At 72.5% G+C, this 54362-nt stretch carries 56 protein-coding genes and 3 pseudogenes (1 of these 59 running past the window's edge); 27 read left to right on the forward strand and 32 right to left on the reverse strand.

The features are described from left to right. A protein-coding gene (locus ACZ5VC_RS21700; protein WP_469121656.1) for a helicase-associated domain-containing protein crosses the window boundary here: on the reverse strand, nucleotides 1-1539 show its 5' portion. The gene continues 1011 nt to the left of window position 1, outside the view; 1539 of the gene's 2550 nt are visible here — the first part of the coding sequence; the start codon lies at nucleotides 1537-1539; the stop codon falls past the left edge of the window. Nucleotides 1540-1612: 73 nt separating this feature from the next. On the opposite strand from ACZ5VC_RS21700, the gene ACZ5VC_RS21705 reads away from it, so the two are divergent. Then, nucleotides 1613-2647 carry a hypothetical protein gene (locus ACZ5VC_RS21705; protein ID WP_469121657.1) on the forward strand — a complete coding sequence of 345 codons (1035 nt, stop codon included), beginning with the start codon at nucleotides 1613-1615 and terminating at the stop codon, nucleotides 2645-2647. Nucleotides 2648-3212: 565 nt separating this feature from the next. Then, nucleotides 3213-3836: an HAD family hydrolase gene (locus ACZ5VC_RS21710; protein ID WP_469121658.1), complete on the forward strand. Its 624-nt coding sequence runs from the start codon at nucleotides 3213-3215 to the stop codon at nucleotides 3834-3836. On the opposite strand, the gene ACZ5VC_RS21715 is transcribed toward ACZ5VC_RS21710, so the two are convergent. After that, a complete protein-coding gene (locus ACZ5VC_RS21715) occupies nucleotides 3824-4081 on the reverse strand; it encodes a hypothetical protein (RefSeq protein WP_469121659.1) in 258 nt (85 codons plus the stop codon). The two genes, ACZ5VC_RS21710 and ACZ5VC_RS21715, sit on opposite strands and share 13 nt — an antisense overlap. Before the next feature lie 164 nt (nucleotides 4082-4245). Between ACZ5VC_RS21715 and ACZ5VC_RS21720 the strand changes: the two genes are divergently transcribed. Beyond that, on the forward strand, nucleotides 4246-4629 hold the full coding sequence (locus tag ACZ5VC_RS21720; RefSeq protein ID WP_469121660.1) for a cold-shock protein: 384 nt from the start codon (nucleotides 4246-4248) through the stop codon (nucleotides 4627-4629). Between the two features lie 10 nt (nucleotides 4630-4639). Here ACZ5VC_RS21720 and ACZ5VC_RS21725 read toward each other — a convergent pair whose 3' ends face one another. From ACZ5VC_RS21725 to ACZ5VC_RS21740, 4 genes are all read right to left on the reverse strand, one after another. After that, on the reverse strand, nucleotides 4640-5485 hold the full coding sequence (locus tag ACZ5VC_RS21725) for a 1,4-dihydroxy-6-naphthoate synthase (protein WP_468711995.1): 846 nt from the start codon (nucleotides 5483-5485) through the stop codon (nucleotides 4640-4642). Next, on the reverse strand, nucleotides 5482-6270 hold the full coding sequence (locus ACZ5VC_RS21730) for a futalosine hydrolase (RefSeq protein ID WP_469121661.1): 789 nt from the start codon (nucleotides 6268-6270) through the stop codon (nucleotides 5482-5484). The genes ACZ5VC_RS21725 and ACZ5VC_RS21730 overlap by 4 nt, the downstream gene beginning before the upstream one ends. 2 nt (nucleotides 6271-6272) lie before the next feature. Continuing rightward, nucleotides 6273-6752 (reverse strand): DUF2771 domain-containing protein, encoded by a 480-nt coding sequence (locus tag ACZ5VC_RS21735; RefSeq protein WP_469121662.1) that lies wholly within the window; start codon nucleotides 6750-6752, stop codon nucleotides 6273-6275. A 65-nt stretch (nucleotides 6753-6817) separates the two neighbouring features. Further along, nucleotides 6818-8176, reverse strand: a complete 1359-nt coding sequence (locus ACZ5VC_RS21740) for an MFS transporter (RefSeq protein WP_469121663.1) — start codon at nucleotides 8174-8176, stop codon at nucleotides 6818-6820. A gap of 286 nt (nucleotides 8177-8462) precedes the next feature. On the opposite strand from ACZ5VC_RS21740, the gene ACZ5VC_RS21745 reads away from it, so the two are divergent. Beyond that, complete coding sequence (locus ACZ5VC_RS21745; protein ID WP_469121664.1) at nucleotides 8463-9368, forward strand: DUF3027 domain-containing protein; 906 nt, start codon at nucleotides 8463-8465, stop codon at nucleotides 9366-9368. Between the two features lie 203 nt (nucleotides 9369-9571). Beyond that, entirely contained in the window at nucleotides 9572-12799 is a 3228-nt protein-coding gene (locus tag ACZ5VC_RS21750) for a sacsin N-terminal ATP-binding-like domain-containing protein (protein WP_469121665.1), read from the forward strand. A gap of 112 nt (nucleotides 12800-12911) precedes the next feature. Here the strand turns inward: ACZ5VC_RS21750 and ACZ5VC_RS21755 are convergent, their stop codons facing one another. Both ACZ5VC_RS21755 and ACZ5VC_RS21760 read right to left on the reverse strand, forming a co-directional pair. Further along, on the reverse strand, nucleotides 12912-15362 hold the full coding sequence (locus ACZ5VC_RS21755; RefSeq protein WP_469121666.1) for an HAD-IC family P-type ATPase: 2451 nt from the start codon (nucleotides 15360-15362) through the stop codon (nucleotides 12912-12914). An 88-nt stretch (nucleotides 15363-15450) separates the two neighbouring features. Beyond that, nucleotides 15451-15723, reverse strand: a complete 273-nt coding sequence (locus tag ACZ5VC_RS21760; protein ID WP_469121667.1) for a DUF2530 domain-containing protein — start codon at nucleotides 15721-15723, stop codon at nucleotides 15451-15453. Between the two features lie 167 nt (nucleotides 15724-15890). Between ACZ5VC_RS21760 and ACZ5VC_RS21765 the strand changes: the two genes are divergently transcribed. Further along, entirely contained in the window at nucleotides 15891-17342 is a 1452-nt protein-coding gene (locus ACZ5VC_RS21765; protein WP_469121668.1) for an NCS2 family permease, read from the forward strand. Nucleotides 17343-17422: 80 nt separating this feature from the next. On the opposite strand, the gene ACZ5VC_RS21770 is transcribed toward ACZ5VC_RS21765, so the two are convergent. Then, nucleotides 17423-17605, reverse strand: coding sequence for a ribbon-helix-helix protein, CopG family (locus ACZ5VC_RS21770; protein WP_468711986.1), 183 nt, complete (start codon nucleotides 17603-17605; stop codon nucleotides 17423-17425). A 144-nt stretch (nucleotides 17606-17749) separates the two neighbouring features. Here ACZ5VC_RS21770 and ACZ5VC_RS21775 point away from each other — a divergent pair, with 144 nt between their 5' ends. After that, nucleotides 17750-18193: a MarR family winged helix-turn-helix transcriptional regulator gene (locus tag ACZ5VC_RS21775; protein ID WP_469121669.1), complete on the forward strand. Its 444-nt coding sequence runs from the start codon at nucleotides 17750-17752 to the stop codon at nucleotides 18191-18193. Between the two features lie 31 nt (nucleotides 18194-18224). Beyond that, a complete protein-coding gene (locus ACZ5VC_RS21780) occupies nucleotides 18225-19544 on the forward strand; it encodes an MFS transporter (RefSeq protein WP_469121670.1) in 1320 nt (439 codons plus the stop codon). A gap of 91 nt (nucleotides 19545-19635) precedes the next feature. On the opposite strand, the gene ACZ5VC_RS21785 is transcribed toward ACZ5VC_RS21780, so the two are convergent. Further along, entirely contained in the window at nucleotides 19636-20136 is a 501-nt protein-coding gene (locus ACZ5VC_RS21785; RefSeq protein ID WP_469121671.1) for a GNAT family N-acetyltransferase, read from the reverse strand. 85 nt (nucleotides 20137-20221) lie between these two features. Between ACZ5VC_RS21785 and thpR the strand changes: the two genes are divergently transcribed. Next, on the forward strand, nucleotides 20222-20791 hold the full coding sequence (gene thpR, locus ACZ5VC_RS21790) for an RNA 2',3'-cyclic phosphodiesterase (RefSeq protein WP_469121741.1): 570 nt from the start codon (nucleotides 20222-20224) through the stop codon (nucleotides 20789-20791). A 142-nt stretch (nucleotides 20792-20933) separates the two neighbouring features. Here the strand turns inward: thpR and ACZ5VC_RS21795 are convergent. After that, nucleotides 20934-21182, reverse strand: a pseudogene (locus tag ACZ5VC_RS21795) (aldo/keto reductase); the annotation flags it as partial. Here ACZ5VC_RS21795 and ACZ5VC_RS21800 point away from each other — a divergent pair. Together ACZ5VC_RS21800 and ACZ5VC_RS21805 are read left to right on the forward strand one after the other, a co-directional pair. Beyond that, nucleotides 21094-21576 (forward strand): annotated as a pseudogene (locus ACZ5VC_RS21800) (recombinase family protein); the annotation flags it as partial. The pseudogenes ACZ5VC_RS21795 and ACZ5VC_RS21800 overlap by 89 nt on opposite strands. 119 nt (nucleotides 21577-21695) lie before the next feature. Continuing rightward, a complete protein-coding gene (locus tag ACZ5VC_RS21805; protein ID WP_469121672.1) occupies nucleotides 21696-21800 on the forward strand; it encodes a helix-turn-helix domain-containing protein in 105 nt (34 codons plus the stop codon). 79 nt (nucleotides 21801-21879) lie between these two features. Here ACZ5VC_RS21805 and ACZ5VC_RS21810 read toward each other — a convergent pair whose 3' ends face one another. The 4 genes from ACZ5VC_RS21810 to ACZ5VC_RS21825 all read right to left on the reverse strand — a co-directional run bounded on the left by ACZ5VC_RS21810 (nucleotide 21880) and on the right by ACZ5VC_RS21825 (nucleotide 23714). Next, nucleotides 21880-22098: a DUF7848 domain-containing protein gene (locus ACZ5VC_RS21810; RefSeq protein ID WP_469121673.1), complete on the reverse strand. Its 219-nt coding sequence runs from the start codon at nucleotides 22096-22098 to the stop codon at nucleotides 21880-21882. Next, nucleotides 22098-22301: a hypothetical protein gene (locus ACZ5VC_RS21815; protein ID WP_469121674.1), complete on the reverse strand. Its 204-nt coding sequence runs from the start codon at nucleotides 22299-22301 to the stop codon at nucleotides 22098-22100. Before ACZ5VC_RS21815 ends, ACZ5VC_RS21810 begins: the two co-directional genes overlap by 1 nt. A gap of 88 nt (nucleotides 22302-22389) precedes the next feature. Beyond that, nucleotides 22390-23223: a helix-turn-helix domain-containing protein gene (locus ACZ5VC_RS21820; RefSeq protein WP_469121675.1), complete on the reverse strand. Its 834-nt coding sequence runs from the start codon at nucleotides 23221-23223 to the stop codon at nucleotides 22390-22392. Next, entirely contained in the window at nucleotides 23220-23714 is a 495-nt protein-coding gene (locus ACZ5VC_RS21825) for a DUF6879 family protein (RefSeq protein WP_469121676.1), read from the reverse strand. The genes ACZ5VC_RS21820 and ACZ5VC_RS21825 overlap by 4 nt, the downstream gene beginning before the upstream one ends. A gap of 351 nt (nucleotides 23715-24065) precedes the next feature. Here ACZ5VC_RS21825 and ACZ5VC_RS21830 point away from each other — a divergent pair, with 351 nt between their 5' ends. Next, the gene (locus ACZ5VC_RS21830; RefSeq protein WP_469121677.1) at nucleotides 24066-25055 is read left to right on the forward strand and encodes an aldo/keto reductase; all 990 of its coding nucleotides are present in this window, start codon (nucleotides 24066-24068) and stop codon (nucleotides 25053-25055) included. Between the two features lie 84 nt (nucleotides 25056-25139). Here the strand turns inward: ACZ5VC_RS21830 and ACZ5VC_RS21835 are convergent. After that, a pseudogene (locus ACZ5VC_RS21835) lies at nucleotides 25140-25288 on the reverse strand (aldo/keto reductase); the annotation flags it as partial. Between the two features lie 129 nt (nucleotides 25289-25417). Between ACZ5VC_RS21835 and ACZ5VC_RS21840 the strand changes: the two are divergent. Further along, the gene (locus tag ACZ5VC_RS21840) at nucleotides 25418-25492 is read left to right on the forward strand and encodes a 50S ribosomal protein bL37 (RefSeq protein WP_372460710.1); all 75 of its coding nucleotides are present in this window, start codon (nucleotides 25418-25420) and stop codon (nucleotides 25490-25492) included. Nucleotides 25493-25563: 71 nt separating this feature from the next. Here ACZ5VC_RS21840 and ACZ5VC_RS21845 read toward each other — a convergent pair whose 3' ends face one another. Next, nucleotides 25564-26124 carry a MarR family winged helix-turn-helix transcriptional regulator gene (locus tag ACZ5VC_RS21845; RefSeq protein ID WP_469121678.1) on the reverse strand — a complete coding sequence of 187 codons (561 nt, stop codon included), beginning with the start codon at nucleotides 26122-26124 and terminating at the stop codon, nucleotides 25564-25566. A 41-nt stretch (nucleotides 26125-26165) separates the two neighbouring features. On the opposite strand from ACZ5VC_RS21845, the gene ACZ5VC_RS21850 reads away from it, so the two are divergent. Beyond that, on the forward strand, nucleotides 26166-26636 hold the full coding sequence (locus ACZ5VC_RS21850; protein WP_469121679.1) for a carboxymuconolactone decarboxylase family protein: 471 nt from the start codon (nucleotides 26166-26168) through the stop codon (nucleotides 26634-26636). On the opposite strand, the gene ACZ5VC_RS21855 is transcribed toward ACZ5VC_RS21850, so the two are convergent. Beyond that, nucleotides 26620-27339, reverse strand: coding sequence for a GDSL-type esterase/lipase family protein (locus ACZ5VC_RS21855; protein ID WP_469121680.1), 720 nt, complete (start codon nucleotides 27337-27339; stop codon nucleotides 26620-26622). The genes ACZ5VC_RS21850 and ACZ5VC_RS21855 overlap by 17 nt on opposite strands. Before the next feature lie 68 nt (nucleotides 27340-27407). Next, on the reverse strand, nucleotides 27408-27962 hold the full coding sequence (locus ACZ5VC_RS21860; RefSeq protein WP_469121681.1) for a GNAT family N-acetyltransferase: 555 nt from the start codon (nucleotides 27960-27962) through the stop codon (nucleotides 27408-27410). Between the two features lie 108 nt (nucleotides 27963-28070). Here ACZ5VC_RS21860 and ACZ5VC_RS21865 point away from each other — a divergent pair, with 108 nt between their 5' ends. Next, the gene (locus ACZ5VC_RS21865) at nucleotides 28071-29045 is read left to right on the forward strand and encodes an SdiA-regulated/phytase-like domain-containing protein (protein WP_469121682.1); all 975 of its coding nucleotides are present in this window, start codon (nucleotides 28071-28073) and stop codon (nucleotides 29043-29045) included. Between the two features lie 13 nt (nucleotides 29046-29058). On the opposite strand, the gene ACZ5VC_RS21870 is transcribed toward ACZ5VC_RS21865, so the two are convergent. The 8 genes from ACZ5VC_RS21870 to ACZ5VC_RS21905 all read right to left on the reverse strand — a co-directional run bounded on the left by ACZ5VC_RS21870 (nucleotide 29059) and on the right by ACZ5VC_RS21905 (nucleotide 36553). Then, complete coding sequence (locus ACZ5VC_RS21870; protein WP_468711977.1) at nucleotides 29059-29715, reverse strand: DUF4360 domain-containing protein; 657 nt, start codon at nucleotides 29713-29715, stop codon at nucleotides 29059-29061. 257 nt (nucleotides 29716-29972) lie between these two features. After that, complete coding sequence (gene serC, locus ACZ5VC_RS21875; protein ID WP_469121683.1) at nucleotides 29973-31091, reverse strand: phosphoserine transaminase; 1119 nt, start codon at nucleotides 31089-31091, stop codon at nucleotides 29973-29975. Nucleotides 31092-31185: 94 nt separating this feature from the next. After that, nucleotides 31186-32427 (reverse strand): cytochrome P450 family protein, encoded by a 1242-nt coding sequence (locus ACZ5VC_RS21880; RefSeq protein ID WP_469121684.1) that lies wholly within the window; start codon nucleotides 32425-32427, stop codon nucleotides 31186-31188. Nucleotides 32428-32511: 84 nt separating this feature from the next. Further along, the gene (locus ACZ5VC_RS21885; RefSeq protein ID WP_469121685.1) at nucleotides 32512-33723 is read right to left on the reverse strand and encodes a cytochrome P450; all 1212 of its coding nucleotides are present in this window, start codon (nucleotides 33721-33723) and stop codon (nucleotides 32512-32514) included. Continuing rightward, nucleotides 33720-34334 carry a GTP-binding protein gene (locus tag ACZ5VC_RS21890; protein ID WP_469121686.1) on the reverse strand — a complete coding sequence of 205 codons (615 nt, stop codon included), beginning with the start codon at nucleotides 34332-34334 and terminating at the stop codon, nucleotides 33720-33722. The genes ACZ5VC_RS21885 and ACZ5VC_RS21890 overlap by 4 nt, the downstream gene beginning before the upstream one ends. After that, nucleotides 34315-34683: a DUF742 domain-containing protein gene (locus ACZ5VC_RS21895; protein ID WP_469121742.1), complete on the reverse strand. Its 369-nt coding sequence runs from the start codon at nucleotides 34681-34683 to the stop codon at nucleotides 34315-34317. Before ACZ5VC_RS21895 ends, ACZ5VC_RS21890 begins: the two co-directional genes overlap by 20 nt. A 5-nt stretch (nucleotides 34684-34688) precedes the next feature. Beyond that, a complete protein-coding gene (locus ACZ5VC_RS21900; protein ID WP_469121687.1) occupies nucleotides 34689-35102 on the reverse strand; it encodes a roadblock/LC7 domain-containing protein in 414 nt (137 codons plus the stop codon). Next, nucleotides 35099-36553: a sensor histidine kinase gene (locus ACZ5VC_RS21905; protein WP_469121688.1), complete on the reverse strand. Its 1455-nt coding sequence runs from the start codon at nucleotides 36551-36553 to the stop codon at nucleotides 35099-35101. The genes ACZ5VC_RS21900 and ACZ5VC_RS21905 overlap by 4 nt, the downstream gene beginning before the upstream one ends. Nucleotides 36554-36755: 202 nt before the next feature. On the opposite strand from ACZ5VC_RS21905, the gene ACZ5VC_RS21910 reads away from it, so the two are divergent. After that, nucleotides 36756-39575: an FAD-binding and (Fe-S)-binding domain-containing protein gene (locus ACZ5VC_RS21910; RefSeq protein ID WP_469121689.1), complete on the forward strand. Its 2820-nt coding sequence runs from the start codon at nucleotides 36756-36758 to the stop codon at nucleotides 39573-39575. Nucleotides 39576-39591: 16 nt separating this feature from the next. Here ACZ5VC_RS21910 and ACZ5VC_RS21915 read toward each other — a convergent pair whose 3' ends face one another. Further along, nucleotides 39592-40485, reverse strand: a complete 894-nt coding sequence (locus tag ACZ5VC_RS21915) for a helix-turn-helix domain-containing protein (protein ID WP_469121690.1) — start codon at nucleotides 40483-40485, stop codon at nucleotides 39592-39594. A 113-nt stretch (nucleotides 40486-40598) separates the two neighbouring features. Here ACZ5VC_RS21915 and ACZ5VC_RS21920 point away from each other — a divergent pair, with 113 nt between their 5' ends. Continuing rightward, a complete protein-coding gene (locus ACZ5VC_RS21920) occupies nucleotides 40599-42095 on the forward strand; it encodes an alpha/beta hydrolase (protein ID WP_469121691.1) in 1497 nt (498 codons plus the stop codon). Nucleotides 42096-42615: 520 nt separating this feature from the next. Here the strand turns inward: ACZ5VC_RS21920 and ACZ5VC_RS21925 are convergent. Together ACZ5VC_RS21925 and ACZ5VC_RS21930 are read right to left on the reverse strand one after the other, a co-directional pair. Further along, complete coding sequence (locus ACZ5VC_RS21925) at nucleotides 42616-43305, reverse strand: copper homeostasis protein CutC (RefSeq protein ID WP_469121692.1); 690 nt, start codon at nucleotides 43303-43305, stop codon at nucleotides 42616-42618. 88 nt (nucleotides 43306-43393) lie between these two features. Further along, nucleotides 43394-44332 (reverse strand): hypothetical protein, encoded by a 939-nt coding sequence (locus ACZ5VC_RS21930; RefSeq protein ID WP_469121693.1) that lies wholly within the window; start codon nucleotides 44330-44332, stop codon nucleotides 43394-43396. Nucleotides 44333-44530: 198 nt separating this feature from the next. On the opposite strand from ACZ5VC_RS21930, the gene ACZ5VC_RS21935 reads away from it, so the two are divergent. From ACZ5VC_RS21935 to ACZ5VC_RS21945, 3 genes are all read left to right on the forward strand, one after another. Continuing rightward, complete coding sequence (locus ACZ5VC_RS21935) at nucleotides 44531-44821, forward strand: cation transporter (protein WP_468711964.1); 291 nt, start codon at nucleotides 44531-44533, stop codon at nucleotides 44819-44821. An 88-nt stretch (nucleotides 44822-44909) separates the two neighbouring features. Then, complete coding sequence (locus ACZ5VC_RS21940) at nucleotides 44910-47231, forward strand: heavy metal translocating P-type ATPase (protein ID WP_469121694.1); 2322 nt, start codon at nucleotides 44910-44912, stop codon at nucleotides 47229-47231. Nucleotides 47232-47256: 25 nt separating this feature from the next. After that, nucleotides 47257-47538, forward strand: a complete 282-nt coding sequence (locus tag ACZ5VC_RS21945; RefSeq protein WP_468711962.1) for a metal-sensitive transcriptional regulator — start codon at nucleotides 47257-47259, stop codon at nucleotides 47536-47538. 31 nt (nucleotides 47539-47569) lie between these two features. Here the strand turns inward: ACZ5VC_RS21945 and ACZ5VC_RS21950 are convergent, their stop codons facing one another. After that, nucleotides 47570-47746: a hypothetical protein gene (locus tag ACZ5VC_RS21950; protein ID WP_469121695.1), complete on the reverse strand. Its 177-nt coding sequence runs from the start codon at nucleotides 47744-47746 to the stop codon at nucleotides 47570-47572. 109 nt (nucleotides 47747-47855) lie between these two features. Here ACZ5VC_RS21950 and ACZ5VC_RS21955 point away from each other — a divergent pair, with 109 nt between their 5' ends. From ACZ5VC_RS21955 to ACZ5VC_RS21985, 7 genes are all read left to right on the forward strand, one after another. Continuing rightward, nucleotides 47856-48272 (forward strand): BlaI/MecI/CopY family transcriptional regulator, encoded by a 417-nt coding sequence (locus ACZ5VC_RS21955; RefSeq protein WP_469121696.1) that lies wholly within the window; start codon nucleotides 47856-47858, stop codon nucleotides 48270-48272. Beyond that, entirely contained in the window at nucleotides 48269-49180 is a 912-nt protein-coding gene (locus ACZ5VC_RS21960) for a M56 family metallopeptidase (RefSeq protein WP_469121697.1), read from the forward strand. The genes ACZ5VC_RS21955 and ACZ5VC_RS21960 overlap by 4 nt, the downstream gene beginning before the upstream one ends. 166 nt (nucleotides 49181-49346) lie before the next feature. Then, nucleotides 49347-49826: a GNAT family N-acetyltransferase gene (locus ACZ5VC_RS21965; protein WP_469121698.1), complete on the forward strand. Its 480-nt coding sequence runs from the start codon at nucleotides 49347-49349 to the stop codon at nucleotides 49824-49826. A gap of 207 nt (nucleotides 49827-50033) precedes the next feature. Further along, complete coding sequence (locus ACZ5VC_RS21970) at nucleotides 50034-50933, forward strand: SAM-dependent methyltransferase (RefSeq protein ID WP_469121699.1); 900 nt, start codon at nucleotides 50034-50036, stop codon at nucleotides 50931-50933. Between the two features lie 155 nt (nucleotides 50934-51088). Then, nucleotides 51089-51517, forward strand: a complete 429-nt coding sequence (locus tag ACZ5VC_RS21975; RefSeq protein WP_469121700.1) for a Fur family transcriptional regulator — start codon at nucleotides 51089-51091, stop codon at nucleotides 51515-51517. 156 nt (nucleotides 51518-51673) lie between these two features. Continuing rightward, nucleotides 51674-52705 (forward strand): LuxR C-terminal-related transcriptional regulator, encoded by a 1032-nt coding sequence (locus ACZ5VC_RS21980; RefSeq protein ID WP_469121701.1) that lies wholly within the window; start codon nucleotides 51674-51676, stop codon nucleotides 52703-52705. A gap of 100 nt (nucleotides 52706-52805) precedes the next feature. Next, nucleotides 52806-53861, forward strand: a complete 1056-nt coding sequence (locus ACZ5VC_RS21985) for a helix-turn-helix transcriptional regulator (RefSeq protein ID WP_469121702.1) — start codon at nucleotides 52806-52808, stop codon at nucleotides 53859-53861. Nucleotides 53862-54022: 161 nt separating this feature from the next. Here ACZ5VC_RS21985 and ACZ5VC_RS21990 read toward each other — a convergent pair whose 3' ends face one another. Further along, nucleotides 54023-54214, reverse strand: a complete 192-nt coding sequence (locus ACZ5VC_RS21990; RefSeq protein WP_469121703.1) for a hypothetical protein — start codon at nucleotides 54212-54214, stop codon at nucleotides 54023-54025. Nucleotides 54215-54362: the final 148 nt, after the last annotated feature.

Genomic DNA, 54362 nt, shown 5'->3' on the forward strand with positions numbered 1-54362 from the left:
GGGGACCTCGTCCGGAGCGAGGCCCAGCAGCGCCCGCGCCGGGGTGGCCAGCGCGCCCCGGCCGGTGATCCCGAGGTGTTCCGCCTCCATCAGGGTCCAGGAGGCGATCCTCGCCCGCGGGTCCGAGCCGGATCCGGAGCCGGAGGCGCTGCGCAGGGGCCGGTCCCAGCGCAGGCGCGCGAGGAGGGACTCGGGGTCCGCGGCCGTGCCCGGCGGAAGGGTGGCCTGGAGGGTGAGCACGCGATGGCGGACCTCCGGGGCCGCGCCCCGGTCGAGATCCGGGCCGAGGACGGAAAGGGTGCGGCCCTTGGCGTCCTGGCCGCCGACCAGGCCCGCCGTGCGGGTCGCGGTCAGCCAGGCCGTGACGAGGCGGGCCCAGCGCTCCGCCGCCGGGAGCGCGAGCCAGTCGTCGGCCTCCGGCGTCGGCGCGTACCGCTCGTCCGCCTCGCCGTCCGACGCCAGCAGCCCTGCGCCGTAGGCGAGTTCCAACCAGAACGCGGCCATCTGCTCGCTCACGTCCAGCGCGACCGCGGTGCGCTTGAGGTCCCGTACGGACAGGCCACCGGCCCGCAGCACCGCCGGGCCGCCTTCGTTCCACTCCTTCAGCAGTTCCTCGACCGTCGCGAGCGCCGTGTACGCCTGGCCCGCCGCCGCGCCGTCCACAACCTGTGGACGGTATTCGCGCAGCGCCGTCACGACCGGCGGCAGCGGCTCGGGCACGCGGTGGGCGCGCCCGGCGCGCAGATGCAGTGCGGCCTCGCGCGGCAGCACCACCGTGCGGGGCGAGGTGGGCAGCAGCAGCCCCCGGTCCCGGAGCCAGCGCACGGGGGGCGCCGGGTTGGCCGTCACCTCGCCGTACGGCGGGCCCCACACCAGCCGGTCCAGTACGGTCAGCGCCTCCGTCGGCGCGGTGTCGAGCAGTTCGCCCATGCGCTGCCGGTCGGTGAAGAGGTCCGCCAACGCGGCGACCGCCGACACCGGATCGTGTGTCGACGGCAGGCCGGCCGCCGCGATGATCTCCTGGAGGCGGCCGGGCGACATCCCGGCCGTGGCCTCGGCGACCGTCGGACCGAGCCCGGTCGGTGACGGGTGCTGGGGCGAGGGCGCGAGCAGTTCACGGGCCGTGCGCACCAGGCGCAGCCGGTCGTCGTCCCCCCACACCAGGGCCTGCTCGCGCAGCAGTTCCACCGTGCGGGGCAGCGCCGCCTCGATGTCGGCGTCGCCGTCGTCGCCGGCGAGCAGCGCGAGAAGCACGGAGTACGGAGCCGGGTCCGGCGCCACCGCCAGGGCCTCCGCCGTCTGGAGCGCGAACCGGTCCAGCCTCTCCAAAGCCCGTACGACCGACGCGCGTGTCCCGGCGCGGGTGGCGAGCTGGGTGAGGTCGGTGGGTACGGGGGACAGCAGATCGGGGCGGGCCCGCAACAGCGCGGCCAGCCCTTCGTCGCCCCGCGCCCGCAGCGCTTCCGCGAGGGTGCGCGGTGCCGTACCGCCTGATCCTTCGGGCACGTGCGCCTCCCGATTGCGCCGACGGGTCCCCATCCGGACCACGTTAGCCCCTGCGCAGGCGCTAACGTCGGGCACAGGCGGCTGTGGACGCGCGCGGAGGGGCACTGTGGGGATCGAGAGCGACCAGTTGGTCTTCGACTATCTGAGCCGGGTCGGCGATCTGGCGCAGCAGCGGCAGCTGCCCTCGAGCACCCGGATGCGGCTGGTGTCGGCGCTGCGCAGCGAGATCGAGCAGAAGCGGTCGTCGGACGGCGGCGACAGCCCGGCCGCCGTCCGCCGCATCCTCGGAGGTCTCGGCACGCCGGACGAGGTCGTGGACGGGGTCGCGCACGCGGGGTCCGGTGAAGCGGGGGCTGCCGTACGGGAGTTGCGGAAGCCGGCGGCGCCGAAGCGGGCGGTGCCGGAGCAGCGGAGGCGGGGGCGGCGGGTCGTTCCTCAGCCCCGGAGAACGGCGGAGCCGCCGCCCGCGCCGACGGGCCCTCATCTGGCGGGAATGGACGAGGTCGGCTCGTCCGGCGGCGAGGAACCGGACTGGTGGCGGCTGGACGCGGACGGGCCTGATGTGCCGATGGTGCCGGGCTTCGTGGGCGGGGTGGAGATCCCGGACATCCTGAAGCCGCCGCCGGTGGACGGCGACGACGCCGAGAGCGAGGCCGGGGCCGGGGACGGCGTGGAGGCCGAGGACGAGGACGAGGCGGCCGAGGGCGCTCGGCGTGAGCGGTGGCGCCTGCGGCTCCGCCGCAAGGAGTTGGCCGCCGCGCCCGCAGAAGTCGTCGAAGCCGCGACACCGCCCGGGCGCGTCGCGCTCGCGCACCCCTTCCTCCTGCTCGCCGCGCTCTTGCTCATCGGCGGAGCGGCCTTCGGCAACCTCCTCGCCCTGGCCGCCGGCTGGGCCCTGGCGTACATCTCCCGCCGCATCAGCCGCGCCGAGGCGAAGTGGGTGGTCCTCGGCGTGCCGGGCCTGGTGGCGGCGGGCGGGGCGGTCTGGCTGTGGGGCAGGTTCGACGGCCGCTGGGGCACCCCGATCGCCCCCGGCGACGGAGCCCTCTCCGAGGCCCTCTCGACCACCTGGCCCTGGCTCCTCCGCACAGCGGCACTCACCTCGGCCCTCTACCTGCTCTGGCGCTCCCGAAGGCCATAGCCGGAACTCGGGGCGACGCCGGCACGGGATCCGGGTGCCCGCCGGGCCGCGTCGCGTCGCGTCGGGTTGCCTGCGCCGGCACTGGATCCGGGTGTCCATCGGGCCTCGCCCCGTCGCGCCGGACTGCCACCGGCCCCTCGGCCCGCGTCAGCGCGGCACGGCGGCCGCCCGGTGCGCTCTTGCCGACACGCGGCGACGCCGGCACTGGATCCGGGCGTCCATCGGGCCTCGCCCCGTCGCGCCGGACTGCCACCGGCCCCTCGGCCCGCGTCAGCGCGCCACGGTGGGCGCTCGGTCCGCTGGTCAGCGGGTACGCGGCGCCCCCCTGCCGCAACCGGCAGGAGAGCCGCGGTGCCCGAGGCCGCGTCCGCGGCCGCGCGCAGGATCCAGCCACAACGGCCCGGGGGCACGTCAGCGCGCCGCAACCCGGCGACGGTCCACCCTGAGCGACGGCGGGCGCCCCGGGCCCAGGCGCCCCGGCGGCGGGCCGCCGTGGGCGTTCAGGCGCGGGCGCCCCGCCGACGCCGCCACCGGGCGCGTCATCCGCCTGGGCACAATGGCCCCTATGGCTTCGCACACGACACTCCCGCTCACCGTCGGTTTCGATCTGGACATGACCCTGATCGACTCGCGTCCGGGCATCAAGGCCGCTTACGAGGCGCTGCGCGCCGAGACCGGCACCTGGATCGACGCCGACCTCGCGGTCACCCGGCTGGGTCCGCCGCTGGAGCAGGAGCTGGCGTGCTGGTTCCCGGCGGCGCGGGTCCCGGAGATGGTGATCCAGTACCGCGCCCTCTACCCGGCGTACGCGATCGCCCCGACGCTCGCCATGCGCGGCGCGAGGGATGCGATTCAAGCCGTTCGGGACGCGGGTGGCCGGGCCGTCGTGGTCACCGCCAAGAACGAGCCGCACGCCAAGCACCACCTCACCCACCTGGGTATCGAGCCCGACGCGGTCATCGGCGGACTGTGGGCCGAGGCGAAGGCCGAGGCGCTGCGCGAGCACGGCGCGAGCGTGTACGTGGGCGACCACACGGGTGACGTCCGAGGAGCCCGTACGGCCGGGGCCCTGTCCGTCGCCGTACCGACCGGCCCCTGCGACGAGGAGGAGCTGCGCGCGGCGGGCGCGGACGTGATCCTGCCCGATCTGACGGCGTTTCCGGCGTGGTGGGAGAGCTACCGGGGCTGAAGCGCGGACCTCGCCTCGCGGCGCTGGGCCGCGATCGAGCGCAGGACGCCCGCGGCGGCGATCAGGAACCCGACTCCCATCAGCATGCAGACGCCGTAGGCGACCGACGGGAACGGCTCCGTGCCCAGGAACAGGGGTGCCACAGTGACCAGAGTGGCGACCGCGCCGATGATGAAGACAATCGCACCGGCACGGACGAGACCGTCACCGGGAGCGCCGCTGTTCGAAGGGGTTTCACTACGCATTCAGCCAGGGTAGTTCCCAGGCCGGAGGAACAAACCAGCGACGTCTTGTCACCAGCCCCTGGACCATTAGCCTTGGTGCAACGCGGGTCCGGGCGACCCGCTGTAGTGCTATCCAGAGCCGATTTTTGCGGCGTCACCCATCGAGTACGAGGACGAGGACAGACGTGCCTACCGGCAAGGTCAAGTGGTTCAACAGTGAGAAGGGCTTCGGCTTTCTCTCCCGCGACGACGGCGGCGACGTCTTCGTCCACTCGTCGGTGCTCCCTGCCGGAGTCGAGGCCCTGAAGCCGGGCCAGCGCGTGGAGTTCGGTGTCGTCGCGGGGCAGCGCGGCGACCAGGCGCTCTCGGTGACGGTTCTCGACCCGACCCCCTCGGTCGCGGCGGCGCAGCGCCGCAAGCCGGACGAGCTGGCGTCGATCGTCCAGGATCTGACCACCCTCCTCGAGAACATCACCCCGATGCTGGAGCGGGGCCGCTACCCCGACAAGGTGCAGGGCAAGAAGATCGCGGGCCTGCTGCGGGCCGTCGCCGACCAGCTGGACGTGTAGCCCGTACGGCTCAGACGAACGCCAGGGCATCGCGGCCGAGGGGAGGTACGAGCCCCTCGGCCGCGGCGCGCGTCAGCAGACCGCGCACCGCCGCGTAGCCGTTCTCCCCGAGGTCGGCCGTGAACTCGTTCACGTACAGCCCGATGTGCTGGTCGGCCACCGCCGGGTCCATCTCCTGGGCGTGTTCGAGGACGTACGGACGGGACGCCTCCGGGTCGTCCCACGCCATTCGTACGGATGTGCGGGCCGCGTCCGCGAGCTGCCGCAGCGTCTCCTCACCCAGCGACCGCTTGGCGATGATCGCGCCGAGCGGGATCGGCAGGCGGGTGGTCTGCTCCCAGTGCTCGCCCATGTCGGCGAGGCAGTGCAGGCCGAACTTCCCGTAGGTGAACCGGGCCTCGTGGATGACGAGTCCCGCGTCGGCCTTGCCGTCCCGGACGGCGGGCATGATCTCGTGGAACGGCATGACGACGACGTTCCCGACGCCCCCGGGCACCATGTCCGCCGCCCAGAGCCGGAACAGCAGATAGGCCGTCGACCGTTCGCTCGGCACGGCGACCGTTTTGCCGGTGAGGTCCATGCTCCGTTCGCGGGAGAGCACGAGGGGGCCGCAGCCCCGGCCCAGCGCGCCGCCGCAGGGCAGCAGGGCGTACTCGTCGAGCACCCAGGGCAACACGGCGTACGACACCTTCAGCACGTCGTAGTCGGCCGTGCCGTTCTCCGCCCAGGCATTGGTGACGTCGATGTCCGCGAAGGTGACGTCGAGCGCGGGCGCGCCGGGCACGCGGCCGTGCGCCCAGGCGTCGAAGACGAAGGTGTCGTTGGGGCAGGGCGAGTACGCGATGCGCAGGGTCACGGGGCCTCCGTTGCCAGGAAGACGGTGGGGCTGATCAGCTGGAAGGCGTACCTCAACGATTCCATGGCCTGCCCGATCCGCCAGGCGGCGCGGTCGCGGGGGCCGACGGCGTTGGAGACGGCGCGGATCTCGACTACGGGCACGCCGTGCGCGGTGGCGGCCTCGGCGACGCCGAAGCCCTCCATCGCCTCCGCCGCGGCACGCGGATGACGCCGTGCCAGCTCGGCGGCCTGGGCCGCGGTGCCGGTGACGGTGGAGAGGGTCAGGACGGGCGCGACGACGTGCCGCTGCTTGCCGGCCGCCAGGGCCCGGGCCAGCCGCTCGGGCAGGCCGTCCGGCGGCAGGTGCGTGGACCGCCCGAAGCCGAGCTCCTCGACGGCCAGGTAGCCGTCGGGCGTCTGGGCCCCAAGGTCGGCGGCGACGATCGCGTCGGAGACGACGACGCACCCGAGGGGCGCGTGCGCCGTGAACCCGCCGCCGATCCCCGCGGAGACGACGAGGTCGTACGGATAGGGGGCGCCGGCCAGCGCGGCGGTGGTGCCGACCGCCGCGGCGGCCGGTCCGACGCCGACGGCGACCAGATCCACCAGGGCGGACGGGTCGGCGGGTCCGCCGCCGGGCACCGGCGGGGCGCCGTAGAGCGGGCCGCGGGCGTACGTCGTCACCGTGTGGCCGCTCGGCAGTGTGCGCGGCGACGGGTACGGGGCGGGCCCGGAGAAGCCGACGAGGCCGGCGGCGACGGAGTCCGCCTCCGCCGCCACCGCCGTCACGACCAGAACCCGCAAGGTCAGGACGACTTCTTCAGCTCGAAGTGCCAGATGCCGGTCAGCTTCTTGCCGTTCGTCTCGACGATGCTGATCTGCGCCTTGTTGGACGTCTCGCCGCTCTGGCTGGAGAAGAACGCGCTCGCCGGGATCGTCCGGTACGACTTCTTGTACGGCTCCTGCTCGGCCTGCTGCCCGCCGATGAAGAGCGTCCAGCCGTGGTCGGCGATCTCCGGGTCGACACCGAACCGGATCTTGTCGTCCATGGAGACCGTGATGGTCTTCTCGGCCTTCTTGTTCAGGCAGGTCTGGATCTGCGACTCCTTGATGGCGTCGCCGTCGTTGTAGCAGGACGCCTCGCTGTTGACCGAGTCGCTTCCGACCGTCACGGTCGCGAGCGGCGTCGGCTTGTCGCAGGCGGAGAGTACGAGGAGCCCGGCAGAGACAGCGCCGAGGGCGGCGGCGGCCCGGCGGCGGCCACCGGAGAAGAACGCAACGGTCATGGGCCGAAGGCTATCGGGCTTGGGCCCGGCCGACGCATGGGGGGCGCCGTCGCGTGGCGCCGCCGCTACGCCACCCGTGGCCGGCGGGGCCTGTCCGGGGCCCCGCCCTTCGCCGCCCACAGCAGGCCCCGGACCGAGATCACCACGCCCAGGGCCAGGATTCCCGCGGCCACCCCCATCCCCACGGAGCCGTTCAGCGGCAGGGAGATGCCGATGGCGCCGCCCACCACCCAGGACATCTGGAGCAGCGTCTCCGAGCGGGCGAAGGCGGAGGTGCGGACGGACTCGGGCACGTCCCGCTGGATCACCGCGTCCAGGGAGAGTTTCGACAGGGCCTGCGCGAGGCCCGCCACCGCGCCCAGGACCGCCACCATCACCCCGCTGAAGAAGATCGCCGCGCAGACCGCCGCCGTCAGGGCCACCGCCAGCATCGTGGCGATGATCAGCTCGGGGCCCCGGTCCCGCAGCAGCGACCCGATCGCGGTGCCCAGCGCGTTCCCGACCCCCGCCGCGACGCCCACGATGCCCAGGGACACCGCCGCGCTCTGGCCGGACAGGGGATGGTCACGCAGCAGGAACGCCAGGAAGAAGATCAGGAACCCGGAGAGCATCCGCAGCGCGGCGTTGGCCTGGAGGCCGTGCAGGACGGACGGGCCCACGGTCCGCAGGCTCGGCTTCTTCTCGCCGTGGGTGAGCATGTGGGCCTTGCGCTCGCCCTTCGCCGAGTCCACCTTGTGGGGGAGCGTGAACGCCCAGTACGCCCCCAGCAGGAACAGTGCGCACGCCCCGTACAGGGGCCACTCGGGCCCGATGCGCTGCAGCCCCACGCCCGCCGGGGCGGCCGCTCCGGTGGCGAGGAGTCCGGCGAGCGTCACCCGGGAGTTCGCCTTGACCAGGGCGAAGCGTGGCGGCAGCAGACGGGGCACGACGGCGCTGCGGACCACTCCGTACGCCTTGGAGGCCACCAGGACCCCCAGCGCCGCCGGATAGAGCTCCAGGCCGCCCGTGGCCACCGCGCCGGACATCGTCAGGGCCAGCACCGCGCGGGTCAGCATCGCGCCCGCCATCGCCGCGCGGCGGCCGTGCGGGATGCGGTCCAGGAGCGGGCCGATCACGGGGGCGAGCAGAGTGAACGGCGCCATCGTGACGGCCAGATAGAGCGCCACGCGTCCGCGCGCCTCGTCCGTCGGTACGGAGAAGAAGACCGTGGAGGCCAGCGCGACCGTGATCATGACGTCACCGGCGCCGTTGACGGCGTGCAGTTCGATCAGTTTGCCCAGACCCGACTCGCCCGCCCCGTGCGCGTGGGTGGCCCTGCGGATGCCCCGGGCCGTGCCCGTGAAGGGCCGGTGCAGGGCACGGCCGACCGACCGGCCCGCTCTGCGGAGCGGCCCGGCAGCGTCGGACGACCTGGCGGCTGCCACCCCGTCATAGTGCCCCAACCCTCTCGCCACCGAACCGCGATGCGGGCCACTTGGGACGGGCAGGTGGGCGGCGGGCGGCAGAGGGGGTAGCGTGCGTAGCGCGCCACCGGCGGAAGTTCCCGGCCGCGCGCCTCTTCGGCATCCCGCAGAATGGATGACGATAGGTGTGCCCGAGACAAGTCGGGCGCGGACGTCGATGCGGCCCCCTGGTCCGCTCCGCCCGCCGCTCGTACTCCGTGACTCGGCCGGCGCACCCGTGAGACGGCGTAGGAGAGAAGCGAGACCTGTGAGTGCTGCGACGACGCGAAGCCGTACCCCCGACCGCCTGTGCGCCGAGGCGGTAGACCTCGCCAGGGAGGCCGCCGAGGAGGCCGCCGCTCCCGGCGTCGTCGGGAAGCATGTCGAGGCGGTCGCCGAGGGCGACCGGGTCGTCACGCACTTCTTCGACTGCGAGGAACTCGGCTACCGGGGCTGGCGCTGGGCCGTCACGGTCACGCGCGCCTCCCGGGCCAAGAACGTCACCCTCGACGAAACCGTCCTGCTCCCCGGACCCGACGCGCTGCTGGCCCCCGAGTGGGTGCCGTGGAGCGAGCGGCTGCGGCCCGGCGACCTCGGTCCCGGTGATCTGCTGCCGACCGAGGCGGACGATCTGCGCCTGGAGCCCGGGTACAGCGGCGACGACGTGCCGCCGCCGGACTCCGCGGTCTCCGAGGAGATGGCGGAGCGGGTCGACGCCGAGGACGCCGAGTTCGTCTCCCGTACCCCCGCGCGGGGCTCGATCGCCGCCGTGGCGGAGGAGCTCGGTATGCGGCGCGCCCGGGTGCTGTCCCGCTACGGGCTGCACGTGGCCGCGGACCGCTGGGACGAGGCGTACGGCGCGAAGACGCCGATGGCGCAGGCCGCGCCCGCGTCCTGCCTCTCCTGTGGCTTCCTGGTGCCGCTCGGCGGCTCGCTGAAGCAGGCGTTCGGCATCTGCGCCAACGAGTTCTCCCCCGCGGACGGCCATGTCGTCTCGCTGACCTACGGCTGCGGCGGGCACTCGGAGGCCGCGGTCATGCCGAAGCCGCCGCGTCCGGCGCCGCACGCCCTGGACTCCATGGCCACCGACGCCTTCCCCTTGCGCCCGGACCGCGACAGCGGCTCGGTGCCGCCGCAGGCGGACGGCGAGTCGGAGGACCTGGGCCACTCGTAGGCCCCGGCCCCCACGCCCTGACCCCGCCCGGTGCGCGCCCGCGCCCGGGCGTGTGTCCGTGCGCGCGCTCCGGCGAACCGGTGGGGCCGGTTCCGCCTGCCGCCGCCCGCTCACGGGTGACTCCAGAATTGATTCGCGCACCGGCGCGATACCTTCGGGCCGCAGCCCCTTCCCGGGCGGCACGGACAGAGCGGAGTCACAGCGTGAGCGTCAGGACGACGGACGGAGCCGACCCCTTCGGTACGGCGCGGCTGCGGCGCGGGGTGCTCGACGCGTGGGGCGCCAGCCCCGCACGGTTCCGGGAGGACGCCAACGCCGAGGAGGACCTGGCGCTCGGCGGTTACCGGGACCGGCTCGTCGTGGAGCTGGCCCAGAACGCCGCCGACGCCGCCGGACGCGCCGGGGTCACCGGACGGCTGCGCCTCACCCTGCACCCGGCGGGCCCCGACGGACCCGCCGTCCTCGCGGCCGCCAACACCGGCGCCCCCCTCGACGCCACCGGCGTCGAATCGCTGAGCACCCTGCGTGCCTCGGCCAAGCGGGAGAACGACACCGCCGCCGTGGGCCGGTTCGGTGTCGGCTTCGCCGCCGTCCTGGCCGTCAGCGACGAGCCGGCCGTCCTCGGGCGGCACGGCGGTGTCCGCTGGTCCCTGGCCGAGGCGGCCGAGCTGGCCCGCGAGGCCGCGCAGGGCAGCCCCGGGCTCGGCGACGAACTGCGCCGCCGTGACGGCCATGTGCCGCTGCTGCGGCTCCCGCTGCCCGCCGAGGGCACCGCTCCCGACGGCTACGACACCGTCGTCGTCCTGCCCCTGCGGGACACGGCCGCCGTCGACCTGGCCGAGCGGCTGCTGCGCTCCATCGACGACGCCCTGCTGCTGACGCTCCCCGGCCTCTCCGAGATCGTGGTCGACACCGGCGACGGCGTACGGGTGCTGCGCCGCTCCCAGCAGGGCCCGTACGTCCACATCGACGACAGCCTCGACGGGACGAACCGCTGGCGGGTCACCGCCGCGGGCGGCCCGCTCGACGCGGACCTCCTCAAGGACCGGCCCGTCGAGGAGCGCCTGCGCCCCCACTGGTCGGTCGTGTGGGCGGTGCCGGTCGACACCGACGGCTCCCCGCGGCACCCCACGACCGCTCCGGTGGTGCACGCTCCCACCCCCACCGACGAACCGCTCGGCGTCCCGGCCCTGCTGATCGCCTCGCTGCCGCTGGACACCACGCGCCGCCACCCGGCGCCCGGCCCGCTCACCGACTTCCTGGTGCAGCGCGCGGCCGACGCGTACGCGGAGCTGCTCGCCGAGTGGGAGCCCGTGTCGGTCGCCACCATCGACCTCGTGCCGGGGCCGCTCGGCAAGGGCGAACTGGACGGCGCGCTGCGGCAGGCGATCCTGGAGCGGCTGGGCCGGGTCGCCTTCCTCGCGCCCGCCGCGGAGAGCCTGCGCGACGACGCCGAGCCGGCCGACGACGCGTACGCCGAGACGTACGGGACCGACGCCGCCCCGGTCGGACCGCGCCGCGAGATCCCGCACGCCCTGCGTCCCATCGAGGCGGAGGTCGTCGAGGGCGCGGGCGCCGACACCGTACGGGTCCTGGCCGAGGTCCTGCCGACACTGCTGCCCGCGGGCCTGGAGCGCCGCGTCGAGCTGCGCACCCTCGGGGTCGCCCGGCTGCCGTTGACCGAGGCCATCGACCGCCTCGCCGGCATCGAACGGGAACCGGGCTGGTGGTGGCGGCTGTACGACAGCCTCGCCGGCGTCGACCCGGACCGGCTCACGGGTCTGCCGGTGCCGCTCGCGGACGCGGAGGGCGCCGACGAGGACGCCCGGGACGGCGCCCCGCGCCGCACGCCCCGCACCACCATCGGCCCCCGCCAGGTCCTCGTCCCGCTGCCCGAGACGCCCACCGACCTGGCCCGCCTCGGTCTCAAGGTCGCCCACCCGGACGCCGCGCACCCGCTCCTGGAGAAGCTCGGCGCCCTGCCGGCCACGCCCCGGGCGGTCCTGACGACGCCCCAGGTACGGGCCGCGGTCGCCGCGTCCCTCGACGCCGGGGAGATCTGGGACGAGGACGCCCTGGACGCCGAGGAGCTGGCGGAGACGGTCCTCACTCTCGTACGGGACGCGGACCTGGAGCCCGGCGACGAGCCGTGGCTGGGCGCGCTCGCCCTGCCCGACGAGGACGGGGAGCCGGCGCCGGCCGGTGAACTGGTGCTGCCCGGCAGCGCCTTCGCCGCCGTCATGCGCGAGGGTGAACTGGCCCTGTGCGACGCCGAGCTGGCCGACCGCTGGGGCGAGCAGCCGCTCGCCGCGTGCGGGGTGCTGGCCGGTTTCACGCTCGTGCGGGCCACCGACGTCGTCCTCGACCCGGACGAACTGGAGCCGCGCGAAGGGGACTTCGCCGAACCCGACGACGTGGGCCTGCTCGACGCCGTCGACGTGTGGTGCGAGGACGTCCTCGACCGGCTGCCCGAGACGCCGGTGCCGCCCGTGGCGACGGAGATCGTCGCCGTACGCGACCTGGACCTGGTCGACGACGACGCCTGGCCCCAGGCGCTCGCCCTGCTCGCCCTGCCACCGCTGCGGGACGCGCTCACCCAGCCCGTACGGGTCCTGCTGCCCGACGGCACCACGGAGACCGTGCGGTCGTACACCGCGTGGTGGCTGCGCGACCACCCCGTGCTGGACGGCAGGCGCCCGGCGGGCCTTCGGGCGGCCGGCACCGACCCGCTGCTCGCGGGCCTGTACGACTCCGTCGACGCGACCGGCTTCGAGGACGAGCAGGTCCTGAAGGCCCTCGGCGTACGGACCTCGGTCGCCGTGCTCCTCGACGAGCCCGGCGGCGCGGCGGAGCTCCTGGCCCGTCTCGCCGACCCGTCCCGCGAGGTGACCGGAGCCCAGCTCCACGCCCTCTACACGGCCCTCGCCGACCTGGATCCCGAGCAGGTGACGCTCCCCGACGAGCTGCGCGCTGTCGTCGACGGCGAGACCCGGGTGGTCGACGCGGCGGACGCCCTGGTCGCCGACGCCCCCGACCTGCTGCCGCTCGCCGAGGGACTGGCGCTGCTGCCGGTGTCGCCGTCGCGCGCCGCCGACCTGGCCGAGCTCTTCCAGGTCCGGCGCCTCGGCGAGACGGTCGAGGCGGAGGTCACCTCGGTCGGCGAGGAGCACGACGTACCGCCGTCGGTCCACGCCCTGCTCGGCCCGGCCACCCCCGACTCGTACGTCGAGCACGACGAACTCCTCGCGGGCGGCACCGAACTGGACTGGCGCCGCACCCCGGACGGGGTCATCCACGCGGCCACGCTGGAGGGGGTGGCGGCGGGGCTCGCCTGGGCGGCGGGCCAGTGGCCGCGCCGCTTCGAGGTGGCGGCGCTCCTGGAGGACCCGTCACGGACGGCGGAACTGGCGCGGGACCGCTGGTTCGACTGACGCCGCCGCACGGCACAGGGGCCCCGGCCGGGAACGGACCGGGGCCCTTCGCCGTGCCCGGGCGTCACCGGGGCATGGGGCACGGCATGGGGCATCGGACACCGGGCGGGGTTCACGCCGCGAATCTGCGGTCGACCCACCGCCACGCGACCTCCAGCAGCACAGCCCCCGCCGCGGCGATCCCCACCGCCGTCCACGGCATGGTCACCCCCACCAGCTTCAGGGCGAAGAAGTCCTGCAGCCAGGGCACCACCAGGACCAGCAGGAACGCCCCACCCATCGCCGCCACCAGGCCGACGCGCCACCACGTGTAGGGGCGGGCGACGATCGCCAGGACCCACATGGAGACCAGGAACAGCGTCAGGGTCGCCGCGCTCGTCTCGGCGTCCAGCGCGCCCGGACCGCTGTAGTGCGAGCGTGCCAGCAGATAGCTGAGGAAGGTGGCGGCCGCCGCGATGACGCCGCCGGGAATGGCGTACCGCATCACCCGTCGGACGAAGTGCGGCCTCGCGCGCTCCTTGTTGGGGGCCAGGGCCAGGAAGAAGGCCGGGACGCCGATGGTGAGTGTGGACAGCAGGGTCAGGTGGCGGGGCAGGAACGGGTACTCGGCCTGGGAGCAGACGACGAGGACGGCGAGCAGCACCGAGTAGACCGTCTTCGTCAGGAAGAGGGTCGCCACGCGGGTGATGTTGCCGATGACGCGCCGGCCCTCGGCCACCACCGAAGGCAGCGTCGCGAAGCTGTTGTTGAGGAGGACGATCTGGGCGACGGCCCGGGTCGCCTCCGAGCCGGAACCCATCGAGACGCCGATGTCGGCGTCCTTGAGGGCCAGGACGTCGTTCACGCCGTCACCGGTCATCGCGACCGTGTGGCCGCGCGACTGGAGCGCGCCGACCATGTCCCGCTTCTGCCGGGGGGTGACCCGGCCGAAGACCGCGTGGTCGTCGAGAGCCCGCGCCATCTCCTGCTGTTCGGTGGGCAGACGGCGGGCGTCGACGGTGTTCTCGGCGCCGGGCAGGCCGAGTTTCCCGGCGACCGCTCCGACGGAGACCGCGTTGTCGCCGGAGATGACCTTGGCGGCGACCTTCTGGTCGGCGAAGTACGTGAGGGTGTCGGCGGCGTCGGGCCGCAGCCGCTGCTCCAGGACGACCAGGGCGGTGGCCCGGGCCTCGCGGGCCACGTCCGGGTCGTCCAGGGCACGCGAGGAGCGGGCCAGCAGCAGGACGCGCAGACCCTGTTCGTTGAGACGGTCGATGTCGGTCAGGAGGGGGTCGTCGTCCGGGAGGAGGACGTCGGGCGCGCCGAGCAGCCAGGTCGAGTTCTCGCCATCGCCCTCGCTGAAGGCGGCGCCGCTGTATTTGCGGGCCGAGGAGAAGGGCAGGGACTCGGTGCAGCGCCAGTCCTCGCTGTCCGGGTAGGCGTCGATGATCGCCTGCAGCGAGGCGTTGGGGCGCGGGTCGGACTCGCCGAGCGCGCCGAGCACCTTGCGTACGTACGTCTCGTCCGCGCCGTCGAGGGGCCGCAGTTCGGTGACGTCCATGCCGCCCTCGGTGAGCGTGCCGGTCTTGTCGAGGCAGACGACGTCCACCCGGGCCAGACCCTCGATGGCGGGCAGCTCCTGCACGAGGCACTGCTTGCGGCCGAGCCGGATCACCCCGATGGCGAAGGCGACGGAGGTGAGCAGGACGAGCCCTTCGGGGATCATCGGCACGATGCCGCCGACCGTGCGGGCGATCGAGTCCTTGATGTTGGTGTCCTTGACGACGAGCTGGCTGATGATCAGGGCCAGCGCCGTCGGGACCATCATCCACGTCACGTACTTGAGGATCGTGGAGACGCCGGAGCGCAGCTCGGAGTGGACGAGGGTGAAGCGGGACGCCTCCTCGGCGAGCTGGGCGGCGTACGCCTCCCGTCCGACCCGGGTGGCCGTGAACGCGCCGCTGCCGGCGACGACGAACGACCCGGACATCATCCGGTCGCCACGCCTCTTCGTCACGGGGTCGGCCTCGCCGGTCAGCAGCGACTCGTCGATCTCCAGACTGTCGGCCTCGGCGACCTCGCCGTCGACCACGACCTTGTCGCCGGGCCCGAGTTCGATGAGGTCGCCGAGCACGATCTCGGAGGTGGTCACCTCGGCGGAGACTCCGTCACGGCGGACGGTGGGTCTGGCCTCGCCGATGACGGCGAGACCGTCGAGGGTCTTCTTGGCGCGCAGTTCCTGGATGATGCCGATGCCGGTGTTGGCGACGATCACGAAGCCGAAGAGACTGTCCTGGATCGGTGCGACGAGGAGCATGATCACCCAGAGGGCGCCGATGATGGCGTTGAAGCGGGTGAGGACGTTGGCGCGGACGATGTCGGTGGTGGACCGGCTGCTGCGGACGGGTACGTCGTTGACCTCGCCCCGCGCGACCCGCTCGGCGATCTCGGCGGAGGTCAGCCCGCCCGGCCGGTGCCGCACGGGCGGTGGCACCGGGTGGACCGGGTCGAGCTCGGCCGCGGCCCCGCTGCCCGTGCCGCCGGGCTCGGGTCCGTCCGTGTCGATCTTGGCCCGCTGAGTCATGTTTTCGACGTTACGGGCGTCCGCGCGCCTTCACCCCCCGAGCGGGCGGGGGATCGGACCCGGGGCGGACGGAGAGGGTCCCGTGGGACTACGCGCCGGCGTCGGGGGCCCTGCGCGCGGCCTCGGCACGCTTGATCGCCGCGTCCCGGCCCCGTACGTACCAGATGCCGATGAGTCCGAGACCGGCGCCGGCGAGGCAGGTCCAGATCCACCAGGCGGCGTTCCGGTCGGCGAACCACGCGTAGAAGGGGACCTGCACCAGGAAGAGGACGAACCAGAGGATCGTGCCGCCGGTGATGGTGGCGACGACGGGCCCCTCCAGGGGCTCGGGTGCCTCGTGCTTGGGGGTCCACTTCGCCATGGGCTCAGTGTAGGCGGAGCCGTTCGAGCGGCCTTCGACACAGTCGGTCCAAGGGTCTACGCGCGGAGATGGACGGGGTTCCGTTCATGTGTTCATACTGAAACGGTTTGCCTGTGGCGGGTTTCTCTCGTACGAACCGCCAACCTCGCACCTTCGAAGAGGACCGCATGAGCACGCCGGCCCCCGCCACGGCCCCCGCCCCCGAGCCCTCGTCGCCCCACGGGCCGACCAGCGGGCTCGACCGATTCTTCAAGATCTCCGAGCGCGGCTCTTCGGTCGCCCGCGAGATCCGCGGCGGTTTCGCGACCTTCTTCGCGATGGCCTACATCATCGTGCTGAACCCGATCATCCTCGGCAGCGCCAAGGACATGTACGGGCACCAGCTCGACAGCGGCCAGCTCGTCACCGCGACCGTGCTCACCGCGGCCTTCTCGACGCTCCTGATGGGCGTCATCGGCAATGTCCCGATCGCGCTCGCCGCCGGCCTCGGCGTCAACACCGTCGTCGCCCTCCAGCTCGCGCCCCGGATGTCCTGGCCCGACGCCATGGGCATGGTCGTCATCGCCGGCTTCGTCGTGATGCTGCTGGTCGCCACCGGGCTGCGGGAGCGCGTGATGAACGCCGTGCCCGTCGGCCTGCGCAAGGGCATCGCGATCGGCATCGGCCTCTTCATCATGCTCATCGGCCTGGTCGACGCGGGCTTCGTCTCGCGCATCCCGGACGCCGCCCACACCACCGTCCCGCTCCAGCTCGGCGCGACCGGTCACCTCGGCGGCTGGCCGGTCCTGGTCTTCGCCCTCGGCGCGCTGCTCACGCTGGCCCTGATCATCCGCAAGGTGCCGGGCGCCATCCTGATCTCCATCGTCGTGATGACCGTCGTCGCGATGGTCATCGACGCGGTCGCGACCGTCCCGTCCTGGGGCCTGACCACCCCGAAGTGGCCCGGCAACCCGGTCGCCTCGCCCGACTTCGGTCTGGTGGGCGAGGTCAGCGTCTTCGGCGGCTTCGAGAAGGTCGGCGCGCTCACGGGCTGCCTCTTCGTCTTCACCGTCCTGCTGTCGTGCTTCTTCGACGCCATGGGGACGATCCTCGGCGTCGGCGACGAGGCCCACCTGATGGACAAGCAGGGCAACTTCCCCGGCATCAACAAGGTCCTCTTCGTCGACGGCATCGCCGTCGCCTCCGGCGGCGCCACCTCCTCCTCGGCCACCACCTGCTTCGTGGAGTCCACGGCCGGCGTCGGCGAGGGTGCCCGGACCGGACTGGCGTCGGTGGTCACCGGCGCGCTCTTCTCCGTTGCGCTGTTCCTCACGCCGCTCGCCACGATGGTCCCGTCCCAGGCGGCCACCCCCGCCCTGCTGGCGGTCGGCTTCCTGATCCTGGCCGGATCGGTCAAGGACATCGACTGGAGCGACTTCACCATCGCGGTGCCGGCGTTCCTGGCGATGGTGATGATGCCGTTCACGTACTCGATCACCAACGGCATCGGCATCGGCTTCATCGCCTTCAGCGTGCTGCGAGCGGCCGCCGGGCGGGGCCGCGAGGTCCCGGTCGCGATGTACATCGTGTCGGCGGTCTTCGTCTTCTACTACGCGATGCCGGCGCTCGGCCTGACCTGATCGCCCGGGCCGTCGAGCCCGGCCCGTTGAACCCGGTCACGGCGAGGCCGGTCATGTCGAGACCGGTCGTGTCGAGGCCATCACGTGAGGCCGTAGAACTTCTCCGTCTCGTCGACGGCCGCCTTGAACCGTTCGTCGAAGTCGTCGCGCATGAGCGTCCGGACCACATAGTCCTGGACGCTCATGCCGCGTTTCGCGGCATGCCCCCGAAGCCGTTCGAGCAGCTCACCATCTATCCGCAGGCTGAGCACCGTCGATCCCATGTCGGCCAGAGTCGCCGCAGGATCGTCCCGGATGCGTCACTTTCCAGATCCGGCTCACTCATTCGGGTGACACATCTCCCAGGGGAGTCCGCGGGGCACCCCTCCGCTGGTCTTTAGCATGGGTAATGAGTTATGCTAACGAACATGCCTGACCTGTCCCACGGCAACGCCATCGACGCGGCCGCCGTGAACTCCCTCCGCTCGGCCGTCATGCGACTGGGCCGACGCCTCAAGCACCAGCGTGTCGACGAGTCGCTGAGCCCCACCGAGATGTCGGTGCTGGGCACCCTCGCCCGGTGCGGCTCGGCCACCCCCGGAGAGCTGGCCCGCAAGGAGCACGTCCAGCCTCCTTCGATGACCCGCATCGTGGCGCTGCTGGAGGCGAAGGGCCTGGTCAGGCTGGAGCCGCACCCCGACGACCGCCGACAGAAGGTGGTCAGCCAGACCGAGCAGGCAGAGGCCATGCTGGAGGAGAGCCGCCGCAAGCGGAACGTCTGGCTGGCGACCCTGGCCGAAGGTCTGGACGAGGACGAGTGGGCGAAGCTGCGCGCAGCCGCCCCAGTCCTGGAGAAGCTCGCCCACCTCTGACCACCGCGCGCCACAAGGAGGCGAACGCACTTTGAGTACGGGATCCGGAGCAGACTCCGCCCCCGCACCGACCGCACCTACGTCCATGTTCAGCTCGCTCGGGATCCGGAACTACCGGCTCTTCGCAAGCGGGCAAGTCGTCTCCAACACCGGCACCTGGATGCAGCGCATCGCCCAGGACTGGCTGGTGCTCAGCATCACCGGATCCGCCTCCGCGGTCGGTATCACCATCGCGCTGCAGTTCCTGCCGATGCTGCTCTTCGGGCTGTACGGCGGCGTCCTCGCCGACCGGCTCCGCAAGCGGCCGCTACTTCTCTTCACCCAGTCCGCGATGGGTCTGGCCGGGCTCGTGCTGGCCGCTCTCACGCTCAGCGGTCACGTCCAGGTCTGGCACGTCTACGCCACCGCGTTCGTCACCGGCCTCGTCACGGTCGTCGACAACCCGGCCCGGCAGGCCTTCGTCGTCGAGATGGTCGGCCCCCGGGACCTCCAGAACGCGGTCTCGCTCAATTCCGCCAACTTCCAGTCCGCGCGGCTCGTCGGCCCCGCCGTCGCCGGTGTACTGATCACGGCGGTCGGCAGCGGTTACGCCTTCCTGCTCAACGGACTGTCGTTCATCGCGCCCGTCGTGGGCCTGCTGATGATGCGCACCTCCGACCTGCACAAGGTCGAGCGCGCGCCACGCGCAAAGGGCCAGCTGAGGGAAGGGCTGTCCTACGTCTCGCGGCACCCCGAGCTGATCTGGCCGATCGTGCTCATCGGCTTCATCGGCACCTTCGGGTTCAACTTCCCGATCTGGCTCTCGGCCTTCGTCGACGACGTCTTCCACGGCCAGGCCAGCACATACGGCCTGCTCAACACGCTGATGGCGATCGGCTCCCTGGCCGGCGCCCTCCTCGCCGCCCGGCGTGGCACCTCCCGGCTGCGGCTGCTGGTCGGCGCGGCCGCGCTCTTCGGTGTCCTGGAGATCGTGGCGGCCGCCGCCCCGTCCTTCTGGATCTTCGCGGCGCTGCTGGTGCCGATCGGGATGTTCGGCCTGACGGTCAACGTCACGGCCAACTCCAGTGTGCAGATGGCCACCGACCCGGCGATGCGGGGCCGGGTGATGAGCCTGTTCATGATGGTCTTCACGGGCGGTACGCCGCTGGGCGCCCCGCTCTTCGGCTGGATCACCGACACGTACGGCCCGCGGATCGGCTTCGCGGCGGGCGGCCTGATCTCCTTCGCCGCGGCCGCGGCGGTCGGCCTGATCCTGGCCCGCCTGGGCGGCCTGAAGGTCGCGGTCGGCTGGCACCGGGGCCACCCGCAGGTCCGGTTCGTCGAGCGTGAGCGGCTGACCACGGCCGCCTGAGCCCCGCGGCACGGCGGAAGGGGCCCGGCTGTCGAGCCGGGCCCCTTCGCGTGGGCCTTCGCGTGGGCCTTCGCGTGGGCCTTCGCGTGCGTCACACCCGCTGCTCCAGGATCTGCCCCCGCCAGTCGCCGACCGTGAACGTCTCCGTCGGGGTGAAGCCGTTGCGGACGTAGTACGCGACCAGCCGGCCCTGGCTCCCCGCGAAGCAGTCCACGCGCAGCAGGGAGACGCCCTGCCGGCGGGTCTCCTCCACCGCGTGGGCGAGCAGCGCGCTGCCCACCCCCCGGCCGTGGAAGCGGGCGTCCGTCGCCAGGATGCGGACGTACACCTCTGGCTCGTCCGCCGGGGCGACCTCCGGCCCCGGGCGCGGGGTCAGCGTCAGCGTCCCGGCCGGCACGCCGTCGATCTCGGCGATCCACGGGGTGCCCTCGGCGACGATGTCGTGGACCCGCTGCACCGCCGGGGGTCTGGCCGACCACGGGCTCGTCCCCCACTGGTCCGTGATGCCACGTGAGTTGAGCCACACGACGGCACTGTCCAGCAGGGCGAGTATCGCGGGGACGTCGTCGGCCCCGCCCTTTCTGATCTCCATCCGGGGAGGCTAGATCAGGCGGGGGGCAGTGCTCCAGTGTCATTGCGCGTCCCCGCCTTTCGGCAGACTGCTCCCCATGAGCTCTGTGAGACTCTTCGCCGCCGTCCTTCCGCCCGCGTCGGCCGCCGATGAAGTGGGACGCGTCGTCGACCGGCTGCGCGCCATGCCGGGCGCGCGGGACCTGCGCTGGACCGGGCGTCCGGGCTGGCACTACACGCTGGCGTTCATGGGCAATGTCGACGAGGAGCTGGTGCCCGAGCTGCACGCGCGTCTCGCCCGCGCCGCCCACCGGAGCGACCCGTTCCCGCTGCGGGTCCACGGCGGGGGACACTTCGGCCGCCGAGCGCTGTGGGCGGGAGCCGCCGGCGGTCTCGACGAGCTGCGGCTCCTGGCCGAACGCGCCGACGCGGCGGCCCGCCGGGCGGGCGTGGCGATGGACGAGCACCGCCGCTACCAGGCCCATATGACCCTGGCCCGCAGCCGCACGGACACCGACCTGCGCCCGTTCGTGGAGGAGCTCGACCGCTTCGAGGGCAGCCGCTGGGAGGTCACCGAGCTGGCGCTCGTGCGCAGCAGGCTGCCGGTGAGCGGTGTGGCGGGGGAGCATCCGCGCTACGAGACGGCCGGTTCCTGGCCGCTCGGAGGCGCGGGTTAACCTCAACGGGTGGACCCGAAGACCCGAAACCGGATCATGGCCGGTGTGCTCGTGCTGATGTTCGTGATCGTCGCGGTGGCGGCCGCGGTCGGCCAGTGAGGCGCTGACCGCGACCGCCCACGCGTTCCTCCGGGCCTGAGCGCTACCAGGCGAAGGCCTCCGGAGACGGACCGGGGCCCGGGAAGATCTCGTCGAGACCGGCGAGTACGTCCTCCGACAGCTCCAGCTCGACCGCCCGCAGCGCGGAGTCCAGCTGGTCCGCCGTGCGCGGGCCGACGATCGGGCCGGTGACCCCGGGGCGGGTGAGCAGCCAGGCCAGGGCCGCCTCGCCGGGTTCCAGGCCGTGCTTGTCGAGCAGGTCCTCGTACGCCTGGACCTGCGCGCGGACGGCGGACTCTGTAGGATTCCTGGCAGGTCGCCGCCGTCACTCCCGACTGCACGAGACCGAGTCCGGGGCGGAAGCCTTGGGCGCCCTGTCTCTCCAGCGGCAAGAAGCAGCAGGGGCGGGGCAGCGCCCTCAGGGACAAGAGCAACGGCGCGAAGAAAAACGGCAGGGGGCGGCCTACCGGTACCGGCCGCAGCTCACGGCCGTACTGGACTACGCCCGACCGGGCGACGTCCTGTGCGTGTGGAAGCTTGACCGGCTCGGCCGGTCGCTCATCGACCTCGTGTCCATCGTCGACGGCCTGCGCGAGCGCGGCATAGGTTTCCGCGTGCTCGACGGTGCGCTCTCCTCTGTCGACACCACGTCGGCCGACGCCCGCCTGTTCTTCCAGATCATCGCGGCCATGGCGGAGTTTGAGCGGTCGCTCATCAAGAACCGCACGCTGGCCGACTGCAAGCGGCCAAGGCACAGGGCCGGACCGGCGGCCGGCCGTCCGTGGTGGACGAGGACGTACTCACCGTGGCCCGCGCCAGGAAGACCAAGGGCGAGAGCGTCAGCGCCGTCGCCAAAGCCCTCGGAGTCTCCCGAGCCACGCTGTACCGACACCTGGGAGAGAACGCCTGAGACAGGCGCACAGCAGTTTCAGACAGGCCCCCGGCTACGTCGGGGCCGTTGTCGTCCGTGGACGTACAAAACGGCCTTACTAGGCCCGCACCACCATGGCGAACGACGTACAGATCCGCCGGAAGCCGCGATGGTTGCTCAGGCCGGTATGGCTCATGCAGTCAACGTCGACCGCCGCACCGTCCGTTGACGGCTCTGCCTTCCACTTGCAGTGCAGGCACTCCGCCTCGAAGGTCACGTCCGTGTCCGGATGCTGCGAGATCCGGTGCGAGTCGAACCGCAGGACCGTACGCGCCATCACTCGGCCCCGTGGTCTTCCCGCAGGTGCGTGCGGAGCACGACGTTCGCGTCCGTCGCCTTCGAGTAGTCGCCGACCGATCGGGCGTTGGCTCGGGTCACGGCGACGCCGAGGCACTGACGACATCCCGCGACGGGGTTCGGATCTCCCATGGGAAGGGGCAGGTTCACCGGCCCCGCCATCGTCGTCCTGGGTGTGCTCATCCGTACGGCCTCCCGACTGCTCGCCTGCCGAAGGATGATCCCCCGGGGTGCGCACGGAATGGCGCTTCAGTCGCGTAGTCGACTGAAGTCATGCACGGCAAGCAGCGGACCACTCGGCGAGCCGTGCCCGAAGGTCTTCGCCGAAGAGGGCGTGCTCCTCGTACCCGGCGAATTCCTTCAGATACGCCTGAACGTCTCGGCCGTCGCGGAGTACGAGACTTCCCGCTGTCGTCTCGATGGTGACCAACGCGGCGTCGTAGATGGTGAACGTGCTCAGAGGGGTTCGGGGCGTCGGTGCCCCTACGGGGATCACCCCGATCTGAACGTTCGGGAGGTAGGACAGGGACGCCAGCCGGTCCATCTGCTCGGCCAGTGCCAGTGGGGAGACGACCGGCCAGCGAACCGCCTGTTCGGTCAGAACGAACGTGAACCGCTTCGAGGCGTCGTAGAGGACGGCTTGCCGTCCCAGCTTCCCCGCTATGGCCTTGCTCGTGTCGGCCGTCGAGTGAGCCAGACTCGCCCGTACGTACTCCGGTGTTGCGAGCAGGCCAGTGACCATCGAGAGCAGGAAGTACCGCATCTGCGTGGAGGAAGCTTCAAGGGACTTCAACTCGGCCTGTCTCGTACCGAGCCCCTTGCGCCGAAGTTCTCGGAGGTTCCGCCACTCGGTGTTCGCCATCCTGGCGAGGGCGGACACCTCCGCGACCAGCTCCGACGGAGCGTCCAGCGCTCGCAAGATCTGTTCGACATCGACCAGGGACGGCCGTGTCCTGCCGTTCTCGATGCGAGACACCTTCGACTGGGACATGTTGCAGCGCGCTGCGAGCCGGTCCCCTGAGAGGCCGGCTCGCTTGCGCAAGTCCCGAAGTAGAGACACGAGTTCGGTACCGGACTCGCCAAGCTGCTCAGCTTCGAACGTCACTCCGTCACGCGCTCCGCGTACTCCAGGAAGGGAACCGACTCGGCAACGGCGATGCGCTGCCACTCGGTGAAAGGCGCAGGGTCACCCTCGTACAGCTCCCGGCTGATCTGCGTGCCGTCACCCTCGTAGTGCATCAGGACGACCGTCGAGCGGTCGAACATCCAGAAGTCCCCGACTTCCGGCAACGGGTTCTCTCGCTCGGTCACGTCAAGGATGCGGATGTCCTCCCCGGCGAGCACGTGCGGGGCGTAGTACCGCGAGAACTCGAAGCGCAGGTACTCGGAGAGCGGTCGGGTCAGGACGTGCACTCGCCCCTTGCTCTTGCCCTCGCCGCGCAACCGCTTCAGGTCTTCCGTGTACGCGGACGAGTAGCCGTGCGGGTCGACGCGCTTGCCCGCCCGGAAGGCTTCGAGCTCTTCCGCCTCCTGCGGTACGAGGTACTGGGGCAGGGCCTCCAGCCGCCACGCCTCCGACTGGAAGCCCCGGAGCATCGCCCGCCAACGCTCTCGGGGATCTCCACGAGCCCTTCCCCCTGCGGGGGCGTGAAGACGTCGGACACGTCGCCCTGAACCACGATGGAGCCGGAAGCGGTGCGGTAGACGTTCGGGCAGTCGTCCTCTCCGCACGTGCCGTTGCCGTTGCCGGTGAGCCGAGTCGTCCTTCGCGTGCCATGCGGAACCCCCTTGACTTGTCGGCCCGGCCGGGCCGCCCTGGGACGACCGTACGGGGGCCGCTCGCGGCCGTCCATGCACTGACGTGACTCATGCACGTTGTCGCATAAATGGGCGGCTGAGTGGTCGGCTCTTGCTTGGAGTGGGCTCGAAGCAGTTGGCTTGTGCCTCATGAAGTACACGCAGCTCGGACGCACCGGACTCAAGGTCAGCCGACTCGTCCTCGGCACGATGAACTTCGGCCCGCAGACAGACGAAGCGACAAGTCACGGCATCCTGGATGCCGCGCTCGACGCAGGTCTGAACTTCGTGGACACGGCCAACGTGTATGGGTGGGGTGAGAACAAGGGCCGCACCGAGGAGATCATCGGGACGTGGTTCGCCCAGGGCGGTGGCCGGCGGGAGAAGACGGTCCTCGCCACCAAGGTCTACGGCTCCATGTCACGTGAGGGTGAGAGCTGGCCCAACGAGGACCGGCTGTCGGCGTTGAACATCCGCCGGGCCGTCGACGCCAGCCTCAAGCGGCTGCGGACGGACTACATCGACCTGTACCAGTTCCACCACATCGACCGCCGCACTCCCTTCGAGGAGATCTGGCAGGCCGTCGACGTGCTGATCCAGCAGGGGAAGGTTCTGTACGCGGGCTCCTCCAACTTCCCCGGATACAAGATCGCCCAGGCCAACGAGACCGCCGCCCGGCGCGGTTTGGTTGGCCTGGTCAGTGAGCAATGCCTGTACAACCTCTACGAGCGGCGCGCGGAGATGGAGGTGATCCCGGCGGCGCAGGAGTACGGGCTCGGGGTCATCCCCTGGTCGCCCCTCCATGGCGGCCTCCTCGGCGGCGTACTGAAGAAGGAGACCGAGGGCAAGCGCCGCACCGAGGGACGCGCGGCGGAAACGCTCGCCGACCCGACCGCACGGGCGAAGTTTCAGACGTACGAGGACCTGCTCGACAAGCACGGCCTGGAGCCGGGCGAGGTCGGGCTGGCATGGCTGCTGACCCGGCCCGGCGTCACCGGCCCGATCGTCGGCCCGCGCACGGTGGAGCAGTTGGAGAGCGCGTTGCGCGCCCTGGAGCTGGAGCTGAGTGACGAAGTCCTGACTGGTCTGGACCAGATCTTCCCCGGCCCGGGGCCGTCACCGGAAGCCTTTGCCTGGTGATCGAGTAGCGCCTGGTAAGCACGGCCGTCGCCCGCTCAGATGGGCGGCGGCCACAGTGTCACTCGGGCGTCAAAGTGCCCGCTTGGCCGTGTCGAAGAAGTGGACGCCGCGCCGAGCGCGGCGTCCATGATCGCGTGACTGCCGGCTTCGTCGGTCTGCGGTCCGAAGTTCATTGTGCCGAGGACGAGTCGGCTGACCTTGAGTCCGGTGCGTCCGAGCTGCGTGTACTTCATGGGGTCCAAGACAACGCCTTCGAGCGCACTCGAGGCAAGGGGGTTACGGCGTCAGCTGATGCGGCCCCGGGAGCCCCGACCTAGACTGGCCGGGCCATGGAAGAACCCCCGAACAGGGAGACGCACACCATGTCGAAGCGAGGCAACAAGCGGCGCGCCCGGAAGAAGAAGGGCGCCAACCACGGCAAGCGGCCCAACACCTGAGCCGCGCCGGTTCCTTGAGCGCCCCGGACCTTCCGGTCCGGGGCGCTCGTCCGTGGTCGCGGCCCGGTCCGTCAGGCGCCGCCGAGCCAGCTCGTCGCGTCGAGGCGGTAGGCGGTCTCGGGCGGGACGACGGTACGGAGCGCGTCCTCGATCTCGCGGACGCGGCCCGCGCCGAGCGCGGCCGCCCACTCCGCGTACAGCTCGTCGAAGATCGCGGAGGAGCGGACGAGGGCGTCCCGGCCGCGCGCGGTGAGCCGGACGAGTTTGCGGCGGGCGTCGGTGGGGTCGTCGGCGCGCTCGGCGTAGCCCAGGGCGACCAGCCGGTCGGCGGTCTTGCCGGCGGCCTGCTTGGAGACGCCGAGCCGGCGCCCGATGTCGCTCGCGGTCGCGCCGGCGGGTCCGCCGGCCGCGATGGCCTGCATGGCGAAGCCGTGGGCGGGGCGGGCGTCCGGGTGGCCCTGGCGGGCGAGTTCGGCGTGGAGCCGGTCGATGAGGGTGCGGAACCCGGCGAAGAGGAGCAGGGGCAACTCGAAGCCCCGGCCCTCGGGACCGGCCTCGGCATCGGTCTCAGGAAACCCCTTGCCCAGATCGACAACCTGGTTTACTTTTTCGTCATCGACTTCGTCAACCATGTTGTCCATTCTAGTGCGCCCCGACCGTCACAGGAGATGCCTTGTTCGTCGACCACACCCACGAGACCGCCCCCGCCGCCTCCCGCCGCTCCATGGAGGCCGTGACCAAGAACCTCGGCCACCTTCCCCAGGCGGTCGCCCGCATGGCCGCCTCGCCGCACGTCCTGGACGGCTTTCTGAAGATGAGCGCGCTCTTCGAGCAGACGACGCTCGACCCGCACGCCCGGGAGACCGTCATCCTGACCGTCGCCACCCGCAATCAGTGCCACATCTGCATCGACATGCACCAGGCCAAGCTCGCCAAGCTGGGCCCGGCCGACAGCGATGAACGGCTCGAAGCCGTACGGCACTTCACCCACCAGGTCATCGCGTCCTCCGGAGCCGTCAGCGACGAGGAGCTCGAGCGGTTCTTCGCCCACGGCTTCACGCGACAGAACGCGCTGGAAGTGGTGCTGGGCATCGGCGCCTACACGCTGTCCACCCTGGCGAACCGGCTCACCCGGTCGGCGTGAGCCGGGCCGCCGGCCCGTCGGCCACCGCGCTGTAGGGGGAGCCCAGTCCCCACGCCTGGTGCATCGCGCCCGCGAACGCCGCCGCGAGTTTGTGCTCCCCCGACGGGCCCGGGTGCGTGCCGTCGTAGGTGTCCGTGTGGATGTCGTACGCCTCGGGGCGCGACGCCAGCAGCAGTGGGGAGGCCGCGGTGTCGAGGTCGGCGACGGCCTTCGCGAGAAGTTCGTTGAAGCGGTCGCACTCGGCCGCGAACGGGGCGTCGGACTCGGCCCGCACATTGGGGATGACGGGCAACAGGACAGCCCGTACACGCGGGTTCGCGGCGCGCGCGGCGGCGATGAAACGGCGGGCGTTCAGGGCGGTTTGGGCGCTGTCCGTGTAGAAACCCAGATCGATCAGGCCCAGCGATATCAGCAGCACGTCCGCGCCGGCCGCCGTCACCGCCTCGCCGATCAGCGGAGCCATGTGCAGCCAGCCCTCGCCCCAGCCCGCCAAGTGTCTGCGGGCCGGGGCGGGGAAGGCGGGATCGGCGTACGCGTGGGACAGCGGCGCGTCGGCGGCCGTGTCGTACAGCTCGGTGCGGGGACCGACGATCTCGTACGGGCCGTCGAAGGACGTGCCGAGGTGCTGCCACATCCGATAGCGCCAGGTGAAGTCGCCGGCGCGTCCGATGGTCATGGAGTCGCCGACGAACATGAAACGCATGCGGTCATCATGACGGACCGCGTGTCGGGGCTGCGACGTGATCCCCGACACCACGAGGGCGGCGCCGGTCAGCGCGGCCACTCCTCCCGGGTGACGGCGTACTCGACCTCGCCCTGGTCCGAGCCGTCGATCACGTCGGCCCAGTCCCCGAAGTACGTCCGCACGAACGTGAGACCGGACTTCTCCATCACCCGGCGGGAGCGGGAGTTGACCGTCATCGTGTTGGCGGTCACGCGCTCGACGCCCAGGGTGGTGAAGCCCTTGTGGATCAGGGCGCGGGAGCCCTCGGTGGCGTATCCGCGTCCCCAGGCCGCCCGGTTGAGGCGGTAGCCGAGCTCCACGACCGCCGGGCTGTCGTCCTGGAGCGGGCGGAACTCGAACCACCCGAGGAATGTGCCCGAAACCCGCTCCTCGGCGGCCCAGTAGCCGCACGTGCCCAGCGCCGGATACGTACGGCGCAGCCGGGGCAGGACGCGGGACTCGACCTCCTCGCGGGGTGTCGGCCGGCCTCCGTTGATGAAGCGCATCACCTCGGGGTCCCCGTCGAGGGCCACCAGATGGTCCACATCGGCGTCGGTGAAGGCCCGCAGGGCCAGGCGGTCGGCCTCCAGGAAGATCGGCATGCGCCGATGGTGCCGGGGACGCGGGGCCGGCGCCAACGGAATTGCCGGGTTCGCGGGCCGGGCCGGTGAGGCCGCGGGACGCCGGACCGCACATGGCACGCTTGGGTCATGCGATCGCTTCCGTACGTCACCGGTGCCGCGGCCCTCGTGCTGCTCGGCGCGCTGCCCGCCGCCGCCGACGACAACGTCGACCGCTTCACGATCAAGGACGCGAGGATCACCGAGTCCAGCGGCCTGGTGGCCAGCCGCGCCCACCCCGGCGTCTACTGGACGCACAACGACCAGGACGCGCCGCTCATCTACGGCATCGACTCCAGGACCGGCGAGACGGTCGCGACGCTCACCATGAAGGGCGTCGGCAAGCCCCGCGACATGGAGGCGATCTCCCTCGGCCCCGACGGCGACCTCTACGTGGGCGACATCGGCGACAACCTTGACGGTTCCTGGGACCACGTCTGGATCTACCGCTTCCCGGAGCCCAAGGAGCTGAAGGACCAGACGGTGCAGGCCCGTCAGTACGACGTGAAGTACGCGGACGGCGCCCGCAACGCGGAGGCGCTGATGGTCCATCCCAAGACCGGCCGTGTCTACATCGCCAGCAAGAACGAGGACGGCGGCGGGCTGTACGAGGGCCCGGCGCGGCTCTCCTCGTCCGGCGCGAACGTCTTCCGGCGCGTCGGCGAGATCCCGTGGGTCACGGACGGCGCCTTCTCCCCCGACGGGAACGAACTGACCCTGCGCGGCTACCTCAGCGCCCGTGCCTACGCCTGGAAGGGCGGACGTCTCGGCGCCGACCACGCCGTGCGGGCGCCGTTCCAGGGACAGGCGGAGTCGGTGACGTACACGACTGACGGGTCGGCGCTGATGTTCGGCTCCGAGGGACGGCAGAGCGAAGTCGTCCGCGTGGAGGTGGAGGAGAAGTCGGGCGGCGCGCCGCCGGCCTCCCGCCCGCCGGGCCAGGCCGACAAGCCCGCGGCCGCGGACGACGGCGGATCGCGGGGCAACTTCGCCCTCGGTGCCGTCGTCCTCGGCCTCGCCACCGCGCTGGTGGTCGGCTTCAAGCGGTTGCTCCGCCGGGGCTGACCCGGGAGCCGGTCTACGCCGGGCACTCCTTCCAGGCCAGCCGGTAGACGGTGTTGATCTCACCGTCCGTCGAGTCCATGGTGATGAAGCTGTTCGCCCTCGCCGGATCGGACGTTCCGGCGTTGACCCGCAGCTCGGTGTTGATGTTGAAGTTCCGCTTCACCCCGCAAGGCGCCCACACCAGTTGGCCCCATTCGGTCGTGTCGGTGGCCTGCCAGTTGTTCTCGTACGGGCCGCTGAAGGGGTGGTTTCTGACCGCGGTGTCCGGCGACCCCTGGAAGTAGTACGAGGCCTTCTGGACGGCGTTGGCGCCGCGGGCCAGGTGCGCGAAGCCGCGGTAGTCGGCGCTGGCGACGGCGTAGGTGAAGCCCTGGGGCACATGGACGATCAGGTTGAGCTGGCAGTTCTTGCGGAAGTCGGTCGGCTTGGAGCCGGGGCCCACCTGGGCGAGGTACTCGCTGTAGGTGACGGTGAAGGCGGTGTTGTCGGGTGCCACGGCGACGGCGGCGGTGCCGGCCGGGCAGCCCGAGCCGTTCACGGTGGCGATCTCGATGACGATCCTGTCGGGCGGTGCGACGATCCGCTCGGTCGCGGAGGACGAGGGCAGGGCGACGAGCGTGGAGGCGAGGGCCACGGTGGTGGCGGCGCCTGTGAGCAGTGCACCGGGCATGATGCTCCGATCGGTGGGTGTCGGTGGCCTTGAAGGACGTGTGGGGAGTCCAGCCGAGCAACATGTTCACGATTCGTCGGTTGAGACATGAACATGTCAATGTTGGCGGTCCGGGCAGGTGCGGCGCACCGGATCGCCAGTGATGCTAGGGACCGCGGGGCACCTCGGACAGCGCGGTTATCGGCCGCACCCAGGACGACCGAAAGGGGCCCCGCGCACCTGGTGCGCGGGGCCCCTCTCCATGCGGTCGTAATCGGTTACAGCTTCTCGATCACATAGTCGACGCAGGCCGTCAGCGCCTCGACGTCCGACGGGTCGATCGCCGGGAACATCGCGATGCGCAGCTGGTTGCGGCCCAGCTTGCGGTACGGCTCGGTGTCCACGATGCCGTTGGCGCGCAGGGTCTTGGCGATCGCCGACGCGTCGATGTCGTCCGCGAAGTCGATCGTGCCGATGACCTGCGAGCGCTTCGCCGGGTCGGTGACGAACGGGCTCGCGTACTTGGACTCCTCGGCCCAGGTGTACAGGCGCGACGACGAGTCGGCCGTCCGCGCGGTCGACCAGTCGAGGCCGCCCTGGCCGTTGATCCACTTCAGCTGCTCGTTCAGCAGGAAGAGGGTCGAGAGCGCAGGTGTGTTGTACGTCTGGTTCTTGAGGGAGTTGTCGATCGCCGTCGGGAGGCTGAAGAACTCCGGGATGTGCCGGCCGGACGCGTGGATCCGGGCCGCGCGCTCCAGGGCCGCCGGGGAGAACGCGGCGAGCCACAGGCCGCCGTCCGAGGCGAAGGACTTCTGCGGGGCGAAGTAGTAGACGTCGGTCTCGGTGATGTCGACCGGCAGGCCGCCCGCGCCGGAGGTCGCGTCCACCAGCACCAGCGCGCCCTCGTCGGCGCCCTGGACCCGCTTCAGCGGGGCGGCGACACCGGTCGAGGTCTCGTTGTGCGTGTACGCGTAGACGTCGACGCCCGCCTCCGCCTTCGGCTCCGGGTGGGTGCCCGGCTCCGAGGAGATGACGGTCGGGTCCGCCAGCCAGGGGGCCAGCTTCGCGGCCTTGGCGAACTTCGAGGAGAACTCGCCGAAGGTCAGGTGCTGGGACTTCGACTCGATCAGCCCGTGGGTCGCGATGTCCCAGAAGGCGGTGGAGCCGCCGTTGCCCAGGATCACCTCGTAGCCCTCGGGCAGCGAGAAGAGGTCACGCACTCCGGCACGTACCTCGCCGACCAGGTTCTTGACCGGGGCCTGGCGGTGGGACGTGCCGAGGAGGGAGGTGCCCGTGGCGGCCAGGGCGTCCAGCGCCTCCGTACGCACCTTGGAGGGGCCCGCGCCGAAACGGCCGTCGGCGGGCTTGATGTCAGCGGGAATCTGGATCTCAGCCACGAGGCGGAGCGTAGTCGGTTCCGACAGGTGCCGGCCGTCCCTGTCCGGCGGATGAGACGAGGAAGTGAGACGGCCGGCGTCGTCCGGGAGGGGATCAGCGCAGGTGAACGGGCAGGTCGCGGAGATCGTTCTGGGTGACGACCGGCTTGTGACGCAGCTCCGACCGGGGGACGGCGAGGGTGAGCTCGGGGAAGCGGGCGTACAGCGCGGGCAGCGCCACCCCGGCCTCTAGACGGGACAGGGCCGCGCCCGGGCAGACGTGCGGGCCGTGACCGAAGGAGATGTGCCGGTGGGCCGAGGTGCGGATGATGTCGAACTCCCCGGCCGTCGGGCCGTGCGCCCGCTCGTCGCGGCCGATCGCGCCGTACGACACGATCAGGGCCTCGCCCTTCGGCAGCACGGTGTCGCCGACCGGGACGTCCTCGGTGGCGAAGCGGATCAGGACGTGCGAGGTGGGCGTGGAGTGGCGCAGGGTCTCCTCGACCACCGCGTCCCAGCCGGCCTGCCCCGACCGTACGAGAGCGAGCTGCTCCGGATGGGTGGACAGGTTCACCACCGCGTTGACGATCAGCGAGATCGTCGTCTCGTGGCCGGCGGCGACCATCAGCTGGAGCGTGGCGACGATCTCCTCGTCGGTGAGGCGGTCACCGTCCTCGGAGGCGAGGATCAGCGCGCTGGTCAGGTCGTCGCCGGGCTCCGCGCGGCGGGCCGCGACGACCTTGCCCATGATCCCGGCCAGCTCGCCGAGTGTGGCGACGACCTCCTCCGGAGGTGTCTGGGTGGAGAAGAACCTGTCGAAGAGCACCTTCAGGCGGGGGTGGTCGGCCTCGTCGATGCCCATGAGGTCACTGATGACGTACATGGGCAGCGGGTACGCGAACTCCGCCTTGAGGTCCACCGTCTCGCCGGGGCCGTGGACGGTGAGCGCGTCCAGCAGTCCCTCCGTCAGCTCGGTGATCCGCTCCCGCATCCGCTCCACCCGGCGGGGCGTGAGCGCCTGCGCCACCAGGGTGCGCAGCCGGTGGTGGTCCTCGCCGTCGACGGTGAGCATGGAGCGGCCGGGGTTGGCGAGCCCGATGAGCGGCCAGTCGGGGGCTATCTCGCCGCGCTGCCAGGCGCCCCACACGTTGATGTCCTTGACCAGCCGCTTGTCGGTGAGGAGGGCGCGGGCCTCGGCGTGACGGGTGACGGCGTAGCACGGCACACCGCCGGGCAGTTCGACCCTGGCCAGCGGGCCCGCGGCGCGCAGGGCGGCGCTCTCGGCGTCGAAGTCGGTGACGAAGGGGTCGAGGGCGATCATGGACTCCGCGGCGGGTGTGGGCTCTGTGGTGGTCATGGAGTGCCTCCGGTGGCAGGGGTCTCGGTACGGCGCCGGCGCGGGCGGCGGCGGGCGCGGGGGCCGTCCCGGCGGCGCGCCGGGTCACCGCGCGGCGACGGGCGTGAATCTCACCGGCAGTTCCGTCAGGCCGCGCAGCCACGGCGACGGGCGGCGGGTCAGGGACTCGGCCGGTACGGCGAGGTCGACGTCGGGCAGCCGGTCGAGCAGCACCTCGATGCCGGTCCGGGCGATGACCTCGGCGATCTCCTGGGCGGGGAAGGGGCAGCGGTGTTCGCCGTGCCCGAAGGAGAAGAAGGCGCTGTTGCCGCCGGTGAGGGCCGAGTTGTCGATGTGCACCTGCGGGTCGGCGTTGGCGGCGCCGATGCCGAGCAGCAGCAGATCGCCGGCCTTGATGTGCTGTCCGCCGAGCCGGGTGTCGCGCGCGGCCCAGCGCCCGGCGACGTTCTGGGTGGGGGTGTCGGCCCACAGCACTTCGTTCATGGCCTCGCCGACGCTGTGCCGGCCGCCGGAGAGCGAGGCGGCGAACCGGTCGTCCGTGAGCATCAGCCGCAGCGAGTTGCCGATCCAGTCGGCGGTCGGCTGGTGGCCGGCCGCCATCATCACCATCAGGTCCTGGGCGATCTCGTCGACGCCGAAGCCGGAGGTGTCGGCGAGCATCCGGGAGACGACGTCGGGGCCGGGCTCGGTCTGCTTGGCCGCGAGGAGCGCGTACATCGACTCCGCGAGGTGCTTCTGGCCGGCGAGCGCGTCCTCACGGCCGTCGATCATCCGGTTCATCGCGGTGACCAGACCGGGACCCTCGTCGTCGGGGAAGCCGTAGATCCTCGCCAGGACGCGTACCGGCAGCAGCATGGCGTACCGCGCGATGATCTCGGTCTCGCCCCTGGCGCTGAAGCCGTCGATGAGCGCGTCCGCGAACGCCTCGGCATGGCGGCGCAGTTCGAAGGGGTCGACGGCTTCGAGGGCGTGCCCGATCATGGCCGCGCGCTGTCGGTGGCGTTCGCCGACCGTGTAGAGGACCGACGCCTGCTTCCGGCCGATCATCGGCAGCAGGGGCCAGTCCTCGGGGATGCGCTCCCACTGGTTCCACAGGTCGGAGTCGCGGCTGAACAGGACCGGGTCGCTGGTGACCTGGTGCAGCTCGCGGTAGTCGAGGACCAGCCACGCCGGTACGTCCCCGTCGAGGACGACCGGGGCGACGGCTCCGTGATCGCGGCGCATCTCCCGGTAGAGCCCGGCGGGGTCGCTCTGGAAACGCGGCCCGGACAGGGGGACGGGGGCGGCGGTGGTCATCGGGTCTCCCGGGCGGGGGCGAAGAGCGTGCGCAGATGCTCGACGAGGGTGATCAGGACGTACTTGCTGGAGGACCGGTCCCGGGCGTCGCACTCGACGAGCGGGACGTCGTCTGCGAGGTCGAGCGCCTCACGGATCTGCTCCTCGGTGTGGAGCGGGCCGCCGAAGTCGTTGCAGGCGACGATGAACGGGGTGCCGTGGTGTTCCAGGCGGTCGATCGCGTACCAGGAGTCCGCGAGGCGGCGGGTGTCGACGAGGACGACCGCGCCGAGGGTGCCGGAGAACAGCCGGTCCCACAGGAACCAGAAGCGCTCCTGCCCGGGGGCGCCGAAGAGGTACAGGACGTTGTGCGCGTCCAGGGTGATCCGCCCGAAGTCGAAGGCGACGGTGGTGGCGGACTTGGAGTTCACATGGGCGATGTCGTCGACCGTCTCACCGGCCCGGGTCATCGTCTCCTCGGTGTTCAGCGGGCGGATCTCGCTGACCGAGCGGACGAGGGTGGTCTTGCCGACGCCGAATCCGCCGACGACGACGATCTTGAGGCCGTTGTCCGCGGTGGTGCGCAGTGGCGGCCGTGCGGTGTCAGCGATGTCAGAGGTTGCGGAGTCCAACGAGCACCTGCTCCAGGATGTCGGGGTCGGGGAGGTGGTGGCCCGTGCGGGCGGTCCGGGGATGACGGGCGCCGATCCGGCCCGTACCGAGCAGGTCGGACAGCAGGACGCGCACGATGCCGACCGGCAGGGCCAGTTCGGCGGCGATCTCCACGACCGCGGTGGGGCGGCCGCACATCCGCAGGATCGCCGCGTGCTCGGACTGCATTCCGGGCGCCGGCTCCGACTCGGCGACCACCAGGGTCACCAGATCGAACGGGGTGTCCGGGCCCGAGCGGGTGCGCCCGCCGGTCAGCGTGTAGAGCCGGTCGGGGGACTCGTCCCGGGGGCCTTGGTGGCCCTTGGGCAAGCCGCTCACGGCGTACGGGGCTCGGCGCTGAGGTGCTCGCCGAGCTGCTCGACGAGTTCGCTCATGTTGTGGCCGACCAGGCCGACGTCGGAGTCCTCGTCGGCGACGACCGCGAGGTGGGCACCGTCCCCGGCCTCGACGATGAGCAGGATGCCGCCGTAGAACTCGGCCATCGCGGACCGTACGCCGCCGGTGCCGTCGCCGAACTCCACGGACGCGCCGTGCGAGAGGCTCTGGATGCCGGCGGAGATCGCGGCCAGCTGGTCGGCCTGGTCGACGGAGAGCTCCGGCGTGCGGCACAGCTTGAGGCCGTCCCGGGACAGGACGAGCGCGTGGCGGGCGCCGGGGGTCCGCTGGAGGAGGTTCTCCAGCAGCCAGTGGAGCTTGTCGTCGGTGGTGGTGCCGCTGGTGCTGCTCATCGGGGGGAGGTGCCTTCCGTGGGGATGTTCCGTACCGCTTGGCGGAAGCTGCTGAAACGGGCCGCGCGGGCCTTCGCGTCCCGCGTCTCGACGGGCGCGGCGCCGGATGTCCGTACGGCGCCGGTGCGGGAGCCGGTGTCCGGGTCCTCCGCGGGGTGGGCGGCGGCGAGGGTACGGCCGCGGCGGCGCTTGGGCAGGCCGCTCTCGCCCAGTTCGACGGTCTCCGCCGGGGCGGGGGCTTCCCCGGAGCGCTCGTGGGTCCCGGGGTCCGGCGCGGCGCTCAGGGTGCGGGCGGTCTCCGGTTCCGTGAGGGCCCGTGGTGTGCGCGAGATCAGCTCCTGCGGGAGCATGACCAGGGCGCCCGTGCCGCCGCGCGCCGACGGCCGGAACGAGACGGTCAGTCCGTGCTTGTGGGCGAGCCGGCCCACGACCGCGAGTCCCAGGCGGGTGCCGGAGAGGCCGGAGAGGTCCGACTGACCTGCTCCGACGGCCCGTTCGGCGCGGCGCAGCTGCACCTCGCTCATGACGAGCCCGCTGTCCTCGATGGTGATGACGACGCCCGCCGGGACCTCTTCGACGTACACATGCACTTCGGCGGTGGGCGGCGAGAAGTTCGCAGCGTTGTCGAGGAGTTCGGCGAGGGCGTGCATGACCCCCTCGGCCGCGTGGCCGGCGATGGCGACCTCGCTGGTGGAGTGGAGCCGGACGCGCTGGTAACCGCCGATGCGGCCCATGGCGCCGCGCAGGATCGATTCCATGACGATCGGCTTCGCCCAGCGGCGGCCGGACCGGGCCCCCGTCAGGACGGCGAGGGAGTCGGCGAGGCGGCCCGCCTGGGCAGTGCGGTGGTCGAGGTGGAGGAGGTCGGTGAGCACGTCCTCGTCGCTGTGCCGGTGCTCCATGTCGCGGAGGTCGGCGAGCATGCTGGTGGCGAGGGCCTGCATCCGGCCGGCCGCGTTGGCGCAGGCGGCCACGGCGGCGGCGCGCAGCGACTCGGCGCGTGCGGCCCGCGCGGCTGCCGCGGCGGTCTCGGCCCGGGCCTCGTCGATCGCCACGGCGGCCGCTGCCTTCGCCTCGGCGGTGGCGCGGGCCCCTTCGGCGCGGGCTTCGGCGACGGCCTGGGCGGCGTTCGCCCTGGCCTCGGCGGTGGCGAGGGACGCGGCCTCGGTGGCGCGGGCGGTCTCGGCGGTCGCGCGGGCGGTCTCGGCGGTGGCGTACTGGGCCTGGGAGAGCAGCGCGGTGTTGTGCCGGCGCAGCCGCCGGGTGCTCTCCAGGGCGTACGCGGTGGTCGTCGCGGCGGCCGTCAGGAGCACGGCGGCGGCCCCGAGGCCCCAGGCGAGGGCGGTCCGCGCGGCGTCGGGAGCGACGGACACCGCGCCCGCGCAGAGGAAGCCGGTGACGGCCGCCGAGATCAGCAGGACCGGCCAGACCGGCCGGAGGGAGGGGCGCAAATCGTCCGTCCTCTGGGGTGGAGTCGGGGGGTGAGGTGTCAGCCGAGCCGTCGATTCACGATCAATTCGTGGTCACTATAGGAGAGTTGACGATCAGTTTGGGAAGGTCTTGTGGCCTTTTTCGACAGGCGAGAACACGACACGGACGGTGCGCCGGGTCGTCCGCGAGCCGCCCCGCCCGGCCCGTTGGCATCCTTGCCCCATGGCTGAACAGCGCGAGGTCGAGCGAGCACTGAGGGCCGCCGTGCGCGGTGAAGTGGACTTCGGCGCCGCCGCGCGGGCCCTGGTGACCATGGACGCCTCCAACTACCGGCGCGTGCCCCTCGGCGTCGTCGCTCCGCGCGACGCGGACGACGTGGCCGCGGTGCTGGCCGTCTGCCGCGACCACGGCGTCCCCGTCGTGCCGCGCGGCGGCGGCACCTCCATCGCCGGTCAGGCCACCGGCACCGGCGTCGTCCTCGACCTCACCCGCCACCTGACCTCCGTCCTGGAGCTGGACCCGGAGTCACGCACGGCGGTCGTCCAGCCCGGGGTCGTCCTGGACACGCTGCGCGCGGCGGCCCGCCCGCACGGCCTCACCTTCGGCCCCGACCCCTCCACCCACAGCCGCTGCACCCTCGGCGGCATGATCGGCAACAACGCCTGCGGCGCGCACTCCGTGGCCTGGGGGACGACCGCCGACAACATCGCCGCGCTGACGGTCCACACCTACGGCGGTGCGGCGCACCGGCTCGGACAGGGCTGGTCGGGCGCTCCCGACGGCCTGCGCGAGCTGGTGGACTCCCATCTCGCCCTGCTGCGCACCGGCTTCCCCACCGGCCTGCCCCGCCGGATCTCCGGATACGCCCTCGACGCACTCCTCCCCGAGCAGGGCCCCGACGGTCCCGACCTCGCCCGCGCCTTCTGCGGCAGCGAGGGCACCTGGGGCGTCGTCACCGAGGCCGTCGTCCGCCTCGTCGAAGCACCGCCCGCCCGCGCCCTCGCCGTCCTCGGGTACGCCGACGAGAGCGCCGCCGCACAGGCCGCCCCCGGGCTGCTCCCCCACCGCCCGCTGACCGTCGAGGGCATGGCGAGGGACCTGGTCCCCGACCCGGGCGCCCTGCCGCGCGGCGGCGCCTGGCTGTTCGCCGAAACGGGCGGCTCCGCTCCCTCGGAGGCGCGGGCGCGGGCCGCCGCGCTCGTACGCGCCGTCTCCTTCGACACCGTGGACGGCACGGTCGTCTCCGATCCCGCCGGGCAGCGGGCGCTCTGGCGGATCAGGGAGGACGCGGCGGGCACGGCGACCCGGATGCCCGACGGCACCGAAGCCTGGCCGGGGTGGGAGGACTGCGCGGTGCCGCCGGCCCGGCTGGGACCGTACCTGCGAGAATTCCGGGCGCTGTTGGCGCGGTACGGGCTGCGCGGGACGCCGTACGGGCACTTCGGCGACGGCTGCATCCACGTCCGGATCGACTTCGATCTGCTGAGCCGGCAGGGCGTGGGGCGGTTCCGCTCCTTCTCGCACGACCTGGCGGACCTGGTCGTCTCCCACGGCGGATCGCTCTCCGGGGAACACGGGGACGGGCAGGCGCGGGCGGAGCTGCTGCCGAAGATGTACGGGCCGGAGATGGTCGGCCTCTTCGCCCGGGCCAAGGACGTCTGGGACCCGGCGGGCGGCATGAACCCCGGAATGCTGGTCCGCCCGCACCGGCTGGACGAGAACCTGCGCTTAGAGGTGCTGCCCCGCGCGCACATCGGCACCGCCTTCGCCTACCCGCAGGACGGCGGCGACTTCACGGCGGCCGTACGCCGGTGCGTCGGAGTCGCCAAATGCCGTGTGACGGACGGAGGTCCGAGCGCCCAGGTCATGTGCCCGTCGTTCCGCGCGACGGGCGAGGAACAGCACTCGACGCGGGGCCGGGCGCGGCTGCTGCACGAGATGCTCGCGGGCGAGATCGTCACGGACGGCTGGCGCTCGCGGGAGGTACGGGAGGCGCTGGACCTCTGCCTGGCCTGCAAGGGCTGCCGCAGCGACTGCCCGGTGGGCGTCGACATGGCCACGTACAAGGCGGAGTTCCTCCACCACCACTACACGGGCCGGCGCCGGCCGGCGTCCCACTACTCGATGGGCCGCCTCCCGCGGTGGCTGCGGGCGGCGGCGCCCTTCGCGGGGCTGCTGAACGCGGCGGCGGGCGTGGGCACGCTCGCGTCCCTGGGCAAACGGGTGGCAGGGGTCGCGCGGGAGAGGGAGATCCCGCGCCTGGCACGGGAGACGTTCACCGCGTGGTGGAAGCGGAACGGCCACCCGGGCGCCTCGCTCGTCCTGTGGCCGGACACCTTCACCGAGTTCCTCTCGCCCTCGGTGGGCCGTGCGGCCGTGACGGTGCTCGGCGCCGCGGGCCTCGGCGTCCGGCTGCCGCCCGGACGGGTCTGCTGCGGCCTGACGTATGTCTCCACCGGTCAACTCGACCGCGCCCGCCGGGTCATGGGCCGCACCCTCGGCACGATGGAGCCACTCCTGGACACCGGCGTACCGGTCACCGTCCTGGAACCGAGCTGCGCGGCGACCCTGAAGACGGACCTCCCGGCCCTCCTGCCCGACGACCCCCGGGCCGCCCGCCTCGCGGCGTCCGTCCGCACCTTCGCCCAGACCCTGGAGGAGTACGCCCCGGAGTGGACGCCGCCCCGCGTCGACCGCCCCGTCGCCGGCCAGACCCACTGCCACCAGCACGCGGTCCTCGGCGTCGAGGCGGAACGCCGGCTGCGCGAACGGGCGGGCCTGGTCGGCGACCTGAGCGGCGGCTGCTGCGGCCTGGCGGGCGACTTCGGCTTCGAGCGGGGTCACTACGACGTCTCGGTGGCCTGTGCCGAGGACCGGCTGCTCCCCTCGGTCCGCGAGGCCCCGGCCGGCACGGAACTCCTGGCGGACGGCTTCTCCTGCCGCACGCAGCTGGGGCAGTTGGGCGGCTACGCGGCACGGCATCTGGCCGAGGTCCTGGCGGAAGGCCTGGAGCGGGAGCAGCGGAAGGGAACGGCGGGGTGACCCCCCGCCCCGCTCCTCACTTCTCCAGGGCCGCGCAGAGCCAGTCGTGGGTGGATCCCGGGGTCGGCGCCGGGGGGCCCGACGGCGGGGCGGTCAGCTCGGCGGTGAGCTGCCAGTAGCGGTCGATCCGGGGGTCCGCCGCGAGCTGGCCGCTGAGCACGCGGCGGAAGGCGGGAGTGTCCCGCGTGCCGCGTGATCGGGCGTAGGCGGAGACGAAGCAGTCCAGCGCCTCGCCCGCGCGCGGTGCCCGCTCGGCCCGCATCTCCGCCGCCGCCAGCGCGTACGCCTCCGCGAGACCGTCGTAGAGCACGGCCGGACGGTAGCCCTCGTCGGGCCGGTGGACCGCGGGCTGGCAGGGGTCGGATCCGCCGCAACCGCCGGAGGTGAGGGCGTGCAGCCGGGCGAAGGCCAGTACCTGCGCCGGGGTCGGATCCGCGGGCGGCTGCGGAACCGCCGCTTCGACGACCGCGGCGGCCACCCGGGCCGGGAGCCGCGCGGGCAGCCACCGCCGCCAGAAGCGCGCGAGCGAGTCCGTGCTGGGCGGGGTGGAGATGGAACCGATCAGACGCAGCCGGTCGGCGCGTTCCTCGGCGGTGCAGTCCTGGAGGAGTCGGAGGGCGGCCTCCCGCCAGCGCAGTGCGGCCATCTTCGAACCGAGCTCCCGCAGTTGTCCCGCGATGACGCCCTCCAGCGCGTCCTCCCGCTCGAGGACCCGGCCCACCTCCGGGACCGGCAGGTCCAGGGTGCGCAGTGAGCGGATCAGGCGGAGCCGGTCGAGTGCCTCCGGGCCGTACCGGCGGTGGCCCCCGGCACTGCGGGCGGCCTCCGGCAGCAGACCGCGGTCGGAGTAGAAGCGGACGGTCTTGATGGTGACGCCCGCGTGCTCGGCGAGCTCTCCGATGCTCCACATGCCGTCAGGAAACACGACTTGAACCTCCCTCAGGGGGAGTTCCTACGGTACGCGAGAGCGCGGACGGCCCCCCGGGGCCGGTCGGGCGGACCAGGGCATACGAGGAGGCGTTCATGACGACGTTCGTGTTGGTGTCGGACGGCTGCACCGGCGGCTGGATCTGGCGGGACGTGGCCGCGCGGCTGCGGGAGGCGGGAGCCGAGGCGCACCCGGCGACGCTCACGGGCATGGGTGACCGCCGCCATCTGGCGGGGCCGGACACGGACCTGGACACGCACATCGAGGATCTGGTGCGGCTGATCGACCATGTGGACGCGCCGGAGGTGGTGATCGTCGGGCACGGCATCGGCATCCACCCGGTGCTGGGCGCCGCCGACCGGCGCCCGGACCGGATCGCCCGGATCGTCTACCTCGACGCGGGTCTGCCGCAGGACGGCGAGTCGGTACTCGACCTGATGCCGGACCCCGCGGTGCGCGACCGGGTCGTCCAGGGGGCCGAGGACGGCTGGCGGGTTCCCCCGCCGGCGCCCGACGAATGGCCGGCCCGGGGCAGCCTGGCGGGCGTCTCCGAGGAGGCGCTGGCCCGCCTGGTCCGTCTCGCCGCACCCCAGCCGCTGGGCACGCTCACCCAGCCACTGCGGCTGTCGGGGGCGGCCGCCGAGGTGCCGACGACCGGCATCCTGTGCACCGCCAACGGGTCGAGCATCGGCGTCGTCGAGGCCGTGGCGGCCCTGGGCGACCCTCGCTTCAAGGGGCTCACCGATCCGCGCGTGGGCTTCTTCGAACTTCCCACCGGGCACTGGCCGATGCTCTCCGTCCCCGGTGAACTGGCCGACGTACTGCTCCGGGCCGCCGCGGGAGAGGGGCGCCGGCTGACCGTCACGAGCGAACAGCCCCCGCATCTTCGGCCCTTCCTCCTGGACGTTCCGGACATGCCTCGCGAACGCGTGGGAGGGGTCGACCTCCATCTGCCCGAGGCCGACGGGCCCCGTCCGGCGGTGGTCTTCGTCCACGGCGGTCCCGTCCCGGCCGAGGCGCGGCCCACGCCCCGCGACTGGCCGGCCTTCGTCGGCTACGGCCGGTACGCGGCGAGCCAGGGGGCGGTCGGCGTGACGCTGGACCACCCGCTGCACGGACTGGGTGACTACGGCCGCGCGGCCGACTTCATCGCCGAAGCGGTGGAGCTCGTACGCGCCGATCCGCGCGTCGACCCGGACCGCGTCGCCCTGTGGTTCTTCTCCGGTGGCGGCATCCTGTCGGCGGACTGGCTCGCGACGCCCCCGGCGTGGCTGCGGTGCGTGGCCGCGACCTACCCCATCCTCGCTCCGCTCGCGAACTGGGGGCTTTCGGACTCGCGGTTCCGGCCCGCGGCCGCGCTGAGGACATCGGGGCGCCTGCCGGTCGTACTGACCCGGGTGGGGCTGGAGCACGCGGAGATCGCGGCGACGGTGGAGGAGTTCCTGACCGCCGCGAAGGAGTGCGGGGCCGGGGTCGAGGTGATCGACGTGCCGAACGGCCACCACGGGTTCGAGACGGTGGACCACCCCGAGGAGGCCCGCGAGGCCGTGGAACACGCGGTCCGCTCGGTCCTGGGACACCTGACGGCCTGAGCCGTCCCGCCCCCGACCCCTGCCCCGGCCGTACGCCGATGGGGCGGGAGGCGTTCGGGCGGGAGGGGGCCGCCGGGCCGGGTCCGGGGCGAACACGCGCTCACGCGCAGGGCGGTCGATCGGCCGACTCGGGGGCGTGCGCCCGCGGCCGGCGCGACCGGTCCACGACGGCCCGGCCCCGTGCCCGGGTCCGGCTCGGGGTCTTGGCCCCGGCCCGGCTCCGGGCCCTTGCGCCAGGATCCGGCTCCCAGTCTTGGCCCGGGTCCCGCTCGGACGGGCGAGAGACGTTGGCGTCCGGCCCAGCGCCCGGGTCCGGCTCGGGGTCTTGGCCCGGGTCCCGCTCGGAGGGGCGAGAGACGTTGGCGTCCGGCCCCGTGCCCGGGTCCGGCTCGGGGTCTTGGCCCCGGCCCGGCTCCGGGCCCTTGCGCCATGATCCGGCTCCCAGTCTTGGCCCGGGTCCCGCTCGGACGGGCGAGAGACGTTGGCGTCCGGCCCCGTGCCCGGGCCGACGCCCGGAGGCTCAGGCGTCCAGCGCCCTGCGCCAGGTGCGGACCGCCTCCGGGTCCACCGGGGACGACCAGCCCTTCGGCCGGGCCGCGCCGCCGATGTGGAAGGCGGTGAGGCCGGCCGCCCGGAGCGTGGGCACGTGGGGGAGGTGCAGGCCGCCGCCCACCAGGATCTGCGGTTCGTAGCCGGGCTCGTCGTGGCGGGCCGCCTCGGCGATCAGGGTGGGCAGGCCGTCCTCGACGCCGTCCGGGGAGCCCGCCGTGAGGTAGGTGTCCAGGCCCGGCAGGTCCGCGAGCTGCTTGCGCAGGGCGTCGCGGTCGGCCGCGCGGTCGATCGCCCGGTGGAAGGTCCAGCGGCAGCCGTCGAGTTCGGCGACTAGACGCTCGACCGTCACGAGGTCGGGCGAGCCGTCCGGCGCCAGGAAGCCGAGGACGAACTCGTCGGCGCCCGCCGCGCGCAGCGCACGGGCCGCCTCCACCAGGGCGTCGACATCACCCGCCGCGAAGCCGTCCGCCAGTCTGAGCATCACGCGCAGGGGGATGTCCACCGCGGCGCGGATCGACGCGAAGGTCTCCACGGACGGGGTGAGCCCGTCGGCCGCCATGTCGGTGACCAGTTCGAGGCGGTCCGCCCCGCCGGTCTGGGCCGCGACCGCGTCCTCCGCGTCGAGGGCGATCACCTCCAGCACTGCACGGTTGCTCATTGAGCCCATTCCTCCATGGAGACGGCCGAGGATCGGCCACAGGGTCCGGCCCGCAGGCCGAAGCTACAGGTCTAGTCCAATGACCAGCCTACGCGTGCGAGTGGCCTCCCGCACCGCTCCCCTGCCCGGCCGCGCCGTCCCCATGCCCGCCCGCGTGCACGGTGAAGGCCGCAGTCCGCACCTTCCCCTCGTGCTGGAAGTCCAGGAACAGCCGGTACGCGCCCGCGCTCGGCGCCGTCGCAGTGAAGGAGACGTCGGGGCCGGGGCCGCCGGGGTTGGGGTGGACGTGCAGGTAGGCGAGGTCTCCCTCGCGCAGGGCGACGAGATGCCCGTACGCCCCCAGGTACGGCTCCAGGTCCGTCACCGGCTTGCCGCCCCGGCTGACTGTGAGCTTCAGCCCGCCCGGCCTCCCGGGGTCCAGCGTCCCGCCGAGGGCGACCTGGTAGCCCTCCACGGTCGCCGTCGGCGCGGCGGCCGGCAGCGGCTGGGGCGCGTACGCACCCGGGACCGAGAGGTCCGCGCCGAGCGTGACGCCCTTCGCGCCCTTGGCGGCGGGCGTGAAGTCGGCGAACACCTTGTACGCGCCCGCGGCGGGCAGGTCGACCGGCGTCGACCAGGTCCCGTCGGCAGCCCGCACCGGGTGGAGGTGGCGATAGACCGTGAGATCCCGCGAGGCGACGATGAAGTGCAGCTCCTTGCCGTGCGCGGTCTTGTACGCGGTGACCTTGCGGCCGCCGCCGTCCTTGACCGAGAACGTCAGCACGCCCCGGTTCGCGATCTTCGGCGTGTCCAGGGCGAGCGTGTAACCGCCCTCCGAGACCTGGAGCCCTCCGGCCGCCGGCGCCTGGGCCGCCTCGTCGTGCCCGCCGTGCCCGCCTCCGGCGTCCGGCTCCGCCGCCGCGTGGTCCGCGTGCGCCGGCCTCTTCGGTTCGTCCACGGGCCCTACGCCCTTTCCGACCCCGTACGCGGTCCCGAAGGTCGCGGCGAGCGCGGCGGCGAAGGCGGTGATCTTCACTCCGGTGTTCATGACTGCTCTCCCGTCCAGCGATCCAATGCACCTCACCATACCCCTGGGGGGTATCAAGTCAAGTCGAGGGAGACGCTTGCGCCCCATACGGGCGGGGGGTATACATGGTCTCAGCCGGATACCCCCCGAGGGTATTGGCCGGTACCGGTCCTCACGGGCCGTGTCCCTCCCGCGTGTCCCTACCAACGAGGAGGACCCATGTCGTCCTGCTGTACTCCCGAGGGCAGCTGCCACACCAGCGCCGACGCGTCCACGACCGCCGTCGCCGTCGCCGAAGGCACCGCCACCACCTACCGCGTGTCCGGCATGACCTGCGGACACTGCAAGACCGCCGTCACCACTTCGGTGAGCGAGCTCGCCGGGGTCATCTCGGTCGACGTCGACGTGGCCGGCGGCCTGGTCACCGTGACCACCGGCGGCGAGCCCGACGACGCCGCGATCGCCGCCGCCGTGGACGACGCCGGCTACGAGCTGACCGGCCGCGTCTGACCAGCGGAAAAGCCCCACCTGGCCGCCGGGGCCCGTCCCGTACAGCCCGGGCCCCGGCCCCCACTCCCGCCCGAACGAGGAGCAGGAAATGACGACCACCACCTCCGGCGCCGCCCAGGTCGAACTCGCCATCGGCGGCATGACCTGCGCCTCGTGCGCGGCCCGTATCGAGAAGAAGCTCAACCGCATGGACGGCGTCGAGGCCACCGTCAACTACGCCACCGAGAAGGCCCGGGTCACCTTCGCCGACGACATCTCCGTCGAGGACCTGATCGCGACCGTCGAGGCCACGGGCTACACCGCCCAGGAGCCCCGGCCTGAGCGCACCGGGAGCGACGGCGACGGCGAGGCCGGCGGTGCCGAGAAGGCCGACGAGGAGCTGCGCCCGCTGCGGCAGCGGCTGGTCACGGCGGCCGCGCTCGCCGTGCCCGTCATCGCGATGGCCATGGTCCCGGCCCTCCAGATCGAGTACTGGCAGTGGCTCTCGCTCACCCTGGCCGCCCCGGTCGTCACCTACGCCGCCTGGCCCTTCCACCGCGCCGCCTGGACGAACGCCCGGCACGGCGCGGCCACCATGGACACCCTGATCTCGGTCGGCACGATCGCCGCGTTCCTCTGGTCGCTGTGGGCGCTGTTCTTCGGGACCGCCGGTACGCCCGGCATGACGCACCCCTTCGAGTTCACGATCGCCCGCACCGACGGCGCCGGGAACATCTACCTGGAGGCCGCGGCCGGCGTCACCGCCTTCATCCTCGCCGGGCGCTACTTCGAGGCCCGCTCCAAGCGCAAGGCCGGTGCCGCGCTCAAGGCGCTCCTGGAGCTGGGCGCCAAGGAGGTCACCGTCCTGCGATACGAGGAGGGGGAGCGCGAAGCGCTCTCGGTCGAGGGTAGTGGCGGGCGACGGGCGGGCGGCCGCGAAGTCACCGTCCCCACCGCCGACCTGCAGGTCGGCGACCGCTTCCTGGTCCGGCCCGGCGAGAAGATCGCCACCGACGGCACGGTCGTGGAGGGCTCTTCCGCCGTGGACGCGTCCATGCTCACCGGCGAGTCCGTGCCGGTCGAGGTGTCCGTCGGCGACACCGTCACCGGCGCGACCCTGAACGCCGGCGGCCGGCTGGTCGTCGAGGCCACCCGCGTCGGCGCCGACACCCAGCTCGCCCGTATGGCCAAGCTGGTCGAGGACGCCCAGAACGGAAAGGCCGCCGCCCAGCGCCTCGCCGACAGGATCTCCGCCGTGTTCGTGCCGGTCGTCATCGGCCTGGCGCTGGCCACGCTCGGCTTCTGGCTCGGCTCCGGATCCGGCCTGACGGCCGCGTTCACCGCCGCCGTCGCCGTCCTGATCATCGCCTGCCCCTGCGCCCTCGGGCTCGCCACGCCGACCGCCCTCATGGTCGGCACCGGCCGCGGTGCCCAGCTCGGCATCCTGATCAAGGGCCCCGAGGTCCTGGAGACCACGCGCAAGGTCGACACCATCGTCCTGGACAAGACCGGCACGGTCACGACCGGCCGGATGACCCTGCTCAAGGTGCACACCGCCGACTCCACCGAGGAGAGCGAAGTCCTGCGGCTGGCGGGGGCGTTGGAGCACTCCTCCGAGCACCCGATCGCCCGGGCCGTCGCCACCGGCGCCGCGGCCCAGGTCGGGGCGCTGCCCACCCCCGAGGACTTCGCCAACGTCCCCGGCCTCGGCGTCCAGGGCGTCGTCGACGGGCACGCCGTCCTCGTCGGCCGCGAGAAGCTGCTGACCGAGTGGGCCATGGAGCTGCCCGCCGCACTGAGGGCGGCGAAGGACGACGCCGAGAAGGCCGGCCGGACCGCCATCGCGGTGGCCTGGGACGGCGAGGCCCGCGCGGTCCTGGAGGTCGCCGACGCGGTCAAGGAGACCAGCGCCGAGGCGATCCGTCGGCTGCGCGCCCTCGGCCTGACGCCGATCCTGCTGACCGGTGACAACAAGGCGGTCGCCGAGTCCGTCGCCGCCGAGGTCGGCATCGACGAGGTCATCGCCGAGGTCATGCCGCAGGACAAGGTCGATGTCGTCAAGAGGCTCCAGGCCGAGGGCCGCAGCGTCGCCATGGTCGGCGACGGCGTCAACGACGCCGCCGCGCTCGCCCAGGCCGATCTGGGCCTGGCGATGGGCACCGGCACGGACGCCGCGATCGAGGCCGGCGACCTGACCCTCGTACGGGGAGACCTGCGGGCCGCGGCCGACGCGATCCGGCTCTCCCGCAGGACGCTCGGCACCATCCGCTCGAACCTCTTCTGGGCCTTCGCCTACAACGTGGCCGCCCTGCCGCTCGCCGCGGCCGGACTGCTCAACCCGATGATCGCCGGAGCGGCCATGGCCTTCTCCTCCGTCTTCGTCGTCGGCAACAGCCTGCGCCTGCGCGGCTTCCGAGCCGCCGACAACTGACCCTCACCACCCCGGGGAGACCGCCGTGGCCGGTTACGTACAGCACAAGGAAGACATCATCAGGCGCCTCAGGCGCATCGAGGGCCAGGTCCGTGGCGTCCAGCGGATGGTCGACGAGGACGTCTACTGCATCGACGTCCTCACCCAGGTCTCCGCGATCAACGCCGCGCTCCAGTCCTGCGCGGTGGCCCTGCTGGACGAGCACCTCAGCTGCTGCGTCACGGAGGCCATCGCGCAGGGCGGGGACCAGGCACGGGTCAAGGTCGGCGAGGCGTCGAAGGCCATCGCCCGGCTGATCAGGACGTAGACCCCCGCTCCGCGCCACTCCCACGCACCACTCAACCGCCCTTGCGCGAAGGACAGTCGGCGGAGAGCCGGACGCTCAGACGCAGACAGAGTCCGAGCACCCGGCTCAGGAGCACCAGCTCCGCCGAACCGGGCAGACCCGGCCCGCAGACCTTCGCGCAAGGGCGGTTTCGCATGGCCGGAAGGAGTTCCCGCGTGAGGGTCGCCATCGAGCCATTCTACCCCTGGGGGGTATATCGGGGCCGACGGGGCGGCCCGTACGATGAGCCGCCCGCAGGGGCGAGAGCCCGAGGGGGACGGGGGCCGAGGGGGATGCGCGTGCGCCGGCTGGGAGAGCTCGAGGCCGAGATCATGGACCGCTTGTGGCTGTGGCAACGGCCCGCCACCGTCCGCGAGATCGTCGACGACATCAATCTGGGGCGCCGGGTCGCCTACACCACCGTGATGACCGTGGCCGACATCCTGCACCGCAAGGGCTGGCTGCGCCGCGAGAAATCCGGCCGCGCCTGGCTGTACGAGACGGTCCGCAGCCGTGAGGAGTACACGGCGGCGCTGATGCAGGACGCCCTCGGCGACAGCCAGGACCGCAGGGCCGCGCTGCTGCAGTTCGTGGAGCGGATGTCGCACGAGGACGTCGAGGCGCTGGACGCCGCCCTGCGGGCCGCCCGCCGCGCCCAGCCGGGCGGTCCCGTCACCCCAGCCCCCGCCCGCGACAGGCCCGGGGGCGAGCGGTGAACCACCACATCCTTCCGCCGCTCGGACTCGCCCTGGCCAGCGGCATGATGATCCCCTGGATGCTGATCCGGGCCCGTTGGGCCCAGCAGGTGCCGCGCCTGGCGCTCGCCGTCTGGGCGGCGAGCGGCGCGATCTTCGCCTGCTCGGCGGCGATGCTCCCGGCCCAACTGCTGCTGCCCGGCAGGAGCAGCCACCGTCTCGCCGACATGATCCTCACCCTCAGCCTCCCTTCCGTGAACCGGCTGACGCATCCGTCGGGCCGCGAGGGCCTGGCCGCGGCCACCGCGCTGGCGGTCCTCGCGCTGCCGGTCGCCGGTTTCGTACGGGAAGTGCTGCGGGCGCGCCGGGCCCGCTCCCGGCACGCGGGGCTGCTGCGCCTGGTGGGCCGGTACGATCCGCGGCTGCGCGCGACCGTCCTGGAGGACGCGCGGCCCGCCGTCTACTGCCTGCCGGGCCGATCGCGCCGGGTCGTGGTCTCGTCGGCGGCTCTGGACACGCTGACAGCACCCCAGTTGGACGCCGCGCTCGCCCATGAGCGGGCGCACATCGCGGGCCGTCACCATCTGCTGGTCGCGGCGGCCGGGGCGTACGCCACCGTGTTCCCCCGGCTGCCGCTGGCCCGGCACGGCGGCAGGGCCGTACCGCTGCTCCTGGAGATGGCCGCCGACGACCGTGCGCTGCGCCGGTGTTCGCGGGACGCGCTGGCCACGGCGCTGTACGCGCTGGCGGCGGGGCAGGCGCCCCGCAGGGCGTTCGCGGCGGGCGGGCCGTCGGCGGCCCTTCGGATGCGGCGCATCCTGACTCCCTCGTCCGCCGGACACCCGGTGCTGCGCGGCCTGTTCACCGTGGGCGCGGCGGCGGGCGCGGTCGCACCGCTGATCGTGGCTTGTTGTTCGATACCTGGCTGAGGTATCCCGACATCCCGGCATCCGCCACGAAGAAGCGACCGACTCGCGTCAACTCCTTGAATTACTAAGCGAATTCGTAGACTTCACATTGGGTCCGTCGCGTCGAATTCCCCGCTACTGTGTGCCTGTGGGCGCGCAGGACCGGCACGGCGAGAGGTACGAATCAATGCGGCTGGCTGACGTGCGAACGGCAGCTCCCGGCGACGCCACGGCGATATCCAGGCTCCTCGCCGACGGCATTCGGGACAGCTACGGCGAAATACTCGGCGAAATCCCCGCCGGCCGCCTGGTGTCCACGCAATGCGCACTGCCCCGTATAAGGGCGGAAATTGAAATTCCGGGCGGCGCGCCCGGCTGGCTCGGCTGGCTCGTCGCCACCGACGCGGAGGGCACGATCGTCGGCGTGGCGGCGGGCGGCGTCCCCGTCTCCGACGAGGGCGAGATCTACGCCCTGTGCACGGCTCCCGCCCGCCGCCGCGAGGGCATCGGCACGGCGCTGCTCGCCGCCGTGACAGACCGGATGCGGGCGCACGGCGCGACCGCCCAGCGCATCAGCCTCCCCGTCGAGCGGGACCCGGCCCTCCCCTTCCTCACCCACCACGCCTTCGCCGCCCTCACTCCGACCCGCCTCACCCGCCCGCTCTGACCGGCCGGCCCACCGGCCCCGCTCGGGCCCGCCCTGCGCTCCCTCGTCCTCCCGAGGCGCTGGCATATCCACGCCATCGCGTGTTCACGCAGCCCCTTTCGCTGGCCCGGGGCGCCCGCCGCAGGACACGATCTCCTCAGCGGCGCGGCCCCGGCGGCACGGGAGCCCGCCCGGACGGCACGGACCGAGCGAGCCCCTGGAGGAGCGATGCACACACCGAGCGGCACTTCCCTGCCCGTCGTGCCCGCAGCGCTCGCCCCGGTCCTGCCGTCCCGATACGGCACCGGCGCCGGTACGCCCCCGGGCGCCGGGACCGGGATGCGCGTCACGCCGGACACCCTGCCCGGTCTGGAGTCCGTCTCCCCCGTCGACGAGGACTCGGTCTGGCTCCATGACGCACTGCTCGGCCCGCACAGCGCGGACATCGTCCGCTATCTGAGCCTTGCGCGGACCACCGGCGGCCCGGTCCTCGACCTCGGCTCGGGTGCGGGCCGGCTCGCCGTGCCCTTCGCCCGGCACGGCTTCACCGTCGAGGCCGTCGACCGCGACGCCACCAGCCTGGAGCGGCTCCGGGGCTGGGCGCGGCGGATCGGACCGCAGGTCGCCGGGCTGGTGGTCGCCACCCGTGCCGATCTCGCGGAGCTGCGCCTCCGGCGCACCTACCGGCTGGCCCTGCTGGCCGGCACGATGGTGGCGGCCGTCCCCCCTGGGGCCCGGCCGGGGCTGCTCCGCGAGATCGCCGCCCATCTGGAGACCGGGGGCGCGCTCGCCCTCGACTACACGGCGCACCTGCTGCCGGGCCTGGCCGAGGAACCTCGGCGCAGCTGGGCGTTCCCGGTGCCCCGGTTCGACGGGGTCGAGGAGTGGGTGGTGGCCCGGCAGGACTTCGACCTGCCGACCATGAGCGAGCGGATCACCTACTACGCGGCCCGCACCGGCAAGCGCGGCACCGAGCGGGTGGTGCTCACCACGGACAAGTGGATCATCGATCCGGAACGGCTGACAGCCGAGCTGCACTCGGCGGGCCTGCACATCGAGGGCCGCCGCCGGCACCGGATCGACGAGCGGACCGAGAGCGTCCTGCTGGTCTGCAGGGCCGACGACTGATCCCCCCACGGGACCCCGCCCCCGGGCCCGCGCCCGTGCGCCGGAGCCCCTCCATCCTGGTCGGCCAAGAGGTACGATGCCCACAAAAGTTTGGGCCGACCAGATGGAACCGGGTGGCCCACCAGAGGGCAGATGGTGGCGGAGGAATGGCTGTCGTGGATGAGCCGACGGGCCGCGAAGCGGTGATCCAGCGCCTCCGTGACGTGGGCCTGCGCGTCACGGGGCCGCGCCTCGAAGTGCTTCAGGTACTGGCCACGGGCGGCCATCTGGACGTCGAGGCGATCACCGCGACCGCCCGCGAGCGGCTCGGCACCCTGACCAGCCAGGCCGTGTACGAAATGCTGCGCCACTTCCTGGAGACGGGCCTGGCCACCAAGTTCGACCGTCCGGGGCTGCCCGCCGTGTTCGAGATCTCGGGCCCGCCCCATCAGCACGCGCTCTGCGTGCGGTGTGGCCGGGTGGAGAACGTCGCGGCGGACGCGCCGAAGCCGCCCCGCAAGGGTCTGACAGGCTGGCAGATGGACGGGGCCGAGGTCGTGTTCAAGGGCATGTGCCCCGACTGCCGTCGCATCGAGGCCGGTTGACGAGTTCCGGCCAGGCGACCGGAAACCATACTTCGAAGTATGTGACCTGCATCACGCGTGCGCATCAACCGGAGCCGTATCGAACTCTCGTATGGCAAGGTCTGGCGGGGCGATTCAACGGGATCCACGCAGGATCCGAGGGGAGTCTGCTGCGCTGTGAGCAGATACGGGACCGGAACGCGAACGGGAAGTGACCAGGGCCTCGCGGTCTACCTCGAACTGCGCGCGCGGCCGGACGCCGCCTTCGACGAGATCGCCGCGGGTCTGGGGCTGACATCGGACGAGCGCGAGCGATGTCGCGACGAACTGATCACCCTGGGCCTGATCGGCGCGGAGAACCACGCGGCCGCCGCCGGACCGGCCGTCGTCGACCCGGACATCGCCCTGATCCAGCTCCTCCAGCGCGAAAGGGACCGGCTGCGGGAGCAGTTGGCCGAGACCAGTCGCGCCCACAGCACGCTGGAGACGCTAGCGGGGCCGTTCCTGCGGGCCGGTGCGACGCCCCGCCCGGAGGTCGAGGTGGAGATCATCGCCGACCCCCACCGCGTACGACGGGAACTGCTGGAGCTCACCGGCACCGTCCGGCGCAGCAGGCAGTCGATGCACACCGGATCCGCACGCCGCGAGGACGCCGACCTCGCGCTGGAGCACGACCGCCGCCAGCTGGAGCGCGGCGTCCGCGTGCGCGCGATGTACAGCCGTCGCAGCAGCGCCGTACCGGAGATGGCCCAGTACCTGCGGGCCAGGTCGGACCTGGGCGTGGACATCCGGCTCTCGCCGGTCGTCCCCATGAACGTCGTCCTCGCCGACGAGAACTTCGCCCTGCTCCCCACCGACCCGGACGATCCCGCGTCCAGCATGATCCTCGCCCGCGGACCCGCACTGGTCCGGTCCTATCTGGCGCTGTACGAGTACTGCTGGCACGCGGCCACCCCGTACGGCGACGAGGAGGCGCCCCCGCGCGGGGGTGACGGCCTGTCCGAGCAGCAGCGGGCCGCCCTGCACATGCTCGCGTCCGGCATCAAGGACGAGAAGATCGCCCGCAATCTGGGCGTTTCCCTGCGCACGGTGAGCCGCCTGCTCTCCGAGGTGATGCAGGAGTTGGGGGCGGCGAGCCGCTTCGAGGCGGGGGTGAAGGCGGCCCGGCTGGGCTGGCTGGACGGGAACACGGGCACGCCCGACGCGTAGGTGACGCGTGTCACATCCAAGATCGGCATCAGGGGGACCCGTTCAGCCGTGTGACAAGGTGAGACGGGGCGACTCGGAAGACGAGGGGGGTCACTTCGCCATGGTCACGACGGGCGGCAAGGTCGTCGGCAGGGATTCCACCGACCTGGTACTGACCCTCTATCAGGCCCTGCGTCAGCGGGGCGTGTCGAGCTTCGAGGCCGTCTGCTCGGAGCTGGGGCTCGCGCCCGAGGAGTACGAGCGATGTCGCACCGAACTGATCTCGCTCGGTCTGATCGCGCCGACGACGGCCACCCACGCCAGTCGCTTCGACCTCCAGGACGTGAGCTGGAAGGCCGACGCCGACACCGTCGCCGTGATCGATCCCGAGATCGCGCTGCTGCGGCTCCTGGAGCGGGAGCGCGAACGGCTGCGCGAGCATCTCGCCGAGGCGGACCGGGCGTACAGCACTCTGGAGACCCTGGCCGGAACCTTCCTGCGCGCCGGATCCCTCGCCCACTCCGAGGTCGATGTCGAGACGCTCACCGACTACCGGCGCATCCAGCAGGTACTGGAGGACATCACCGATGTCATCCAGGGCAGCCTGGTCTCCCTGCACCCCGGCGGGCTCAACCGCCAGATCCCCGAGCGCATGCTGGACCGGGACCGCCGCCAGGTGGAGAACGGGGTACGCGTCCGCGCCGTGTACAGCCGGCAGGACGCCGCCACGCCGGAGGTGGCCGAACTCCTCAGGCGGCGCGTTGAGGTGGGAGTGGAGATTCGTCTCGCCGGCTTCATCCCCATGAACCTGATCATCGCGGACCAGCAGTTCGCGATTCTTCCCATCAGGCCCGACAACCCCGGCGAGGGCGCGGTCCTCGCCCGCGGTCCGGCGCTCGTGCGGTCCTATCTGGCGCTGTACGAGCACTGCTGGCACACCGCCACCCCGTACGGCGACGACGTGGCACCCGATCGGGGCGGAGACGGGCTGTCCGAACAGCAGCGGGCCGCGCTGCAGATGCTGGCCTCCGGAATGAAGGACGAGAAGATCGCCCGGAGTCTGGGCGTCTCGCTTCGGACGGTCAGCCGCATGCTCTCGGAACTGATGCAGGAGCTGGGCGCTTCGAGTCGCTTCGAGGCCGGGGTGCGCGCTGTTCGCCTCGGCTGGATCGAATGATCTCCCGCCCCCGTGCCGGGCCGATCGCCCTCTTGCGAAATGCGGGATTCAGCAGTACGCCCTCAAGGAAAAAATGAAGGCCCCGGGAACGCGTGGCAGCGCGATCCGGGGCCTTCATGAGTGCCGTTGACGCGTCGGTGTGAATTCGGCTCCTGAATACGTCAGTTCGTGGGGGCGGGCGTGACATGGGGCCAGTCGTTGTCGGCGCCGACGGCGACCGCCTGCGGGGAAGCCGAGGCCGCGTCCGGTGCGGTGGCCACCGCCGCACCCGCCGCGACCGCGGTACACAGCAGGAGCGCGGCGGCGAACTGGCGGGTGGTCCTGCGAATTCCGGCGATACGCACAGCAGACATGATTCCTCCAGGAAGTTGGAAAGTGAATTCCGCCTTCTAGGGGCCCGTGCCGCCGGGCTTCCCTCGAAGACATCTCCATTCTTGCCCGCCCCCCGAAACGAATCCAGAGTTCCTCCATGCGTGGACCCGCCATGGCGTGGATGCGACA

The organism is Streptomyces sp. NPDC033174, assembly GCF_055577795.1.

Excerpts from the sequence above, each read along its gene's own strand:
- ACZ5VC_RS21985 (WP_469121702.1), top strand. The coding sequence starts at position 52,806 with ATGGTCACGACGGGCGGCAAGGTCGTCGGCAGGGATTCCACCGACCTG.
- ACZ5VC_RS21880 (WP_469121684.1), bottom strand. The coding sequence starts at position 32,427 with ATGACCACCACAGAGCCCACACCCGCCGCGGAGTCCATGATCGCCCTC.
- ACZ5VC_RS21900 (WP_469121687.1), bottom strand. The coding sequence starts at position 35,102 with ATGAGCAGCACCAGCGGCACCACCACCGACGACAAGCTCCACTGGCTG.
- ACZ5VC_RS21810 (WP_469121673.1), bottom strand. The coding sequence starts at position 22,098 with ATGGCGCGTACGGTCCTGCGGTTCGACTCGCACCGGATCTCGCAGCAT.
- ACZ5VC_RS21785 (WP_469121671.1), bottom strand. The coding sequence starts at position 20,136 with ATGGAGATCAGAAAGGGCGGGGCCGACGACGTCCCCGCGATACTCGCC.
- ACZ5VC_RS21815 (WP_469121674.1), bottom strand. The coding sequence starts at position 22,301 with ATGAGCACACCCAGGACGACGATGGCGGGGCCGGTGAACCTGCCCCTT.
- ACZ5VC_RS21950 (WP_469121695.1), bottom strand. The coding sequence starts at position 47,746 with ATGGCGACCCTCACGCGGGAACTCCTTCCGGCCATGCGAAACCGCCCT.
- ACZ5VC_RS21715 (WP_469121659.1), bottom strand. The coding sequence starts at position 4,081 with ATGCGTAGTGAAACCCCTTCGAACAGCGGCGCTCCCGGTGACGGTCTC.
- ACZ5VC_RS21930 (WP_469121693.1), bottom strand. The coding sequence starts at position 44,332 with ATGAACACCGGAGTGAAGATCACCGCCTTCGCCGCCGCGCTCGCCGCG.
- ACZ5VC_RS21735 (WP_469121662.1), bottom strand. The coding sequence starts at position 6,752 with ATGACCGTTGCGTTCTTCTCCGGTGGCCGCCGCCGGGCCGCCGCCGCC.
- ACZ5VC_RS21860 (WP_469121681.1), bottom strand. The coding sequence starts at position 27,962 with ATGCCGATCTTCCTGGAGGCCGACCGCCTGGCCCTGCGGGCCTTCACC.
- ACZ5VC_RS21855 (WP_469121680.1), bottom strand. The coding sequence starts at position 27,339 with ATGCGTTTCATGTTCGTCGGCGACTCCATGACCATCGGACGCGCCGGC.
- ACZ5VC_RS21830 (WP_469121677.1), top strand. The coding sequence starts at position 24,066 with ATGAAGTACACGCAGCTCGGACGCACCGGACTCAAGGTCAGCCGACTC.
- ACZ5VC_RS21970 (WP_469121699.1), top strand. The coding sequence starts at position 50,034 with ATGCACACACCGAGCGGCACTTCCCTGCCCGTCGTGCCCGCAGCGCTC.
- ACZ5VC_RS21965 (WP_469121698.1), top strand. The coding sequence starts at position 49,347 with ATGCGGCTGGCTGACGTGCGAACGGCAGCTCCCGGCGACGCCACGGCG.
- ACZ5VC_RS21845 (WP_469121678.1), bottom strand. The coding sequence starts at position 26,124 with ATGGTTGACGAAGTCGATGACGAAAAAGTAAACCAGGTTGTCGATCTG.
- ACZ5VC_RS21825 (WP_469121676.1), bottom strand. The coding sequence starts at position 23,714 with ATGCTCCGGGGCTTCCAGTCGGAGGCGTGGCGGCTGGAGGCCCTGCCC.
- ACZ5VC_RS21940 (WP_469121694.1), top strand. The coding sequence starts at position 44,910 with ATGACGACCACCACCTCCGGCGCCGCCCAGGTCGAACTCGCCATCGGC.
- ACZ5VC_RS21770 (WP_468711986.1), bottom strand. The coding sequence starts at position 17,605 with ATGGGATCGACGGTGCTCAGCCTGCGGATAGATGGTGAGCTGCTCGAA.
- ACZ5VC_RS21920 (WP_469121691.1), top strand. The coding sequence starts at position 40,599 with ATGACGACGTTCGTGTTGGTGTCGGACGGCTGCACCGGCGGCTGGATC.
- ACZ5VC_RS21760 (WP_469121667.1), bottom strand. The coding sequence starts at position 15,723 with ATGGCGAAGTGGACCCCCAAGCACGAGGCACCCGAGCCCCTGGAGGGG.
- ACZ5VC_RS21935 (WP_468711964.1), top strand. The coding sequence starts at position 44,531 with ATGTCGTCCTGCTGTACTCCCGAGGGCAGCTGCCACACCAGCGCCGAC.
- ACZ5VC_RS21870 (WP_468711977.1), bottom strand. The coding sequence starts at position 29,715 with ATGCCCGGTGCACTGCTCACAGGCGCCGCCACCACCGTGGCCCTCGCC.
- ACZ5VC_RS21865 (WP_469121682.1), top strand. The coding sequence starts at position 28,071 with ATGCGATCGCTTCCGTACGTCACCGGTGCCGCGGCCCTCGTGCTGCTC.
- ACZ5VC_RS21710 (WP_469121658.1), top strand. The coding sequence starts at position 3,213 with ATGGCTTCGCACACGACACTCCCGCTCACCGTCGGTTTCGATCTGGAC.
- ACZ5VC_RS21755 (WP_469121666.1), bottom strand. The coding sequence starts at position 15,362 with ATGACTCAGCGGGCCAAGATCGACACGGACGGACCCGAGCCCGGCGGC.
- ACZ5VC_RS21915 (WP_469121690.1), bottom strand. The coding sequence starts at position 40,485 with ATGTGGAGCATCGGAGAGCTCGCCGAGCACGCGGGCGTCACCATCAAG.
- ACZ5VC_RS21885 (WP_469121685.1), bottom strand. The coding sequence starts at position 33,723 with ATGACCACCGCCGCCCCCGTCCCCCTGTCCGGGCCGCGTTTCCAGAGC.
- ACZ5VC_RS21910 (WP_469121689.1), top strand. The coding sequence starts at position 36,756 with ATGGCTGAACAGCGCGAGGTCGAGCGAGCACTGAGGGCCGCCGTGCGC.
- ACZ5VC_RS21765 (WP_469121668.1), top strand. The coding sequence starts at position 15,891 with ATGAGCACGCCGGCCCCCGCCACGGCCCCCGCCCCCGAGCCCTCGTCG.
- ACZ5VC_RS21775 (WP_469121669.1), top strand. The coding sequence starts at position 17,750 with ATGCCTGACCTGTCCCACGGCAACGCCATCGACGCGGCCGCCGTGAAC.
- ACZ5VC_RS21925 (WP_469121692.1), bottom strand. The coding sequence starts at position 43,305 with ATGAGCAACCGTGCAGTGCTGGAGGTGATCGCCCTCGACGCGGAGGAC.
- ACZ5VC_RS21990 (WP_469121703.1), bottom strand. The coding sequence starts at position 54,214 with ATGTCTGCTGTGCGTATCGCCGGAATTCGCAGGACCACCCGCCAGTTC.